Below are 41,641 nucleotides of genomic sequence, written 5' to 3' on the forward strand. Positions count from 1 at the left end.
GCGATGGCCGCTAATGTCGAGAAAAGCCAAGTGGTGGTGGAAGCTTTCTCGCACCGCTTACCCCAGGCGATAAAAAATCGTATCCAAGGTCTTTTTTTGCTTGGCTTTACGGCGCTGGGGCTGATCCTGTTTGTGGGTTTGTTGGATTCTGCTGCCGCCGCCACGCAGTACGGAGAAACCACCCAAGACCTGCGTTTACCCATGGGCCCAATTTTCCAATTGGCAGCGGTGCTCAGCTTACTACTGGGGTTTCGAAGTTTTATTCATGCGCTGCTGGGCATGATTTATGCCACAGGTGAGGAGGCGGCTCATGGGGAGTGAAGCGATTGGCGCCATCGGGCTAGGGCTTTTATTGGTATTGATGATTCTGCGTGTGCCCGTTGCCCTCACGATGCTGATCGTGGGCGTGGTGGGCTTTGCGCAAATCATTAGCTGGGACGCAGCCGTTGCGCAGTTAAAAACTGTGCCGGTAGAAGTGCTCTCTAACTACAGTTTCAGCGCTGTGCCCATGTTTATCTTAATGGGCGTGCTGGCGGCCCATTCGGGCATGGCCGGTAAGCTGTTTGATTCAACGCGGGTCATTTGCGGTGGCTGGAAGGGCGGCCTGGCGATTGCAGCGGTGGGCTCATGCGGTATCTTCTCGGCGATTTCCGGTTCCTCATTGGCAACAGCCAGTACCATGACCCGGGTAGCGTTGCCGGAGATGGAGCGCTATGGCTATAACCGTGGCTTGGCCACCGGCGCATTGGCGGCAGGCGGCACGCTGGGCATTATGATTCCGCCTAGTATCGCGCTGCTTATTTACGCCATTCTTACCGAACAGTCTGTTGGCGATATGTTTATGGCAGGGCTTATACCTGGCCTACTGGGGCTGGTGATGTATTCCCTTACCGTTACCGTGGTGATGTGGCTGCGCCCCTCCCTGGCGGTGGCCGGTGAGCCTACGGCTTGGAAAGAAAAACTGCTCTCTCTTACCGGGTTGGTGCCCTTTTTTGGCGTTTTCCTGGTGATGATTTTAGGCATCTATTTTGGTGCCTTTACGCCAACAGAAGGGGCCAGCGTAGGGGCATTTGCCACCTTGATTTACGCTCTCGTAAAAGGCATGCGCGGTGCGCAGCTATGGGCCAGCGTCCAAGAGACCTTGGCGCTCTCTGCCGTGGTGTTCTTTATGCTGGTGGGGGCGGAAACGCTGGGTTATTTCATCTCCGTCTCGCGCATTTCGTTCTCTATTACCGACGTACTCTACGGCATGGATCTCACGCCACTCGTCGTCGTGCTGTGCATCCTGGCGCTCTACTTTGTACTGGGCATGTTTATGGACTCCATCGCGATGCTGGTGATTACCGTACCTGTGGTTTATCCGATTATTCAGGCGATGGGTATCGATCCGGTATGGTTCGGTATTTTGACCGTACTGACTGTTGAGCTGGGGCTGATGACGCCACCGGTGGGGATGAACGTGTTTGTGATTAAAGCAATGGCGCCACATGTTGGGCTAGGTGAGATTTTTAAAGGGGTCGCGCCGTTTGTGGTCTCTGACTTAATACGCCTGGCACTGCTCATTGCTTTCCCCATCTTGAGCACGATGTTTCTGCTGTAGGCTGTTTTATTACAAGGAGTTAATGCCATGGTCGCTATTCAGCTATTGTCCGCAGGTGAATCAAAAGCCGCTGAGCACGAAGCCACGTTTACCCGAGCGAATCCGTTGAGTGGCGAGGTTGTCACCACGGCGGCTGCAGCAAGCGTAAGTGATGCAAATGCGGCTGCCGACGCGGCTGGTCGGGCGTTTGATGGATGGTCGAAAACAGGCCCAGGCGAGCGGCGCGCCAAACTGCTAAAAGCGGCTGAGCTGATGGAAGCGCGTCAGGGCGATTTTATTGAACGAATGATTGATGAGACCGGTGCCACGCCCGGATGGGCGGGCTTTAACGTCAAAGTCGCGGCAGATGTGCTGCGTGAGGCGGCGGCGTTAACCACACAAATTCATGGCGATATTATTCCTTCTAACGTGCCCGACAATATGGCCATGGGCGTACGCATCCCCTGCGGTGTTGTGGTGGGTATCGCGCCCTGGAATGCGCCGATTATTCTGGGTACCAGGGCCATCGCCACGCCCTTGGCCTGCGGCAATACCGTTATCCTGAAGGCTTCTGAGCAGTGCCCAGCGACCCACCACCTCATTGGTGAAGTGCTTCAAGAAGCGGGGTTTGGCAACGGTGTCGTCAATGTGATTACCAATGCACCGGATAACGCCGCTGATGTAGTGAGCGCGCTCATTGCTCACCCCGCCGTGCGGCGGATCAATTTCACCGGTTCCACCGGCGTGGGCAAAATCATTGCCGAGCAAGCGGCCAAGTATTTAAAGCCCGTACTGCTTGAACTGGGTGGCAAGGCGCCGTTTTTGGTATTGGATGATGCAGACATAGACGCCGCTGTAGATGCGGCGATTTTTGGCGCGTTCTTTAATCAAGGCCAGATCTGCATGTCCACCGAGCGGGTTATTGTTGATAACCAAGTGGCGGATACTTTTGTGGAGAAGTTTGCCGCGCGGGCTCAGGCGCTAAAAGCAGGCGACCCGCGTGATGAAAGCAACAGCCTGGGCACGTTAATTAACGCGCAGTCAGGTGAAAAACTAAATAGCCTCATCGATGATGCAGTGACGCAAGGTGCCTACTTAGCCGCTGGTGGCAAAGCCGAAGGCGTGGTGATGCAGGCCACGGTCATCGATGGTGTCACCCGTGATATGCGGCTGTATAGCGAAGAGTCGTTTGGCCCGGTCGTCGCGGTTATTCGCGTTAACGGTGAAGAAGAGGCAATCCGCATCGCCAACGATAGCGAGTACGGCCTCTCATCAGCGGTATTCAGCCGCGATAGCGCACGCGCCATGAAAGTGGCAAGCCGCTTACAAACGGGTATCTGCCATATCAATGCCCCGACGGTGCACGATGAACCGCAAATGCCCTTCGGCGGTGTGAAATCCAGCGGCTACGGACGCTTTGGTGGTAAAGCAGCCATCGAAGAATTCACCGAACTGCGCTGGATGACGATGCAGTTGGGGCCGCGGCACTATCCTATTTAGCAGACTCGTTCGCCGCCATTTGCCGCAGCCGAAAATCCCTTGGTGAAAGGGCTGTATTACGCTTAAAAAAGCGTGTGAAGTAAGCCGGTTCTGAGAAACCTAAGCTGTCGGAGACCTCGCCAATGGTCATATTGGTATAGGTGAGCTGGCGCTTGGCTTCTAGCAGTAGGCGTTCATGCAGCAATTGCAGGGCGCTTCGCCCGGCGAGTTGGCGGCAGAGCAGGTTCAAGTGCGCACTGCTCACACCTATCTGCTCGGCTAACTGTTCGATGCTTGGCTGTTCACGGTAGTGCGCTTCGATCAATGCTTGGAAGTTCTCAAGGTGCTGACGCCCCTTATCGTGCTGGCGTGGGCCGTGGCGCTTTGCAGGTCTGTCAGGGTAAGCGGTAAGGCGCGATAACTCGACGACTAACGCCTGCACCAGCGCTTCAAGCAGTCGATTTCTTCCCGGTGCCGGTTGGCGGTACTCCTGGTCAATTTGGTCGATCAGCGTTGCAATGCGTTGGGTGTTAGCGGGCTGATTCATGCGTAGAAAATCGGCTTTGCGTAACGCGCTGCTTTCGCCCATTAACTCGTTAAGGTGATCGGCCAACGGATTCGCCAGGGTAATAATGTGACCGCCGATATCGGGAGAAAAATGAAACCCATGGATGGCCATCGCGGGCACAATAATGGTCACCGCGCCTTCAAGGCGTTGTTTAGCCCCTTCAAGCTCTAGTTCAAGACTGCCGTGGCTAATAAATAGAATATGCACTAAATCCACATGCCGATGGGGGCGAATGCGCCAATCATGCAGGCGGCTGCGTTCTGGAATTGACTCACAGTGTAATAAGTCCGGCGTCGGCCAGTGCTGCGTTTCACCGTATAGCTTGAACACGGGAACATGGGTTGTCGTTGCTGTTTTCACGGGATGCTCCTCATGCGACTAATGTCGTGCAGAAACGCTGGAAAAGTCCAATTAACCATCTCATTCATGCCTTATTATGCGCATCGTTTCATTGAAAAATACAAGTCATAAGCATTTATATAATGACAACGATGAGGCCCCCTATGAAAACGCAGGTCGCGATAATTGGCGCAGGCCCTTCTGGCCTATTGCTGGGCCAGCTACTGCACCGCCAAGGCATTGATAACGTGATTGTTGAGCGGCGTAGCGGTGAGTATGTATTGAGCCGGATCCGCGCCGGTGTGCTGGAGCAGGGCATGGTGGACTTGCTGCGCGAGGCGGGTGTTGACCAGCGTATGGATAAAGAAGGCTTACCCCATGACGGCTTTGAGCTTGTGTTCGACAACCGCCGTGTGCGAGTCGCCCTGGATGAACTGACCGGTGGCAGCAAAGTCATGATTTACGGCCAAACCGAGGTAACGCGGGATTTAATGGAGGCTCGTGAAGCCGCGGGTGCAACAACACTTTATGAAGCAGAAAACGTCCACCCCCACGACCTGGAGAGTGACAACCCCTATCTCACCTTTGAGCACAACGGTGAAACCATAAGACTCGATTGCGATTACATTGCCGGTTGTGATGGCTACCACGGCGTCTCCCGCCAGGCGATTCCTCAAGATCGTATAAAAGAGTTTGAGAAGGTGTATCCGTTTGGCTGGCTGGGTGTGCTATCCGACACGCCGCCGGTTTCTGACGAACTGATTTATGCACGGCATGAACGCGGTTTCAGCCTGTGCAGCATGCGCTCAGCCACCCGCAGCCGTTACTACCTTCAAGTACCGTTAGATGAAAAAGTAGAAGACTGGTCTGACGAGCGCTTTTGGGAAGAGCTTAAGTGCCGTCTGCCGGACGAGGTGGCCGCAAAGCTTGTCACCGGGCCTTCCATTGAGAAAAGCATCGCGCCGCTGCGTAGCTATGTGGTCGAACCCATGCAGTACGGGCGGCTATTTCTGGTCGGCGATGCAGCGCATATTGTGCCACCCACCGGCGCTAAAGGTCTGAACCTAGCGGCCAGCGATGTGAATACGCTTTATCGATTAATGGTGAAGGTCTACCAGGAAGGCCGCACGGATTTGATCGAGCGCTACTCACAAACGTGCTTAAAACGCATCTGGAAAGCTGAGCGATTCTCCTGGTGGATGACCTCCATGCTGCACAACTTCTCTGATGAGGAAGATTTCAACAGCCGCATGCAGTTGGCCGAGCTGGATTATGTGACAAGCTCTAGAGCAGGGATGACAACCATCGCAGAAAACTATGTCGGTTTGCCCTATGAGTCGCTTGAGTAGCGCTTAGCCCTTCTCCATTTATTCTCCTTGCCCAAGCGGATGCTTGGGCTTTTTTTTGCGCCTTTTTGTTCAGTTTAAAAAGCATTTTGGGGTCCTAGGCGAGCAATTGCGTTGTGTTTTTATCTTGAGGGAGAGCCTCTGCTTGTACGGTTGAATCAAAAGTGAGCAGGTCCACTCTAGTGCGCACAGTATTGGTGCGCTGGCGTTGATTGGGCTGTAGTTTTTCTTAATTAGTCGGCTAATTATTTTTTTTAATTTTATTTATCTGTATGATAATTATGATTTTAATTTTAATAGGCGAGTTTTTTGCAAAACAAAAAATAGATTTACGTCTGGGTATTTACTTTACTTTTCATGTGATGTTGAATGTTTCTGCTAGGCTTTACCTGACATTCAACACAAAAATAAATAGGGCTAATGACCAATGACCAGCAAAACAAAGCTGTGGCTCGAAAGTTCTCATCGTCTGACACGTTTGAGCGGCGTGTGTGCAGGGGTGTTACTCAGCTCCAGTGCCTTAGCTGATAATATCAACCTCAGCTATGCCTTCTTCGCGCCTTCCCAGACCTTTCCCGCCGTACAGATGGAGCACTGGGCGAAAGAGCTTAACGAAAGAACCGATGGCCAGGTAAACGTCAACACCTTCCCTGGCGGAACGTTGCTGACGGCTGCCAATATGTTCGATGGCGTCTTAAACGGTGTTGCCGATATCGGTCTCTCTGCCACCTCATACGAGCCGGGACGTTTTCCGTTACTCAATTTGGCCGGAAGCCTAACGGGTATCGACGTGAATTCTCAGACAGCCAGCCAGGCTGTGTACGAACTGATCAAAGAATTCCCCGCAGAGACGCTGGGCTTGGAAGAGTTTAAGGTCATAACGGCGTTCACCTCAGAGCCAGGCTACTTACATACTCAAGAAGCAGTGGCTTCACTGGAGGATCTTGAGGGCCAAGAGATCAGGGTGCCAGGAGACAGCACTTCCGTCGTTCAAGCCCTTGGTGGCGTGCCTGTGGGCCTCTCCCAGTCAGAAACGGGAGAAGCTCTTCAGGCCGGTATCGTTAGTGGTTATGTGGGGTCCCGTGAGACGCTGATGGATCTGCAGTATGCCCGCAATGTGAGCTATATCACTGACTATCCTCTGACCAACGTTGTCTTCGTTGCGGTCATGAATAAGCAGCGGTGGGACGCCTTACCTGAAAACGTTCAGCAAGAGATCGATGCATTGGGCGCTGAAATGGCCTCCTATGCAGGTAAGTATCTCGATGAACACATCCAGGAATCCCTGACGTGGGCAACGGAGAACCATGATCTTGAACAGCTCTCCTTGTCCGAGGAGGAGGCTGAGCGCTGGTCGAGCTTGCTAGAGCCGATCAATGAGCAACGGCTGGAAGAGGTGGCTGCTCAAGGGTTTCCTGCCTTTGAGTTGCGCGATCGGTTTATTGAGCTGATCGAACAGAATCAGTAGTTGCCTACGCTTCTTATACGGGCGCATTTGTTTGCGCCCAGTAAGCGCCATGTTGATTGACCTAGGTAGTTACCATGCATAAATTTAATTGGGTAATTAGTCGTCTTTTACTCTATGTAGCCGGCTTGGCATTACTGATGATGGTGTTTCTGGTGGTTGGTAACATCGTAATGCGCCAAGTTAGCTCTTCATTTGGTGGTACCACTGAAATAGTGGGCTGGCTAACAGCAGTGGTCGTGGCACTATCGCTCGCTTACTCCCAAGTTACCAAAGCACATATTGAACTGGACTTGTTGGTCGAACATTTTCCTGTCCGTCTGCAAAGTGTTCTCTACGTTCTGGTCTCAGGCGCAAGTTTTTTATTCTTCTCTATGGTGGCTTGGAAACTCTGGGAGTATGGCTTTAGCGCTATGCAAAGGGGCTCTTTATCGCAAACACTGCGTATTGCGTTTTACCCCGTTGTTTATCTAGTGGCACTAGGATTTTCTGCTTTTTGCTTAGTTCTTTTAGCAGACTTTTTGAGTAGTTTAAAAAAGGTGGTAACACAATGAGTATGACGCTGGTAGCTTTGTTAGGCGTGCTCTGTTTGTTTCTTCTTATTTTGTTAAAAATGCCGATTAGCTTCGCTATGTTTATGGTGGGTTTTTTTGGCATGCTTTACATGACAAGCCCTATTGCCGCGTATAACGTTATTAGCTCAGGAATCTGGGAGCAGTTATCGGGTTACTCTCTTAGTGTCATACCCCTATTTATTTTTATGGGGGAATTACTGTTTCGCTCGGGGATAACGGAAAAGATATTTGCAGCTGCCTATGCTTGGATAGGCCATTTCCGGGGCTCCATGGCCACAACGACGATCCTTAGCAGCGCAGGCTTTGCCGCGGTGAGCGGCTCGAACACCGCCACGGCAGCCACTGTCGGTACCATTGCTCTCCCCGAAATGAAGAAATTTGGCTATAACCGTGCGCTCAGTGCTGGCAGCGTCGCAGCGGGGGGCACACTGGGGGTCATCATCCCACCAAGCTCTGTGCTGATTGTTATTGCGCTGCAAGCCGAGCTGGCCATTCGCGATCTGTTTCTAGCCAGTATTGTCCCTGGACTTATCCTGGTCGTGCTATTTATCGCGACGATTGGTCTACTCTGTCGGCGTCGCCCCGATATGGGGCCCGCAGGTGTGCGTTCGAGCTGGTCCGTAAGGTGGCGTTCGCTGAAGGGTATTATCGAAATTGGTGCCCTCTTTACACTGGTACTAGGTGGGCTGTTTGCGGGCTGGTTCACCTCGACAGAGGCTGCTGCGGTGGGCTGCATTGGTGCAATGGTCATTACCCTGATACAAGGAAAGCTCTCCTGGAACGTCTTAAATGAGGCCATCGCTAATGCTCTCAAGTCATCGGCCATGATATTGATGTTGGTTGCTGGAGCGGTCATTTTCGGGCGCTTTCTTACCATCACAAGACTGCCTTACATGGTGGGCGAGTGGGCGGCGGCACTGCCCTTGCCAGCGATAATGGTAATGGCATGTATCCTGTTGATCTATGTGATCGGCGGAGCGCTAATGGATGCGATGGGATTTTTAATTATCTCCATCCCGATTTTCTTTCCCGTAGCGCTTGCCTTAGGTTACGACCCAATTTGGTTCGGCGTAGTGGTCTGTATCGTTACCAGCATGGGGGCAATTACACCGCCGGTGGGAGTGAACGCTTTCATTGTAAAGAGCCTGGATGCAGAGTTACGAATGGGTGAGACATTCCGTGGAGTGGGTTACTTCATACCCCCTTATCTGCTGTGCATTGCCTTGCTGTTAGTGCTTCCTCAGATCGTACTGTTCGTACTTTAGCGTTCACCCGATTAGATGAATGGTTATAAAATTTATGCCTATTTACTTGAAATTTCATGTGATAAGTCTAGCGAGGTGGCTGAGGTGACTATATTGACATCGAGGCTAAGCCTGGGACAGGGGCCGTGCAAAGTGGTCGTCAAAGATACGATCGATATCTCCGGCTTCCCCACCTGCGCAGGGTCCGCTGCCCTTGCTGACGCACCGCCTGCCGCGGCTCATGCAGAGGTCGTCGAGCGGACGCTCAAAGCGGGCTACCACATCGTGGGGAAGGCCAACCTGCATGAACTGGCGTTTGGTATGACGGGTATTAATGCCTGGGCTGGCACGCCAGAGAACCCGCGCTACCCCAGCCTTATCCCTGGTGGTTCTTCCAGTGGGTCGGCCGCCGCGGTGGCTGCTGGCGTTGCCGATATTGGCATTGGTACAGACACCGGTGGCTCTATTCGCGTCCCCGCTGCCTGCTGCGGAGTCTACGGCCTTAAGCCCACCTTCGGACGATTGAGTCGCCGCGGCGTTATGCCCGCGGAAAGTAGCCTTGACTGTGTAGGCCCCTTGGCTTGCGACCTTCAGGTGCTGATGGCGTTCATGGCGGCGATTGACCCTGGTTTTCAGTTGCCAAAGGACAGTCCTAGGCCTGTTATGGGGTGCATCGGCGTACATGCCGAGTCAGCCATTTGGGCAAGTATCGAAGGCCAGCTCAGTCGGTCTGGAATGGCGCGTGGGGATGTTGCCTTGCCGCTTATGGCCGAGGCGTTTGAGGCTGCCATGGTGATTATCAATCGCGAAACTTTCCGCGCCTGCGAGACATTGCTTGCCACAGGGAAAGTGGGCGCGGATGTCGAACAACGTTTGAAAGCCGCTGCCGCGATGACCGATGCCGAGCTAAAGGAGGCAGAGCGGGTACGTCGTGCCTTTACCGCCGAAGTAGATGCAGCGCTAGAGCGCCATGATGTCCTGGTGCTGCCGACGTTGCCGCATTTTCCCATGACCGCTCAGGATGCATTTGCGGGCCACCAGGATCTGAAAATATCGTCCCTTACGCGCCCCTTCAATCTTTCAGGGCATCCCGCCTTATCGATCCCTCTTGAGTTTCAGCAAGCACTCCCTGTCTCCGTGCAATTGATCGGACGTCTTGGCGATGACGCAGGCGTCTGCCGGGCTGCTTTGCAGCTCATGGGTCAGGTTCAGTCGGCGGGAGAGGAACAACAAACAGGAGCGAAGCATGCAACAGCACATTGATAAATCACAGTGGGGAGGCGAGGAGCGTTTTGACGCGTTGCTCGAGTCAATTCGATCCCGACGTAAAGAGTTCGAGGAACTGCGCCATATCCCCATGGATATCATTGATGAGTTCAAGGCGATCGGTATTTATCGGGCCATGGTGCCCGCCATCTACGGCGGGGATGAGAAGTCGCCCGCCGACTTCCTGAAAATGGTCGAAGCGATCTCGGCGGCGGATGGCTCCTCTGGCTGGGTAGCGAGTTTTGGCATGAACCCCGCTTACTTGGCCGCGTTACCCGAGGAGACCCTAAAGGAAGTGTGGGGGGATTCCCCCGACATCGTCTTCGCTGGAGGGATTTTTCCACCCCAACCCGCTGAGCGGGTTGAGAACGGTTTCCGTATCAAAGGGCGATGGAAATTTGCCAGCGGTTGTATGGGGGCATCGCTATGTGGCGTGGGCATCCTCCCCGCCGAAGAGGGTGCTTTGCCGCGCATGGCAGTGCTGCCCCGCGACCAGGTGAAGGTCGACCCGACCTGGGATATGTTGGGCATGGTGGCTACCGGCAGCCACGACCTCGTGGTCGAGGACGCCTATGTTCCAGAGGCTTGGACCTTCGTGCGCGGCGGCAAGCCCAACGTCGATACCCCCTTCTTCCGCTACCCATCGCTCTCCTTCGCTGCTCAGGTGCTGGCAGTGACTACCCTGGGCTTGGCCCGGGAGGCACTGGATATCGTCCGCGCCATGGCCGGTGGGCGTAAATCAGTCACCGGCGCCCCCAACCTGGGCGAGCGTGAGTATGCCCAGATTGCCCTCGGTAAGGCCGAGGCCAAAGTTCGCGCTGCCCGCGCCTTCTTCTATGAGAGTACCGACGCCGCCTGGGCAAGCATTCAGGCCGGGGGCGAGCCAAGCCGTGAGCAGGTCAACCTGCTGCGCCTCTCCACCACCCATTTGACCCACGAGTGCGCCGAGTCTATTCGCAGCGTATATCAAATCAGCGGCATGACTGGGGCCGACAACGGCCACCCTCTATCGCGAATCCTGCGCGACTCGCAGTTGTGCACCCAACACGCCTTTATGGGCGAGATCACCTGGAAAAACGCTGGCGCCATATTCTTCGGCCACGATCCTTTACCGGGCTACCTATAACCGCCCTACGTAGTTTAACCAACGGAGATCAACACTATGCATCGCGTACTTTTCTGCATCGGTATCAACCAAAATTTCATGAATGCTACGGCCGAGGAAGGCAAACAAGTCTGGCAAGCCTTCAGCCAGATGATGCAAGGCATCGATGAACTCCCCGGCGTCACTATCCTGGGGATTATGGACGACGACCGCATCATGGTCGGCCCTTCCACCACCGCCCCCTGGACCGCCTACATCATGGCTGATGTCCCTGATTACGAGGCCGTTGTCGCCGCCTGCAACTTCTTCCGCACCATCCCAGTGGGGGATGGCGCCTATAAGCTCTGGAAATACGCCCGCGTCGAAGCGCGTATCGGCCGTGAGTTGGTGGTACCTGAATAAAAAAGCAACAACCGCTGGCTAAGGCATGAGGAGAACAAAATGAACCAATTAATCGACGTCAAAAACATCGCGCTCGAACCAGATCAACTGGTCCATAACGATAAGATTGCGACCCCGATGTACACCAGCTCAGAGCTGTTTGAGCAAGAGCAGGAGAAGATTTTCCACAAGACCTGGGTGTGGGTAGCGCATGCAAGCGAGATCCCCGATAAGGGGTCTTTCAAGCTGTCCAAAGTAGGTCGTGAACCGGTCATCGTGGTACGTGACCGTAAGAACAATATCCATGTAATGGTTAATCGCTGCCGCCACAGGGCAGCGACGGTGTGCGAGGTTCACAAGGGCAAGACCTCATCGTTCCAATGCCCTTATCACGGTTGGGGCTATGGACTCGATGGCAGTCTGCGTGCTTTGCCGAATCCCGAACAGTATGGCGATGATTTCGATAAGTCACAGCATGGGATGCTCAAGCTACGCGTTGAAAGCTATCAGGGCATGATCTTCGCCACTTTCAACGAGGGCATTGAGTCATTGGAAGACTTCCTGGGGGCTGCCAAGAAGTGGATCGATCTGTTTATGAAACAGGGTGGTGGGTATCCCGTAAAAACCCTTGGCGAACATCAGTTTTCGGTGCCAATGAACTGGAAAGTTCAGCTAGAGAACACCACTGACGCCTATCACTTTCCGATCGTGCATAAATCCTTCCTGCAATCCCTCGATGAGGAAGCCGAAAAAACGTTCACCTTCCTTGATGGCGAAGGCTTCGTTGAAGACCTGGGTAACGGTCACTCCGTCATGGTCATGATTCCCGAGCTCGTCGACCTAGAGGAGGATCTTGATCGCAAGATTCCAGAGCGTTTTGCAGAGTTGGCGCAGGCGCTGCGCGGCGAAGGCTACCCGGAAGATCAAGTCCGCCGCATTGTGCGCGCGGTAGGTGGCTCCGGGTTCAACCTTAATCTGTTCCCCAACGTGGCGTGCTCAATGGCCTTCTTCCGGGTGTTGACGCCCGTTGCTGTCGATAAAACTGATATTCGCCACATTGCCATTGGTATGGAGGGAGGTCCCGACATCGCCAATCGCGTACGCCTGCGCTTGCATGAACACTTTCAGGGCCCCATGGGCTTTGGTTCTCCCGACGATGCCGAGGTCTGGGAGCGAATCCAGCGGGGAGTTGAGGGCGGTGCCGAACTACCGATTCTGGTCAATCGCGGCATCGAAAAGGAAGTGCCGGGCGAGGCAGGGCCACGCGGTCATGTATCGGATGAAACGGGTATGCGTGCCGCCTATGCGATGTGGAAACGGATGATGCAGGAGTGAGCGAAATGAACACAATCGACAATGAAAACCTGCTCTGGCAGGTCACGCAGTTTATTTGGCACGAAGCGGCGATTCTGGACGCAAAAGAGTACGACGCTTGGCTCGATCTGTGGCAGCCAGAGGGCTTGTACATCATTCCTATCGAGGACGTCGACGATTACGCGGCAGTGCTCAACCTCTGTTACGACGATGACAAGATGCGCCGGGATCGTATTAAACGCTTCCAGGATGGTTTCTCGATCTCATCGGCACCCCCGGCCGTGACCGTGCGCACCCTGTCACGTTTTGTGATCGATGCCCTCGATGGCAATACGGTTGTCGTTTCATGCGCTGAGCACCTGGTTGAAGACAAGTTTGGGCGTCAGCGCATTTGGGCCGCCAATGTGCGTTACACCCTCACGTCCACTGATACCGGCTTCCGTCTTCAGGAAAAGGTGGTTCGTCTACTCAATTCTGATGGAGTGCTGAATTCGTTCAGCTATTTGTTCTGATGAGCGTTCCACTACCCGACAAAATTCAGACCGCAGTAGTGACCGGCGGCGCACGTGGGCTCGGGGTTCACATCGTACGCGCACTACATAAGGCGGGGTTTCGTGTCGTTATCACCGATATCGACACCGGACCCGCCGAAGCGCTGGCATCCGAACTCGACCTGGCCGGAGAAACCGCGGTGACCGCGACCCTCGATGTCGCCAAGCCAGAGGATTTCCAGTGCGTGCTGGACAAGATTGTCGCCCGCTGGGGCAGTTGCGAAGTGCTGGTCAACAATGCAGCCCGCACCGCAGTGCAAGGGGTGTTCGATATTGACCCCGCCCAATTTAACGAAGTGATGACCACCAATGCCGGCAGTGTCTTTGCCGGTTGCCAAGTCTTTGGTCGCCACTTCCGAGCGCGTGGCTATGGGCGCATCGTCAACCTGGCGTCGTTGGCAGGGCAGAACGGCGGTACCGCCACTGGCGCTCATTATGCTGCCTCCAAGGGCGCCATTCTGACCTTGACCAAGATTTTTGCCCGCGACTTGGCGGCGGACGGGGTGACCTGCAATGCCATTGCGCCGGGGCCACTGGATACCCCGATGGTGCGTGAGGTGCTCGGTGACAATCTGGATAAAGCGCTTGCCAATATACCCGTAGGCCAGCTGGGTTCCCCTGAGCTGGTCGCGCAAATGGTGAGCTTTCTTGCCAGCCCTCAGGCGGCTTTTGTAAACGGTGCCTGCTGGGACGTCAATGGCGGCATTTACATGCGCTGAGCATCTGGAGATGACCATGCAAGATGACATCATGACCCTGAACGTTGTGCGCCGCGATATCCATACCAATGAGATCGCGGTGATCGATCTGGCGGCTGAGAGTGGCGCTGATCTGCCTGCCTTTGAAGCAGGCGCTCACATTGATATCCACCTCGATGACGGGCTGGTGCGCCAATACTCGCTGAGTAACCCCCCAGGGGAGCGCCACCGTTATCGGCTAGGAGTCCTCCTCGACCCGGCGTCGAGGGGAGGATCCAAGGCGGTACACGAACGCCTGCACGAAGGTGTTCAGGTGAAGGTGAGCACTCCCCGCAATCTCTTCCCCCTGGATGGATCGGCACCGCATAGCCTGTTGGTGGGCGGGGGTATCGGTATTACGCCCATGATTGCCATGGCGTACGAGCTGCGCGATGCCGGGCGCTCCTTTGAGTTGCATTACTGCTGCCGTGGGCGTGAAAAAGCCGCTTTTATTGACGAGCTTGAAGCCGCCTTTGGCGATGCATTAATGATGCACTTCGATGATGGGGAGGCCTCCCAGCGGCTGGAAATAGAGACGTTGCTGGCGTCACAACCCGCCCATACCCACCTTTATGTATGCGGTCCCACCGGTTTTATGGACTGGGTGATTAATGCTGCCCGTCAGGCGGAGTGGCTACACAGCCGTGTGCATTCAGAGTACTTCTCTGCAGAAGTGGATACCAGTGGTGCCGCTTTTGAAGTGGAGGCGGTTGCCAGTGGTGTCACCGTTCAGGTGGAAGAGGGCATGTCCATCGCCCAGGCGCTCAAGGCGGCGGGAGTCAAGGTCAATGTTTCCTGTGAAGAGGGGGTTTGCGGCACCTGTATCTGCGAGGTGCTGGAGGGCACTCCCGATCACCGTGACCACTTTCTCAGCGAAGAAGAAAAGGAAGATAACGACCAGATGGCCGTGTGCTGCTCCAGGGCCAAAAGCGCACGCCTAGTCCTCGACCTTTGATCTGCCAGCGTAAAGGGAAACCGTATGCACGCCGTCAAAACAAGACTATGTGAGCCGATTTTAAACCTGTGTGGCCTGTGCCTGTTACTGATCGCCTTTGTCATCGGTGCGGGGGTGTTGATGCACCTGTTTGGAGTGTCGCAACTCATTGCGTTTGAAACGCCCCATTGGCTGGTGGGAGGAGCAATTACGTTTAACTCTTTAATGGGGTTACAGGTACTGCTTTTTGCAGTGGCCATCATGATGGCTATCGCCCCGGTCATGCTGCTGGATCGGCACGTTAGGGTTGATGTGTTTCACTCCCGTCTATCGGCACGCTATCGGCATGGGATCGATATTGTTGGGCATGCCCTGTTCGGTATCCCTTTCTTTGCGTTGCTACTTCTACCCGCTTATCGATTTGTCGAGCGCGCCTACCTGACCAGTGAGCGCTCGACAGATGGGGGGCTGACGGACATATACGTTATCAAGGCCACCCTGCCGATCGGTATCACCCTGTTTTTGGCGGTGCTGGTGTATCTGTTAGTGAAACGAACTTGGTTATTGATGTCAGGGAGCTCGGATCATGCTTGAACATTGGCTGCCTCTATCTATGGTGCTGCTGCTATTTGCGGGTATTTTATCGGGTTATCCGGTGGCACTGGTGTTGGGTGGAGTGTCGGCCATTTTTCTGCTGTTTTCAGACCTCCCCTTCGCCTTCTCCAATCTCATGTTGACGCGCGTATACGCGAACGCGCTGAACAACTGGCTCTACGTCGCCATACCGATGTTCATCATGATGGGATTGCTATTGGAGCGAACCGGCCTAGCTCGTGATGCTTTCCGCGTCAGCGAACGCTTGCTGCGCAGGCTTCCTGGCCATCTCGCGCTGACGGTGCTGTTCATCGGCGGATTGATGGCTGCGACCACGGGTGTGGTGGGCGCTTCCGTTGTCCTGCTTGCGGTATTGGCGCTGCCCCGAATGCTCGATGCTGGCTACTCAGCATCGGTGTCGGCGGGGCTCATTTCAGCATCGGGCACGCTCGCCATTCTGATGCCGCCTTCCGTGATGCTGATCATTCTATCCAGCCTGGTGTCGGTACCCGTCGGCCATCTGTTCAAGGCTGCCTTGATCCCGAGTGCTTTGCTGCTACTGCTCTACACACTCTATTCGCTTGCCCTTGCATGGGGGCAGCGGCGTTCGCCTTTAACCGATATCAAACGCCCACCAGATGAGCAGCAAGGTGGTGGTGTTTGGCGCAACCTGCTGGCTTTGTTCCCCTTTCTCGTACTGATCCCCATCGTGCTGGGCACCATCGTCTATGGGGTGGCGACGCCTACGGAGGCTAGCGGTGTAGGCGTGCTGGCGGTGTTGGGGTTTGCCGGTGTCATGCAGAAAATCGATGTGGAATCGGTCGTGACAGCGGCGAGAGAGACTGTGGTATCGACGGCCATGATCATGATGTTGGTCATTACGGCGACCTGCTTCTCGCTAATTTTTAAAGGGGTCGGCGGTGATGGCTTAATTCGCAGCAGCTTGGGACTGATGGGGGGAGGCAGCTGGAGTGTGTTAATCCTCATCCTATTGCTGGTTTTCGTGCTGGGGTTCTTCCTGGACTGGCTGGAAATATCCTTGATTCTGATGCCTATCTTTGTGCCTATCATCACCCAGTTGGAGCTGTCGAATGGGCTTACCGGTGGAGCGCTACTGGTGTGGTTTGCCATTCTGTTTGCAATCAATTTGCAGACTTCCTTTCTCACTCCCCCGTTCGGCGTATCACTCTTCTATTTGAAAGGGGCCGTGGGTGATCGCGTTGCCACCTTGGATATTTATCGAGGCGTACTGCCCTTCATCGCCATCCAACTGTTCGTCTTGCTACTGATCCTGCTGTTTCCGGGGCTACTCATGCTGTAAGCCGTTGCATCAACCATCACCGCAAAGAACTTAAGGCATAGAACTTAAGGTATAGAACTTAAGAGATAGAACTTAAGAGATAGAACTTACGAAACAAATAGAACAGGAGTTAACACCATGAAGTTGTCTTTGAAGAGCACCATTATCGGTACTGGAGCGTCGCTACTCGCCTCCACTGCGATGGCCCAGAATTTGACCCTGCAATCCGCTTTTCCCTTCAGTCTTGAGGTCATCGATACCTCCATACATCGCTTTGTCGAGGATGTCGCCACAGCGACCAACGGGGAGCTGACCTTCACCCCTTATGATGCCGGTTCCTTTTCGCCCCCCTTCGAAATTCTGGAGAACGTCGGTAACGGCAGCCTGGACGCAGGTTGGTCGGCCGCCAGCTACTGGGCAGGTCAGATTCCGGCCGCCGCGCTGTTTCAAAGCATTCCCTTCGGCCCCGATGTGCCGAAGTACCTGTCCTGGCTATATGGCGGCGGCGGTCTCGAACTGTGGGAGGCGCTGTACGCACCCCATAATGTCGTACCGATTCCCTGCGGTAGCATGATCTCTGAAGCGGGCGGATGGTTCACCGAGGAAATCACCAATGTTGAAGACCTCAATGGCATGAGCATGCGCATTAGTGGTCTGGGGGGAGAGGTGATTAGTCGCTTGGGAGTGTCGCCGGTTTCCATTCCTGCTGGCGAGACGTTTCTCGGGCTTGATACGGGGCGCATTGGTGCCGCTGAGCTCAGCTTTCCCTCCATTGATACCAGTGCGGGGTTCTTTGAAGTTGCCAAGCACTACTACTTCCCTGGCTGGCATCAGCCCGGCAGCCTCAATGAACTGCTGGTTAACGCTGACGTATGGGTCGGATTGGCAGAAAGCCAGCGCTTGGCCGTGCGCAATGCCTGCAGTGATTTGAGCATTCGTATGTTTGCCCACGATATGCAGGCTCAATCCGCCGCCCTGGAAGAGTTTCGCAGCGCTGGAGTAACCGTTGAACGCTTCCCTGAAGAGGTGTTGGCTGCCTTGCAGTTGGCCACAGAGGAGGTGCTGGAAGAAGCGGCTCAGCGTGATAACGACTTTGCCGACGTCATTGAATCGTATCAAAACTTTAGCGAGCGCTATGACGAGTACCGCGAGCTAACCGCTTTTTAACCACCCCGAGCCAACCGCTCAAATACGGATAATGAGGATTGCGATGCCTACCGTTCACGTTTACATGATGTCAGGAAGAACAGCGCAGCAAAAAGAGGCATTGATCAGTGAGGTGACCGATGCCGTAGTGTCATCGATAAGCGCACCTAAAGAGAACGTTCGGGTGATTATCAGCGAGGTGCCCAAAAGTGAGTATGGGATAGGTGGCGTCACCGGTGAAAAACTAGGCCGCTGATACTCCTCTGCATAAATAGTACAAGAGAGACAGTTTATGAGTATTGATACCAGAGATTTTAGAAACGCCCTGGGAAAGTTTGCCACTGGCGTAACAGTGATAACCACCCGTGATACGGGAGGTGAGCACTATGGCGTAACGGCAAGCAGCTTCAATGCCGTCTCCATGACACCGCCGCTGATTCTATGGAGCATCGATAAAAGCGCCTATAGCCTGGATGCCTACTGCCAGGCAGAGCACTTTGTGGTCAATGTACTGGGCAGTGATCAGGTGCCCATCTCTAACCGTTTCGCCCAGCGGGGTGAGAACAAGTTCCAGGGGATCGACCTTGAAGAGGCGGTAGGGGGCAGCGCACGAATAGTCGGCGCCGTGGCCCATTTTGAGTGCCGCACCTGGCAGGTTTACGAAGGCGGAGATCACTTCATCATCGTCGGGGAGGTGCTGAAGTATGACTACCAGGATGGTCGTGGCGCTTTAGTCTTCCACAATGGGCGCTATGCCCTGCCTGAGCCCCATCCGATGACGATTCCCCAAGAGGAGGTCGAGACGGGAGAGGGCCTGCTGGGGCATCACTTTCTCTATCTGTTGCGTCAGTCCCTGTCTGCCTATCGTAAGGATTTCTACCCTCGCCTCGAACACATGGGAGTGGATGAGAAGGAGTGGCGGGTGCTGACCCTGCTACTTGATCGAGGAGCGCTGCCCCTTGAAACCATTGCCCAACGTGTTGCTCAGCCCACCGAAGACCTGAAGGACACTTTAAGCGGTCTGACCCGCCGGGGGCTGGTAAGTGACCGTGATGATAACGCCGCTACCGTTGCCCTGACGAATGCGGGAGGCGAGTTGGCGCGCAAGCTGCTGCAAATGGCGCGGGAGTATGAGCAGAAGGTATTTGAAGGCGTGAGCGAGGAGGAGGTGAGCGCTCTGAAAGCGGGGCTTGAGCGTGTTATTGGGCAGCTAGGAACTCCCTGACGAGTCACGACGAAGAGTAGAAAATAGCGCTACCACCAGAGGAAAATGATATGACGGAAGTGTCTGCAACAGCGTTTAAACGGCTTATGGATCGCGTCGATACCCTAGAGGCCGAGTCCGAAATTCGTCGGATTCAAACCCGGTATATGTTTCTTTGTGACACCCCTATGCCGGAGTACGGTGTCGAGAATGATGAGCAGCGCATTAATCAAATCATGGCGCTCTATACTGATGATGCAGTGTGGGAGGGGGTCGGTGAGTATTACGACGGTCAGTTTGGACGTCTAGAGGGAGCTACGGCTATTCGACGCCACTTCGAGAATTTCTGGGGGCAGAAAAAAGATCCTCAATTACTCCTGAATGTGCACTACCTGACCTCTGAACAGATTCACGTCAAGGGCAATGCGGCGACTGGGCAGTGGGTGCACTGCCAGCCGTGGATTTTTTCTGATGGTAGCTCGCTTCTGCGTTCATCGCGGCTTAATAACGCTTTTAGGAAGCAGGATGACGGGCGCTGGTTAATTACCCGCACACGGACGGAAAATGTGTTTGTAGCCCCCTTGAAAGAGGGCTGGGCAACGGACTTTCCTGCTGCGTCGGTGTTAATGAAACCCTAAGGAGGAACCTAATGCTAGCCTCCATTGCTTCCCCAAGAATAGCTATCGTGGGTGCTGGCGCCATCGGTACTACCCTAGCGGCGCGCCTTGCATTGGCAGGGTATACCGTCAGCGTGCTGGCTCGAGGTGGCACGCTGACGGCCATCAAGCGAAATGGTGTCTGCCTCATCGATCAGCAGGGGCAACACACCGCCAGCGTCATTGCTGCGGATAATGGTGGTGAGCTTGGTAAGCAAGACATCGTCTTTCTGTGTACTAAAGCCCACTCTGTACCCTCCCTGTTGCCACAACTACAACCGCTGTTCGACCAGCACACATGCCTAGTGCCGATGGTGAACGGTACGCCATGGTGGTTACTCATGGATGCCGTGGAGCTTTGTGCCGCCAACACAGCCCCTGTAAACACAGCCCCTATAGAAACAGTCCATATAGAAGCGGTAGACCCGGGAGGTGAGCTGGTTCGCTGCCTACCTGCCAGCGCCATCATCGGATGCGTCGTCTATATTGCGGCACATTTGCAGGCACCGGGCGTCGCGATCTCAAATACCCCGCCACGACTGATTGTTGGCGATATAGTCGCCACGCCCGACGCCGCGAATGGTCGTATGGAAACGCTTGTTAAGGTATTGGAAAACGGTGGCATCACGACGCGCCATACAGAGCGTATTAGAGATGCCGTATGGAGCAAAATCGCTGCTAACCTGACGTCCAACCCCCTCTCGGTGATGACAGGTACCACGCTGGCACAGCTGTATAGCCACCCCTCCCTGCAAAAGATCGTAAGCCAACTTTTTGAAGAAACGCGTCTTACAGCCCACGCCTATGGCGGTCGCCTTGAGATGACGTTGCAGGAGCTTCTTGATCTTGGCGAACGTATGGGGGCGGTCAGAACCTCTATGCTGCAGGACTATCAACAGGGGCGTGCTCTCGAACTCGCGGCGATCGTCGAGGGCGTGATCGAACTGGCGGATAGGAAGCGTATTTCCGTCCCCACTATCAAGTCCATTCTTCACCTTACGCGATACTTTGAAGACAGCGCTCTTCGTCAGTCACATGCCCACGGTGGCAAGGAGAATTCTTAGATGACTATTAAGCCATTATTCATGCCGAATAACGTTCTAAAACCTGATCACTGCAGCGAAGATGAGTGGCAGCAGCGCCTTAAACTCGCCTACTGTTACCATCTAATCGATTTCTTCGGCTGGACGGAAACCATTTTCAACCATATCTCTGCCCGAGTGCCGGGCTCAGATAATCATTATTTGGTTAACCCCTTCGGTCTCAACTACACGGAAGTGACACCGCTTAATCTGTTGAAGGTCGACCTGGACGGCAACAAGGTTGAGGCCTCTGAGTACAACGCCAATCCCGCTGGCTTTGCTCTGCATAGCGCAGTGCACGGGGCGCGGGAGGATATCCACTGCCTGTTGCATACCCATACTGTTCCCATCTCGGCCATCGTGCAGAAGAAAAAGGGCTTTACCCACCACGATTTCTACGGTGCCCAACTCTATGGCCGCGTGGGGTACCATGATTTTGAAGGCATCACGCTCTTCGCCGACGAGAAAACGCGCATGCTGGAGAGCCTGGGTAACAAGCACGTGCTGGTGCTACGTAACCATGGGATTGCCGTGGGCGAGTCCTCGATTGAGAAGGCGCTGTTTCTATTGTGGACCGTCCAGCGGGCGGCGGAAAACCAGTGCGCAGCAGGGGCTTTGGGTGGCGAGGATGTGGAAATCGATACCTCAATTAGTCAGAAGTGTGCCGACCTTACCGCCGAACTGATTCGTGAAAGCGGCTTTGCCAACGAGTTCTTTACTGCCATGGTGCGTAAGCTCAAGTCCGAACGTCCACTCCCATTCTAAGCCACGCCCTTTCTAAAATAGATATGCAGATGGGCCGCCTGTTTGCCTCATGGCTGATGATGGGCGGCCCACCGATCTATTCACGTTACTGCTGGTATTGCTCGATTAACGCCAGCATGCGGTCGTATAGTGCCGCTGCCGGTAGGCCCTGCGCCGCAACCTGCTCGATACGCTGCTCATTGAGCGGTTCGATACGCCCCGCCCAGCGACTTTGCTCTTCTTCGCTTAGGGTGACAACCTCCAAATCATGGTTATCCTGCGCCCAGTTGATGGCTTCGCGAACATGATTATCAAGATAGTGCCCGGCGTACTGAGAGGCCTCAGCGCCGAGCTCGTCAATGACCTGTTGGACATCTTCCGGTAACGACTCCCAGCGCTGTCGGCTCATCACTGCCAGCATCACAACATTGGATAGGGGATAGTCCACGATATAGTCGAGATAGCGGGCGTACTGAAGATCCATCAGGGTTTCGCGGGAGGAAGCAACCCCTTGAACAATGCCGGCCTGGAGCGCTTCGCCGGTTTCAGCTTGAGACATGCCAATCGGCACGGCCCCGAGTGTGCGCAGAGTGTCGGACTCGCCCGGCACACGAATTTCCAGGCCGGATAGATCCTCAAGCGTGCTCACCTGTTCTCGCGTCTGGAGATACCCCGGTTCGGAAGTAAACACAGTAATCACTTTGAAATCCTCAAGACCGAACTGCTCCTGGGGAAACTCGCGTACCAATTGGTAGGCAACTTGGCTTGCCACTTCAGAGTTAACATCGATACCGCTGAAATCACCGATCAGGTTCAGTAACGGAAAGCGTGCAGGCTCGTAGGAGGTTGTCGTAAGGCCAATATCGGCGACGCCATTGAGTACGCCATCCAGCATGTTGCTGGCGGTGAGCAGGGTGCCACCTGGAAAGGTGTTGACGGTGACCTTTCCCTCAGTGCGTTTTTCAAGTTCATCGGCCCAGAACTGCATCTGCACACCGGGAAACGTTTGAGCGGGAGCAAAGAAAGCGTAATTGAGGTTGATATCACTAGCCAGCGTCGCTGAACTTAGCATCACACCCGCCACGAGACTGCTTAAACGCAGCAGTGAGGGTCGGTGCTGCAAAAGCGCGTGTTCTTTGTGCATGTTGATCGCCATTGGGAACATCCTCTCTATTTGTTGTTTGTTGAATGCCGGTCATGAAGCAGCGTATAAACATTCAACATCACATGAAAAGTAAAGTAAATTGTTAAGTTAACAGCCGTCATTTGGAAACGGTGCAAGTTGAGTTCCAGTTGTTTAAAAACGCCTAAATTATTATTTACTTAACGCGAGCCGAAGGTTGCTATGTGAGTCTAGATAAGCACGCATTTCGTCACTTCTTACTGGCAAGGCACCACTCAAGCGCAACTTGGTGAATAAAGTGCATGTCTTGGTGCATTCATACTCACTACCCCATAAGTTCGACGCCTCGACTCGAGTAGTGGTTAACAACGCTCACTTCCATGAAAGGAGTGGGTTGGCTTTATCGATAGATGGCCTGTTTCAGCGAGCCGTTATTAGTTGCGTTTTTTGAATATCGGTTGCGCATTGTGGATATCCGTCAGTAACCCGATGACTGTACCGTTTAACGATGCCTGAAGGCGTTAACAAGAAACGGAGATAAGCATGAAAGTCAGCGTTATTGGCGGTGGACATGGTTGCTACGCCGCAGCCATCGAGATGGTGGAGAAAGGTTTCGATGTGACATTGTGGCGTCGGGATGGCAATGCTCTGCAAGAGTTGCGTAAATTGGGCTATTTGGATGTGAAGGATGCGCACGGCGAACGGCGTATTCAGATTGGTACTAACAAGGATCAACTATCTCTAACAGATAGTCTGGCGGAGGCGACGCAACAGGCGGAGCTGCTGATTGTGCCCTTACCCGCCACGTCTCATGACACCCTAGCCGACCAGTTGGGCACGCTACTACGGGATGATCAGGTGGTCTTTCTACCGCCGGGTACATTCGGCAGCTACCTGTTCCACCGAGCGATGCGAAAAGCAGGCAACGACAGCCAAGTGGCCTTCTGTGAAACGGGAACGCTTCCTTATTTGGCGCGTAAGCACGGTGCTAATAAGGTAGTCATCAGCGTTTATGCAACCCGGCTCCCTACCGGCGTCTTCCCCAGCGAACTATCAGCACATGCCTTCTCTGTATTGCGGGAGGCCTACCCCAGCGTTGAACCCATCGAGGATGGACTCAGTGGCGCCTTAATGAACGCTGGCCCTATTATCCACCCGCCTTTAATTATGATGAATGCGGGGCCGTTGGAGCATTTTGATGCCTGGGATATTCATAACGAAGGAACCCAGCCCTCTATCCGCAGCGTGACCACCGCGCTAGATAATGAGCGTATCGCGGTGCGTGAAAAGTTGGGTTACAAGCCCTCCCATTTTCCTCTTGCTAACCACTACGCCTCCGAAGGCGAGGAGTGGATGTATGGTCGTGGCGCCCACGGCAAACTGACCGATAGTGGCGACTGGCGAGAGAACATCGACCTTCATAGCCATCGTTACATGCTGGAGGACACCCGAATGGGGCTCTCCTTCATCGTATCGGTTGGCCGCTGGGCGGGGCAGCCCACGCCAGTGGCGGAGGGGCTGTTGAGCATTGCTTCGGCGATCACAGGCCAAGATCTCTATGCCCAAGGCCGAACGCTGGAAATGCTGGGACTGGATTCGCTCTCTCAGGCGCAGATGCGCTCTTTATTGACGTATGGCATTCAAGCCTGACCTACCGATAGAGGAGACCGCATCATGCAGGACAATATCATCGTCTTGGGAGCTGGAAGAATGGGAGAAGGTATTGCCCTCTCATTTATTTTGGCTGGCAAGGAGGTCGTGCTGATCGACTTCAAGCCACGCAGCCCTGAAGAGCGTGAGCACTATTATGAGCAGGCTCGCAGCAGGCTAATGACGGAGCTCAAGTACCTTCAGGAGAAGCGGCTCATTCAGGAAGAGCATATTGCTTCAATGGTGAAGCAACTTCGTATCGTGGATGATCAGCAGGTGCAGATGGTGGCGGGAAGCTGTTTGGCTTTCGAGGCGCTGCCTGAAGTCAGCGAGATTAAGCAGCAAGGGCTGGCCTGGGCAAGCCGACATTTGGATAAAGAGGCTGTTATCGCATCAACGACGTCCACTTTTCTGGTCACCGAACTCGCCTGCATGGTTAGCCATCCGGCCCGGTTTATGAACGCCCACTGGCTTAATCCTGCCCATTTGATGCCCTTAGTGGAGGTAAGCCGGGGCAAGGATTCCGAGCAGCGTTATGTTGATGCGCTGTTTACGGTGCTTAAAGGGATAGGAAAAGTACCGGTGCTGTGCGAGGCGGCGCCGGGCTACATCATTCCCCGTCTGCAGGTGCTGCTCATGAATGAAGCCGCGCGTATGGTCGAGGAGGGCGTTGCTAGCGCCGAGGATATCGATGTGGCCATCCGGGTTGGGCTAGGGTTGCGCTATTCGGTGCTGGGAGTGCTGGAGTTCATCGATTGGGGCGGTGGCGATACGCTTTTCTACGCCTCCAACTACCTGTGCGACAAGCTGGATAACCGTTTCAAGTCACCTGAGGTTATTACTCGGAATATGCAAGAGAAACGTAGAGGCTTTCAAGACGGCGTGGGCTTCTTCGACTACTCAGGGGTCGATCTGTCGAACTACCGAAGGCAGCGCTCCGACGCTTTTCTAAAGCGTCTTGAGCTACTTGACCTGATGCCGACAGTCACTACCCGTTATTAATCCTTCACAGCCTATAAAGCGCCTATTGGAAACCATGCTGTTCCTGTAGGTTTTCGCCGAGGATAGTCATAATGAAAACCAGTACACAGATGGGAGCGTTAACAGCACTAATAGCTGCAATGGCGTTGGTGGGGTGTAGCGATGCACAGGAGGGGGTAGCCGGTGAGCCTAGCGACGACGCCCAAGTGATTACTCTCAGCTATGCTTTTTTTGCCCCAGCGCAGAGCTTTCCTGCCGTTCAGATGGAGCACTGGGCGAAAGAGCTCAATGAACGTACCGGTGGGCGTGTCGAGGTCGACCTCTTCCCAGGGGGCTCCTTACTCACAGCCAGCAACATGTACGATGGTGTGCTGAATGGTGTTGCGGATATAGGGCTTTCAGCCACCTCTTACGAGCCGGGCCGTTTTCCCCTGATCAACTTGGCCGGAAGCCTGACTGGTCAGGACGTCAATTCAGAAATAGCCAGCCGCATGATTTACCAACTGATTCAAGAGTTTGGTGAGCAGATGCCCGAACTCGAAGAGTTCAAGGTCATCACGGCCTTTACCTCGGAGCCTGCCTATTTCCAGACCATTGAACCGATTCGTCAACTGGAAGACCTGGATGGGCTGGAAATCAGAATTTCCGGCGATAACTCCAGGGCGCTGGATGCATTGGGGGTAACAGCAGTCGGTATGTCGCAGGCCGATGCCGGCGAGGCACTTCAATCTGGCATTATCGATGGGTATGCGGCTTCCCGGGAAGTGCTAATGGATATGCAGTTCGCGCGTTTGGCTAAGTACGTGACCGATTACCCCTTAACTAACACCATTTTTGCAGCGCTGATGTCGAGAGAGAAGTGGGAGGCGCTCCCTGATGATATCCAGGCGGTTATCGACGAATTGGCACCGGAGATGGCAACCTTCACCGGCCAATATCTCGATGAGCATATACAGCGTTCACTCGAGTGGGCGCAGCAGGAAGAGGGCGTTGAAGTAATAGCGCTCGCCGATGATGAGGCTAGCCGTTGGGATGACCAGCTTGCGCCGGTCAATGAAACTATCCTGTCGGATGCAGAGCAGCAGGGCCTTCCCGCGTACGCCTTTGCAGAAAGAATGCGTGAGCTGATCGAGGAGTATCGTACCGAGGCCGAATAAGAGGAGCAGAGCCGACAGTAGGCTCATGGTAAGTCGTTGGCCAATTCGTTCCCGGCAGTATGTTCGCGGTTTGACTGTAGCGTTTGCACGGGGGTCATCCCATAGACCTCCTTGTACTGTGCGGAGAAATGGCCAGGGCTGTTGATGCCATGCTGCATGATGACGTCGGTAACGCGGTGACCGCGAGGGGCATGAAGCAGCGCCCGGTGCACACTCTTCATACGTTGCTGAGTAAAATAGGCTTTGGGTGAGAGCCCGATAAATTGCTGGAAGCCGTACTGCAGCGTGCGCTTTGACACCCCAACCATCGAGGCCAGAGTATCGAGCTCAATACCCTGCTTGAGGTTCTGGTCAATACGATTTTTGGCGTTTTTTACATAGTGTGGAAGAGGAGAGGGGTTACCATTCAAGCGCTGACTGTAGTTGTTCATGAACAGCCCCAGCAGGCTGTCATATAAGTACTCTTCCATCAGCTTGATCTGCTGGCGCGGGGCATTTTGCTGGTGAAGAGAGTCGGTGAGACGGGCAAAATACTTGATGGTATCCAGAAGAAAAACCGTGCCGGGATAGTGCTCGGGGAAGTAGTGGTCAAAGATGATCGGAAGATCAATGCGTTGATCGAGCCGACACGACAAGCGTTGCTCCAACTTATAGCGCGGTACTCGAACGATGATGTTATGGCAGTTCGGAGAGGTTTGAATGAGGGCGCGTTGACAGGGGGAGGTGACGGTAATACCTCCCTGAACCATACTCACCTGCCGGTCAGCGTATACGATGGTTCCCTGACCTTCGAGAGTGATACGAAACAGGTAAACGTTCGACTCTTCGACAGGGTCAATTTCGACATTGGCACCATACTGCAGTTCGATAATAGCCAGTTGGTCGAAGCTGACGGCACTCAAACGTGAGGCAAGTCGCGGGCCATCAAATAAACGCATGCGATGTGGGCACAGGTAGTGGGTAACATGCTCGCGAATGACATCTTGTGAATCGGTGCGCACAATATCGTGCTGCAGCAGAAACGGTGTTATACCCATGGTTCACCTCAACAAAGCACCAGGCAGGTGATGGTTTTGGGGTTTGGTACCGAAGTAATATCGGCCGTGCCAGTTGATGGCATGCTCTATCTCTAGAGGCCCCAGGCGCTTACACTCGAATGGATATATGCTAGAATAATCCACTATTTTTTTGGATGGCGTGCTTCTTATGGTCGACAAGGATGAATTATCGTCTTCCTTTTTTCCTCTTGCCGATGAGTTTCGCTCGCGTGATTTTCCTTTTTATTGGGTCGCGAGGCTGAATGCTAAATACAGCGCTGATGTCGATTCACTGCTGAAACCGCACGGACTCAGTTCGTCAAAGTGGCGTATCCTCATGATCCTACATGAACATGGGCGCCTTAGCATGTCGGATATATCAGTACACGCTGTTGCAAAATTGTCAACTACAACCAAAATTGTATACCGAATGCAAGAGTCGGGTTTGCTTAAAACAGAAGCTAGCCCGCAGGATGGTCGCGTCACTGAAGTAGAGCTTACCGATGCGGGTGAGGCAAAGCTGGATATTGCGCGGCAAGTCACTAGCCGGTTGGTGGAAAAAGCCTTTGCCGATTTCAGTAAGCAGGACATTATTCACATCAATCAATGCTTGAGTAGGATGTTTCATAACTTAAACGCTCTCTAATGTTGCAGTCAGAGGCGAAAATCTTAATAGTTTAAAAAAAAGCTATGAGGGCCTGCCCTTTGAGGGACTCGAATAGCCCTCAGCCCTTTTCAATTCATATTTTCAGCCCAAGCTCTGCTTGGGCTTTTTTGTGCTTAAACGCCATGAAAAGTCGTGAAATTCTCCGCGCTTTCACGCTCGGTAATAAAGCCGTTTTCGGGTGCCTGAGTGTCTTCGTAGCCTAGCGCTATGCCGCAGAGCAGTAGCGAGCTTTCATCCAACTTAAGCTCGTCGCGAATAAGCGTGTGGTGCCAAGCAAAAGCAGCCTGGGGACAGGTATGTAGACCTTGGCCCCGGGCGGCCAGCATGATGCTTTGGATAAACATGCCGCAATCCATAAAACTACCGGCTTCCAGGCGGCGATCCATGGTGATGAAAAGCCCTATGGGCGCATCAAAAAAGTGAAAATTCCGCCGTGCCTGGGCTTCTCGTTTGGCTTTGTCTTCGCGGCCGATGCCTAGCGTGGCATAAAGCCCAAAGCCACAGCGTCGGCGGCGTTCCAGGTAGGGCTCAAACCAATTCTGCGGGTAGTAGTGATACTCGGGTGGATCGCTTTTGCCGAGATCTACGGCGTTCAATAACCGCTGGCACAGTTGGTCTTTAGCGGCACCCGCCACCACATGCACTTTCCAAGGCTGGATATTGCTACCGCTAGGCGCGCGGCTCGCAATCTGCAATATGTGCATAATCGTTGCGCGGTCGACAGGAGTGGTGAGAAAACGGCGCACCGATTTGCGGCTGGTAATGGCGGTATCTACATGCATGCAGGCACTCCTTAAAAAGCCGCGCGGTGCCCTACCGCGAGCATACCGCGCGAATTGGAATGATGTTATTGGGTGACCAAGTGACAACGGCTCTCTTTCAGCGATTGGAAAGCTTCTTCACCCGGAATCGTGCGAAGTATTTCGTAAAGATCCCACTCGCCGCTCGAGGCTTCCGGTGTTTTCACTCTGGCTAGGTACATATCATGCACCATGCGACCATCATCACGAATGTAGCCGTTGGTGGCGAACATGTCGTTAATGGGCGTGTCTTGCATCATGGCGCGAACGGTAGCTGAGTCGTCCGTACCGCTGGCTTCAACGGCATTTAAGTAGTGCATAACGCTGGAGTAAACGCCTGCCTGTACCATGGTGGGCATCCGGCCGGTACGCGCTTGATAGCGCTCTGCCCAGGCCCTTGAAGCCTCATTCAAATCCCAGTACCAGCCGGTCGTTAGTTGCATACCTTGGGTGCTTTCTAAACCCAGCGCGTGTATATCGTTTAAAAATACCATTAAACCGGCGAGTGATTGACCGGACTGTGATAAGCCAAATTGCCCCGCTGTGCTGATCGCATTAACGGTGTCGGCCCCCGCATTCGCCAGCCCTACGATCTTGGCGCCTGAGCTTTGCGCTTGCAGCACATACGAGGAGAAGTCGCTGGTATTTAGCGGATGGCGCACGCTACCCAGAACCTCGCCGCCATGCGCTTCCACGACAGCGGTGACATCGTTTTCCAGCGAGTGGCCAAAGGCATAGTCAGCGGTAATCATGTACCAGCTATCACCCCCTTCTTCGAGTATCGCTTTGGCGGCTCCATTAGACATGGCGTACGTGTCGTAGACCCACTGCACATGGTTAGGTGTGCAGTACTCGTTGGTGATGCTCAGTGCTGCGGCACCCGCCACCATGGCAAGCTTATCGTTTTCAGCCAGAAGCTGCGTGGCAGCAATAGTCACCGACGAGGCCACCATGCCTGCGACCATATCGACATTACGCTGATCGATCCATTCACGTACGGTATTGGCACCCACATCAGCGCTGTTTCGATCATCACCACTAAACACCACAATCGGTGCGCCATTAATCTCACCGTCGTGATCTTCGACTGCCATATTCACCGCTTCCAAACCACCAGGGCCGGCTAAATCGCGATAGGGCCCTGACATATCGGATAAATAGCCGATACGGATTTCATTATCGCTGACGCTTGCCTGAGCGCTGCTGAATGCACTGGCAAATGCGATGCTTAACGCAATGACTAATGGTTGTTTATTTAGAGCAGACATAGAACCCCCAACCCCGCGCAAGACGAGGCAGATTGTTGTTATCGGTATGGGTAGTAATACTGAGTGCGCTTTAACAGCGCCGTTCGTTGGGTTGGTTATGGTGTTTCGGTCGTTTCCTCCTTAGCGTTTAGCGCGGTATTTTCTAAATCGTGCTGAAGTTTATTGAGGTAGTGCAATAAGCTGACGGTTTCATCGAAGGAAAAACTGCCAAGCCCATCACGGTAAAACTCATGAATACGGGGCTGTAAACTTTCCCAAAAGGCGCGACCTTGGCTGGTCAGTAAAATAATTCGTGCGCGCTTGTCATCGGGATGAGCAATACGTTCAACATGAGCATCGCGCTCTAAACGCTTGAGCACGCCGTCCAGGCTTTGACGGCTAACCACCAAATACTCGGTAAGCGCATTAAACGAAATACCCTCTTCAAAGCCTTTGCGTGAAAGGGCGCCCAGCACTGCCCACTGTACGGTGGTCAGGCCCACTTCGCTTATCGTCTGCTTTTGCAGAATATTGCTGACCTGAAAAAGCCGAAAAAAAAGTCGGTTTTCCACGCTTTTGTCGTCTTCACTCGCCATCGGCATATCCTTGACTGGGTCGATAGAGTCAGCGCCCAGGCGATCAAGTGAGACAAGCAAGAAGCCAGCGTTCACGCAGAGACCGACTGACGCGCAATAATATTTTTCATAATCTGAGCCGTGCCATCACCAATCTGCAGCCCTAGTACATCACGCATACGCTGGGAAAACGGCAAATCTTCCCCCCAGCCCGTATGCCCGTGAGCCAGCATGCACTGTTTGATCACATCAAAGGCTAGCTTCGGTCCCCACCACTTATTCATTGCCGCTTCAGCGGTATGCGGACGCTGGTTGTCTTTTAACCACAGCGCGTAATAACACTGCAGCCGCGCCGCTTGTACGTAGGTTTGGTATTCCGCCAATGGATGGGTCAAGCCTTGGAAGGCGGCTAACGGCTGGCCAAAGGCTTCACGCTGGGTGAGCCACTGCCAGGTTTCATCCAGCGACTGCTGAGCAACAGCCAAACACTGTAAACCAATCAGCGCACGACTATAGTCAAACCCCTGCATCACCTGCTTAAAGCCCTGTCCCTCGATGCCTAGCATGTGGTCGGCAGGCACGCGCACATTGTCGAAGAAAATAGAGCCGCGGCCAATGGCTCGTTGGCCTGAATCCTCAAAGCGACTGGTAGAAATACCTTGGCTCTCCATGGGTACTAAAAACGCGCTGATGCCGCTGGCGCGCTGCTCTTGTGTGCCAGTACGAGCAAAGACCACCGCTACATCCGCCTGATCGGCCATGGAAATGGAGGTTTTTTCACCATTTAGCAGAAAGCTATCACCGTCACGGGTCGCTTTGAGCTTAAGGTTGGCAGCATCTGAACCGCCGTGCGGCTCGGTAAGCGCGATACAGCAGATCTTATGTCCAGCCGTAATGCCTGATAACCACTCTTGGGCCAATTCCGGCCGGGCGTGATGGGCGATGATTTGACCATTAAGAGAAGCGAGCAGCGGCAAATAGCCGACATTAAAGTCACCCCTGGCGATCTCTTCAACAATCACGCCAGTGGTAATACAGTCCAGCCCGCTGCCACCGAAATTTTCGGGTAGCTCACCGCCCAGGCAGCCCATCTGGCCTAACTCGGAGACGATCTCACGCTCAATGCATGCCGCCTGCTCGCGCTGACGATAGCGAGGCGCTAATCGTTCGCTGGCAAACCGTGCGATGGTGTCGCGAATGGCTTCTTGCTGTTCGGTAAATGCAAAATTCATGACGCTTTACTCGCTCTCTTGAGACTACCCTTTGTGGAGGGGAGTAACGGTTATGACTAATAATATTTACGAAATTCGGGCTTACGCTTTTCCTTAAACGCGGCAACACCTTCCTGCGACTCTTTGGTGTCGTAGTAGAGGCTTAGCGCCTGCATACCGAGTGCCCCAATACCGGCGATATTCTCGCTGTCTGCATTGAACGAACGCTTGGCGATGGAGAGGGCAGTAGGGCTTTTCTCAAGAATTTCGTCACACCATTTACGCACTTCCTCGTCGAGCAGTTCAGGCGGCACCACCGCGTTGAGCAGCCCCCAATCGAGCGCTTGCTGAGCCGTATATTTTCGGCACAGATACCAGATTTCACGCGCCCGTTTTTCGCCAATGACGCGGGCGAGATAAGCGGTGCCAAAGCCGGGGTCAACCGATCCCACTTTTGGACCCACCTGACCAAAAATGGCTGTCTCTGACGCAATGCTTAGATCGCAGACCACGTGTAAAACGTGCCCGCCGCCAATGGCAAACCCATTCACTCGTGCAATGACCGGTTTAGGCACTTGGCGGATGAGCGTTTGCAGCTCCTCTACCGGCAGGCCGATGATGCCGCGGCCATCGTATTGGCCCTCATGCGCACCCTGATCGCCCCCGGTACAGAATGCCTTGTCCCCCGCCCCGGTGAGCACAATGACGCCAATCGATTTGTCCCAGCCAGCACGGTTAAAGGCATCCAGCAGTTCCATACAGGTTTGTCCGCGGAAGGCGTTATAGCGCTCGGGACGATTAATAGTGATCGTCGCGACGCCGTCGTCTACCTCATACAAGATATCTTCGTAGTGAGTGGTATGGCTCATGATGCAGCTCCTTGTTTTTGTAAGCGCCTTATTGTTGTAAACAGTTGGTCGCTGTAAGTGACTTGCGTTAACCAGCCATGGTTAGCCCGCCGGAGACGCTGATCACCTGCCCGGTAATAAAATTCGCTTCATCGCTCGCGAGCATCACGATAATCCCGGGATAATCTTCAGGTTGACCTATCCGGCGCATAGGCACTGCGTTGCGGAAGGCTTCCAATAGCTTCTCTGGGTCGCGGGAGGTATCGGCCACGCCTTTTAAAAGGGCAGTATCGGTAGGGCCAGGACAAACGACGTTGACCGTAATGTTTTTGGTGGCCAGCTCCCGGGCGAGGGTTTTACTTAAACCGAGCAGCCCTGCCTTGCAGGCGGCATAAACGGCTTCACCAGAAGAGCCCACTCGGGCTGCATCCGAGGCAATGTTGACCACCTTGCCACCGCCCGCCTCAACCATTCTTGGTAATACGATGTGGTGCATATTGAGCGCGCCGGTCAGGTTGACGGCAATCAGTGACTCCCACATCGCAGGGTCGGTTTTAAGAAACGGCATAAAGCGGTCAAAGCCCGCGTTATTAATCAAAATAGTGGGCGTGCCGAGCTCTGCTTCAATGCGCTTAACGGTCACTTCGATTGCGCGGTAATCGGTGATATCTGCGGCGTAAGCGCGAGCGTTACCGCCCGCTTCAATAATGCTGTCGACACTTACTTGGGCGGCTTTCTCATCAAGGTCAAGCACAGCGACCAGCGCGCCTTCCTGAGCAAAGCGTTGACACACCGCGCGGCCAATGCCGCCGCCGCCGCCGGTCACTATTACGGTTTTTCCAGTTAAACCTTGCATATTGTTTTCCCATTACTGGCCATTTGAGGCGCATAACGACACATTAAGAGCGTGAATCGGAATGGATAGCCGCTTGGTCGCGAAGCTTAAATTTCTGAATTTTTCCAGAAGGCGTGCGTGGCAACTCTTCCAGCACTTCAAGAAACTCTGGATGGTATTGGCGCGTCACATGCCGCTCGGTAAGAAACTGAGTGATCTCTTCAAGGCTCAGGCTGGGGTGACCCTCTTTGAGCACAACGTAAGCGACCAACCGCTCTCCTAAACGCTCATCTGGCCGACCAACCAGCGCCAGCGCCTGAATCGCGGGATGTTGATAAAGAGTGTTTTCGATATCCACAATAGGGATATTCTCACCGCCTCGAATGACCACATCTTTAGAGCGGCCTGTGATACGCACATAGCCCGCTTCATTGAGGCGTGCTAAATCCCCCGTTGGGAACCAGCCTTCCTCATCCACGCTGTAAAGGTTAGGTTGTTTGAAGTAGCCAACAAACAGACTGGCACCGCGTACCCATAGGCTGCCTTCTTGATTAGGCGGCAAGGTGTTGCCCTCAATATCGGTCACTTTGAGTTCCATAAAGGGCAAGGGGACGCCATCGGTTTCGACCGAACACGAAGGCGCGTCATCCAAGCGAGTAGTGGTAACGGCGCCGTTCTCGGTCATTCCCCAGGCGGAGATGATTTTAGTGGGCAAATTACGCGCTGCTTTCTCTACCAACGGGCTAGGTATAGGGGCGCCCGCGCATAGAAATAGCTTCAGTGACTGCAGATCGCTTCCGTGAGCAATCGCTTGCTCGGCGATATCTGCCAAAAAAGGGGTAGAGCCCAGCATCAAACTGGGCTGTTCAATGCGTACGATGTTGACTGCTTCAGCGGGTAACCACGTGTCTTGAAGCACGGCCGTGGTCTGCAAGTAGATCGGCATCATTAAGCCGTATAGAAAGCCTAACTGATGCGCCAGAGGGGAAGGCATTAAGGTGGTATCAGCAGCATTCAGCGCTAAGCGTTCGGCAAGGGGGCGAATATGGCTAAGCAGCGTATTAGAGGTGTGCATTACCCCTTTTGGCTTACCCGTAGTACCCGATGTGTAAAGCAGTTGCACAACATCATCGCCGGATGGGCGGCGCTCCGTAAACAGTGCGGCAGTATCGCGCCCCTGTTCCTCGCCATGGTTAAGCAGTCGTGCTTCAAAGCTGGACTCTCCATCACCTTCACCGCCAATCACCAGCACATGGGTTAGCGACGCCAATTCTGCCTTCAGCGTGGTTGCCATGGCAGCATGATCAAAACCTCGAAACACACCGGGAACGACTAGCAGCTTACTTTCCGCTTGGGCGAGCATAAAACGCAACTCATGCTCGCGGAAAATGGGCATAAGAGGGTTAAGTACCGCGCCAACTCGAACACACGCTAAGTGGAGTGCGGTCATTTGCCACCAATTAGGCAATTGGCACGACACCACATCCCCCACCTGAATGCCAAGCGAGACAAGCCCAATTGCTATTTGTGTGACCCGCTCATTGAGTTCGCGATAGCTAAGCTGTGTGCGCTCTCCAGAGGCCATAGTGTAGGTAACAATGGCTAGTTTGTCAGGGACTTGGGCTACCGCTTTATCAAGATAGTCTGTAATGAGCATGTCATTCCAGGCGCCTGACTGCTTCATGGCATTACGACGGTCTATTGTCATGTTGGTAGTAATAGACATTCCTTAAGCTCCAGAAATTGCTATTAATTTTGTTTTTATAGTGACTAGATAGAACATATAGTGGTTCACCTTGTTAAGCTAGAAAGTAGGTTAGCTTTAAAATTATGTCAAGTAGTTGTCGTTTATTTTAGATGCCGAAGCGTCGCTTCTGAGAGTGGATTTGCATCACTCCCATGGGCCGCTAACTAGCATTGAGGAATTAAATTTGACGCTTAGAAGGAGGTGAACTATTTTGTTCGTATTACAAATTAGTATTCGCGATACGAACAAAAAGGAGGTTTCCATGTCTCAGCCTTGCATAATTTGCGTCGCCATTACCGGCAGCCTGCCACGCAAAGAGAACAACCCTGCTGTGCCCATCACGGTTGAAGAGCAGATTGAAAGCACCCAGGCGGCGTTTGAGGCGGGGGCTACCATTGCTCACTGCCACGTGCGTAACGATGACCAAACGCCTTCATCTGACCCAGAGAAGTTTGGCCGCTTGATGGAAGGGCTTAAGAAGCACTGCCCCGGCATGATCATTCAGCTCTCTACCGGTGGGCGCTCGGGGGCAGGTGAAGCACGCGGCGGGATGTTGCCATTGAAACCCGATATGGCCAGCCTCTCGGTGGGCTCCAACAACTTCCCCAATCGTGTTTACGAGAATCCGCCCCAGTTGGTGGAGTGGCTTGCCGATGAGATGCTCAAGTACGGCGTTAAGCCTGAAATCGAAGCGTTTGATCTGTCCCATATCCACCAAGCGGTGAATCTTTCAAAGCAAGGCAAGCTGAAGACGCCGCTCTACGTGCAGTTTGTCATGGGGGTCAAAAACTCCATGCCAGCGGACAAGCCCACCTTTGATTTTTATATTGAGACGCTCAAGCGACTGGCACCGGATGCACAGTGGTGCGGCGCAGGTATTGGCGCCAACCAATACCTGCTTAATGAGTGGTCTATCGCCGCTGGTGGTCACACCCGTACCGGGCTTGAAGATAACGTACGCCTGGATAGCGAAACGCTGGCGCCTTCCAATGCGGCGTTGGTCGAGCGCACCGTTGCTCTATGCGAAAAGTACCAGCGCCCCGTGGCTACTTGGCAACAGGCGCGTGAAATACTTGGGTTATAAAACATAAAACCAACAATTAAGAAGCAGGAGATAAGCAATGACGGATATCACTGTCGTGGGTGATGCGCCTGAGATCGACGAGATTAAGCGTGTTGTGCAGCTATATGTTGATGGCTTTCAAGGCAGTAGAGACAAGTTGGAGGAAGCGTTTCATAAGGATGCGTGGATTTTTGCTTTGGACGCTGATGCTGCGTTAGCAACTGATCTGATCAGCGATCGTTTCGAGCGCTGGGCTGATAGCCGCCGCGCAGTGAAGAGTCGCTTTATTGCGGTGACTCAGGCCGGGGAAGTCGCCAGCGTGTTGCTAGGCTTTGACAATAGCGAAAACCTTGCGGATTCCTGGGTCGATGTTATTGCCCTGGTGAAGGTCGATGGCGCTTGGAAAATCACCAATAAAACGGCAGCCCACAGCACGCGTGCGGCGTGGGCAAAGCCCAGTTCCTAGGCTTTAATGGCACCTACTCAGAAAACATAGAAAATATCAGCTCGCGCAGCCAGCGATTGCCCGGGTCTTGATGATAACGACGGTGCCAGAAAAGATTAATCGGGATTTCTGGGAACGTTAGCGGGTGCTCACGAACGGCTAACCCGAAACGTACTCGGGTTGCCTCGGCTAACTTGTCGGTCACCGTTACTATCAGATCGCTGCTACTAACGATATAGGGAACGGCGGCGAAGTTCGGCAGCGTTAGCCTGACGGGGCGAAGGACCCCAGCGCGGCCAAGCTGCTTTTCTACCATCCCGTGGCCAGTTCCCTGAGCAACTACGACGGCATGATGGGCTGAGCGAAACGCCTCTAAGCTAAAGTCGCCTGTTGCTAAGGGATGGTCATGACGCATTAGGCAGACATAGCGTTGTACAAATAGTCGCTGCTGATAGAAACCGGCTCCCAGCTGTGGGATCAACCCAATAGCCAGATCAATCTGCCCCTCCTCCATCTCATACTTCAGACCGTTATTGTGGCTGCGCACAGTGCTAAGCGAGACGCCTGGTGCTAAGTGTGAGAGGTGCTGAAGTAAGCGGGGTAAAAAGACAATTTCGCCAATATCCGTCATGTTGAGATTAAAGGTGCGTTCACTCAGCGCCGGATTAAAAACATCGTGTAGGTTTAAGGTGTCACTCATGCGTGCCAATGCATCCGCAATGCCGGGGTGAAGCTGGTTAGCGCGTGGCGTTGGCTGCAGCCCTTGCGAGGTGCGCTCGAAAAGCTCGTCATTCAGTAAGTGGCGTAAGCGCTTCAGTGCATGACTCACCGCTGGCTGTGTAATACCTAGGCGTAGCGCTACCCGCTGAGTGTTTTGCTCTTGGTACAGCAGATCAAACACAACTAGCAAGTTCAGGTCGATATTGGCTAGTTTAACCATCAGGATGCGCCATGCCGGATGTTCGACAATAGTCTACTCCAGCCGTAGTTAAGGTTTTCAACTTGTTGTTTCATATTGTTATTAGCGCCGTTTATAGCCTAAATGAATAGGGCTGTGTGGTGACCGCTGTTTCATCCTAATAGCGTTAGGGGAAGAGCATAAAGCTCAACATGATAACGATAAATCCCTGAGCGGAGTGAAAACATGCCAGCCAAACAGACTCAGCAGAAACGACTTTCGATTGGCATCGTGGGCGGTGGAATCGGCGGCGTCGCCTTAGCCGTAGCGCTATCACGCCATCAGCATCTCGACGTGCAACTGTTCGAAGCGGCTCCCCAGTTCTCAGAGATTGGTGCGGGCGTCTCTTTTGGCCCCAATGCGGTGAAGGCCATTCAACTGCTGGGGCTGGAGGCTTCTTATCAATGTATCGCCGACGCTTCACCAGCGCCGTTTGAGGATGTCTGGTTTGAGTGGCGTCGTGGTAAAGATGATACCTACCTTACCGCCAGCCTGGCGCCGGGGGTGGGGCAGTCGTCGGTACACCGTGCCGATTTTCTAGGTGCTATTGTTGCGAATCTGCCTGAGGGAATTGCCCACTTTGGTAAACGCTGTATAGACGTTAAGCAAGACGCCGATAGCGCCACCGCCAGCTTCGACGATGGCACTCACTTTACGGGTGATGTGATCATCGGGTTTGACGGCATTAAGTCGGCGGTACGCCCCCATGTGTTACCCCCAGAACAATACGGCGAAATTACGCCGTTCTGGAGTGGCACTTACGCTTATCGTGGGATGATTCCCACCCGGGATCTAGAAACGGCTTTAGAGGCGAAAGGTAGCGAGAAGCGTCTGGCATTGGTGCCTCAGATGTACCTTGGCAAAGATCGCCATATTCTGACCTTCCCCGTTAAACAGTCTCAGCTCGTTAACGTTGTGGCCTTCATTACGGATCGCTCTGTACCGAGCCCTAAATTACCCGAAGGCGAAGAGTGGGTTCAAGCTGTCAGCCAGCAAGAAATGTTAGCCGTATTTGAAAGTTGGAGCCCGGCGTGCCAAGCCATTCTTGAATGCATCCCTGAGCCAACGCGCTGGGCGCTGCACGAGTTACCGGAGCTTGCCCGCTACCATCGTGGTCGGGTACTGATTGTTGGCGATGCTGCCCATGCTTTAGTGCCCCACCAGGGGGCCGGGGCCGGTCAGGCACTTGAAGACGCCTATGTGCTGGCCAGCCTTCTAGCTGATACCAGCCGCCAAAACGTGGAAACTGTTTTATCCGCCTTTGAGCAGGTGCGTCATGGTCGCACCTGTAAGGTACAGCGTACCTCCCATGAAGCAGGCGATGTCTATGAATATTCAGGTAAAAACATTGGTGCTGATGAAACCAAGCTGATCGACAACCTGGAAAAGCGCTTCGATTGGCTCTGGAATCACGACCCTCACGACGATGTAATGGCGGCTCAGCGGATAGTAGCGTTAGCCATCTAGGGGGCAGTGGCGAAGAGGGCAAGTGTGCCGCCCCCTTAATAGTTAGTCGCAGACATTATGTACTAAACGCATTGCTATAGTTTACCAATCATTACGCCGACCATTTGCGGGTAAATCGCTGTCAAAATGTCAGATTATTATGCAAAATATTGATTAATAATGAAAATTAATGGATGAAAGTAGAGATTAAAACGCTGATCAGAAGATGAAATGGTTAAATAAAGGTAGTTGCCCGCTAAAAACTAAGCAGTCACCACCCTGTCGTGATACCTGCTCGGTATAGCCAAGCACCTAAACAATATTGGTTCCGTCGTGTAACGCCAATCAAACTGATATCCAGTCAAATGATTGCCAGACGCCGGAGCCTCCATGTCAACCGTCATCCAACATATTGAGACGTTGCTGGTCGATTTACCGACCATCCGTCCTCACAAACTTTCCATGACCACCATGGCCTGCCAAACCATGGTCATAGTGCGGATGCGCCACTCCGACGGTATCGAAGGACTCGGTGAAGGCACCACCATCGGTGGCCTCGCCTACGGTCCAGAAAGCCCGGAGAGTATCAAGCGTAATATCGACACCTACTTGGCACCCCTCCTGATAGGCCAGCCCTCCAGCAATGTCCACCAGTTGCGTTCCCGCCTTCACCGCCATGCCCGTGGCAATATGATTGCCAAATCGGCGCTTGAGACTGCGCTATTAGATGCCCAGGGTAAGCGACTGGGGTTAAGTGTGGCTGAATTGCTAGGTGGCACTCGCCAAGAACACTTGCCTGTACTTTGGACATTAGCCAGCGGCGATACCGCTAAAGATATTGATGAGGCAATGCTGCGTTTAGAGCAGCGTCGGCATTGCGATTTCAAACTGAAAATCGGTGCCAACCCGGTGGATCAGGATGTGCGGCATGTAGCAGCCATCAAAGAGGCATTGGGAGATCGTGCCAGCGTGCGTGTGGACGTTAATCAGGCTTGGGATGAATCCACGGCGGTACGGGGAATTCAGGCGCTGCAGGACGCCGGCATTGAGCTCATCGAGCAGCCCATTCCCGCCCGTGAACATGCTGGCCTGGTGCGGTTAGCAAACCGCTTCAATGTGCCCATGCTCGCGGATGAGGGTGTTCAGGATGCCCGCGATGGGCTGGACCTGATATGCAGCGGTTTTAGTGGCGCTTTCGCTCTGAAGATTGCCAAATCCGGTGGTATTTACGGTGCTCTGGAACTAGCACATATCGCCCAGGCGGCGGGTATCGGCCTCTATGGCGGCACTCTTCTAGAAGGCACCATCGGCACTGCTGCTTCACTTCATGCCTGGGCAACATTGCCGGAAATGGCCTGGGGGACCGAGATGTTTGGTCCATTGCTGCTCAAAGATGACATTGTTGTTGAACCCCTTAACTACACCGAGTTTGGCGTAGAGCTGCCGCAAGGCGCGGGGCTAGGCATCACACTTGACGAAGATAAATTGGCTCACTATTCGCGTAAATAAACATACGTAAATAAAACCATATAAATAAAGCAACCGTTTGCGTGTTAGCCAGCGATGACAGAGGAGAGACGTATGCTGTTTCAAGTAGAGATGACCGTTAAGTTGCCGCCCGATATGCCAGCAGAACAAGCGGCTAAAATTAAGGCGACTGAAAAAGCATATTCACAAGACTTACAGCACCAAGGCAAATGGCGCCACTTGTGGCGGGTGGCGGGCAGCTACTCGAACGTCAGTATTTTCGACGTGGAAGATAACGCTGAACTGCAAGAGCTGGTCAGCAACCTGCCGCTGTTTCCCTATATGGACATTAGCGTCAAGCCGCTGTGTCGCCACCCTTCTTCGGTCCGTGACGACGACAGTTAATTAAACACCTAAACGCCAGCTCCATTAAGCTCCATTAATAAAATAATAGCCTATAAAAAAAGAGGTTTTCACCATGACCGTGAAGATATTTGACACCCCCGAGGTTCAAGCGTTTGTTAAAACCGTGGCCGGCTTCGATCAGTCAGGCGGCAATGACCGCGCCAAGCAAATCGTCCATCGCCTGGTCGGTGACCTGTTCAAGCTGATCGACGATTTCGATGTCACCGAAGAGGAGTACTGGGCGGGCGTCAACCTGCTCAATGCCCTGGGCAGCCAGACCCAGTTCGGTCTGCTTTCGCCCGGGCTTGGATTTGACCACTTCCTCGATATGCGCCAGGACGCCATCGACGCCGAAGCCCAGCGCACCGGC

General features: G+C 53.7%; 43 protein-coding genes (1 of these 43 cut by a window edge). 32 read left to right on the forward strand and 11 right to left on the reverse strand.

Features of this window, described 5'->3' with window-relative positions; genetic code table 11:
* The 3 genes in view from MLE19_RS08775 to MLE19_RS08785 are tightly spaced (at most 27 nt apart) and all read left to right on the forward strand, a layout consistent with a single transcriptional unit that may run on beyond the window.
* Window positions 1–321, forward strand: partial view of a TRAP transporter small permease gene (locus tag MLE19_RS08775; protein ID WP_240717799.1) — the 3' portion only. Its footprint begins 225 nt before the window's first position; only the last 321 of its 546 coding nucleotides appear in the window; its start codon lies off the left edge, out of view; the stop codon is at window positions 319–321.
* Window positions 311–1,600 (forward strand): TRAP transporter large permease, encoded by a 1,290-nt coding sequence (locus MLE19_RS08780; protein WP_240717800.1) that lies wholly within the window; start codon window positions 311–313, stop codon window positions 1,598–1,600. The genes MLE19_RS08775 and MLE19_RS08780 overlap by 11 nt, the downstream gene beginning before the upstream one ends.
* A 27-nt stretch (window positions 1,601–1,627) precedes the next feature.
* Window positions 1,628–3,079, forward strand: a complete 1,452-nt coding sequence (locus MLE19_RS08785; protein ID WP_240717801.1) for an aldehyde dehydrogenase — start codon at window positions 1,628–1,630, stop codon at window positions 3,077–3,079.
* On the opposite strand, the gene MLE19_RS23195 is transcribed toward MLE19_RS08785, so the two are convergent.
* Window positions 3,072–3,986, reverse strand: a complete 915-nt coding sequence (locus tag MLE19_RS23195) for a helix-turn-helix domain-containing protein (RefSeq protein ID WP_240717802.1) — start codon at window positions 3,984–3,986, stop codon at window positions 3,072–3,074. The genes MLE19_RS08785 and MLE19_RS23195 overlap by 8 nt on opposite strands.
* A gap of 143 nt (window positions 3,987–4,129) precedes the next feature.
* Between MLE19_RS23195 and pobA the strand changes: the two genes are divergently transcribed.
* The 19 genes from pobA to MLE19_RS08885 all read left to right on the forward strand — a co-directional run bounded on the left by pobA (window position 4,130) and on the right by MLE19_RS08885 (window position 21,630).
* Window positions 4,130–5,314, forward strand: coding sequence for a 4-hydroxybenzoate 3-monooxygenase (pobA, locus tag MLE19_RS08795; RefSeq protein ID WP_240717803.1), 1,185 nt, complete (start codon window positions 4,130–4,132; stop codon window positions 5,312–5,314).
* Between the two features lie 424 nt (window positions 5,315–5,738).
* On the forward strand, window positions 5,739–6,779 hold the full coding sequence (locus MLE19_RS08800; RefSeq protein WP_240717804.1) for a TRAP transporter substrate-binding protein: 1,041 nt from the start codon (window positions 5,739–5,741) through the stop codon (window positions 6,777–6,779).
* Window positions 6,780–6,853: 74 nt separating this feature from the next.
* On the forward strand, window positions 6,854–7,330 hold the full coding sequence (locus MLE19_RS08805) for a TRAP transporter small permease (protein WP_240717805.1): 477 nt from the start codon (window positions 6,854–6,856) through the stop codon (window positions 7,328–7,330).
* On the forward strand, window positions 7,327–8,616 hold the full coding sequence (locus MLE19_RS08810; protein ID WP_035565092.1) for a TRAP transporter large permease: 1,290 nt from the start codon (window positions 7,327–7,329) through the stop codon (window positions 8,614–8,616). Before MLE19_RS08805 ends, MLE19_RS08810 begins: the two co-directional genes overlap by 4 nt.
* A gap of 84 nt (window positions 8,617–8,700) precedes the next feature.
* Entirely contained in the window at window positions 8,701–9,858 is a 1,158-nt protein-coding gene (locus MLE19_RS08815) for an amidase (RefSeq protein ID WP_425356801.1), read from the forward strand.
* A complete protein-coding gene (locus MLE19_RS08820) occupies window positions 9,842–10,987 on the forward strand; it encodes an acyl-CoA dehydrogenase family protein (RefSeq protein ID WP_240717807.1) in 1,146 nt (381 codons plus the stop codon). The genes MLE19_RS08815 and MLE19_RS08820 overlap by 17 nt, the downstream gene beginning before the upstream one ends.
* A 36-nt stretch (window positions 10,988–11,023) precedes the next feature.
* Window positions 11,024–11,368: an IacB protein gene (locus tag MLE19_RS08825; protein WP_240717808.1), complete on the forward strand. Its 345-nt coding sequence runs from the start codon at window positions 11,024–11,026 to the stop codon at window positions 11,366–11,368.
* Window positions 11,369–11,407: 39 nt separating this feature from the next.
* Entirely contained in the window at window positions 11,408–12,682 is a 1,275-nt protein-coding gene (locus tag MLE19_RS08830) for an aromatic ring-hydroxylating oxygenase subunit alpha (protein ID WP_240717809.1), read from the forward strand.
* Window positions 12,683–12,687: 5 nt separating this feature from the next.
* On the forward strand, window positions 12,688–13,173 hold the full coding sequence (locus MLE19_RS08835; protein WP_240717810.1) for an aromatic-ring-hydroxylating dioxygenase subunit beta: 486 nt from the start codon (window positions 12,688–12,690) through the stop codon (window positions 13,171–13,173).
* Window positions 13,173–13,931 (forward strand): SDR family NAD(P)-dependent oxidoreductase, encoded by a 759-nt coding sequence (locus MLE19_RS08840; RefSeq protein ID WP_240717811.1) that lies wholly within the window; start codon window positions 13,173–13,175, stop codon window positions 13,929–13,931. The genes MLE19_RS08835 and MLE19_RS08840 overlap by 1 nt, the downstream gene beginning before the upstream one ends.
* A gap of 16 nt (window positions 13,932–13,947) precedes the next feature.
* Window positions 13,948–14,904, forward strand: coding sequence for a PDR/VanB family oxidoreductase (locus MLE19_RS08845; RefSeq protein WP_240717812.1), 957 nt, complete (start codon window positions 13,948–13,950; stop codon window positions 14,902–14,904).
* Window positions 14,905–14,928: 24 nt separating this feature from the next.
* Window positions 14,929–15,477: a TRAP transporter small permease subunit gene (locus MLE19_RS08850; protein ID WP_240717813.1), complete on the forward strand. Its 549-nt coding sequence runs from the start codon at window positions 14,929–14,931 to the stop codon at window positions 15,475–15,477.
* On the forward strand, window positions 15,470–16,798 hold the full coding sequence (locus tag MLE19_RS08855; RefSeq protein WP_240717814.1) for a TRAP transporter large permease: 1,329 nt from the start codon (window positions 15,470–15,472) through the stop codon (window positions 16,796–16,798). Before MLE19_RS08850 ends, MLE19_RS08855 begins: the two co-directional genes overlap by 8 nt.
* A 117-nt stretch (window positions 16,799–16,915) precedes the next feature.
* Window positions 16,916–17,944: a TRAP transporter substrate-binding protein gene (locus MLE19_RS08860; protein ID WP_240717815.1), complete on the forward strand. Its 1,029-nt coding sequence runs from the start codon at window positions 16,916–16,918 to the stop codon at window positions 17,942–17,944.
* Between the two features lie 43 nt (window positions 17,945–17,987).
* Complete coding sequence (locus MLE19_RS08865; protein ID WP_240717816.1) at window positions 17,988–18,179, forward strand: 2-hydroxymuconate tautomerase; 192 nt, start codon at window positions 17,988–17,990, stop codon at window positions 18,177–18,179.
* 36 nt (window positions 18,180–18,215) lie between these two features.
* Window positions 18,216–19,148: a flavin reductase gene (locus MLE19_RS08870; protein ID WP_240717817.1), complete on the forward strand. Its 933-nt coding sequence runs from the start codon at window positions 18,216–18,218 to the stop codon at window positions 19,146–19,148.
* Window positions 19,149–19,198: 50 nt separating this feature from the next.
* Complete coding sequence (locus MLE19_RS08875; RefSeq protein ID WP_240717818.1) at window positions 19,199–19,765, forward strand: nuclear transport factor 2 family protein; 567 nt, start codon at window positions 19,199–19,201, stop codon at window positions 19,763–19,765.
* Window positions 19,766–19,776: 11 nt separating this feature from the next.
* The gene (locus tag MLE19_RS08880; protein WP_240717819.1) at window positions 19,777–20,847 is read left to right on the forward strand and encodes a ketopantoate reductase family protein; all 1,071 of its coding nucleotides are present in this window, start codon (window positions 19,777–19,779) and stop codon (window positions 20,845–20,847) included.
* The gene (locus MLE19_RS08885) at window positions 20,848–21,630 is read left to right on the forward strand and encodes a class II aldolase/adducin family protein (RefSeq protein ID WP_240717820.1); all 783 of its coding nucleotides are present in this window, start codon (window positions 20,848–20,850) and stop codon (window positions 21,628–21,630) included. It begins immediately after the preceding gene.
* Window positions 21,631–21,715: 85 nt separating this feature from the next.
* Here MLE19_RS08885 and MLE19_RS08890 read toward each other — a convergent pair whose 3' ends face one another.
* On the reverse strand, window positions 21,716–22,753 hold the full coding sequence (locus MLE19_RS08890) for a TRAP transporter substrate-binding protein (RefSeq protein WP_240717821.1): 1,038 nt from the start codon (window positions 22,751–22,753) through the stop codon (window positions 21,716–21,718).
* Between the two features lie 522 nt (window positions 22,754–23,275).
* Here MLE19_RS08890 and MLE19_RS08895 point away from each other — a divergent pair.
* From MLE19_RS08895 to MLE19_RS08905, 3 genes are all read left to right on the forward strand, one after another.
* Window positions 23,276–24,382: an NAD/NADP-dependent octopine/nopaline dehydrogenase family protein gene (locus MLE19_RS08895; RefSeq protein ID WP_240717822.1), complete on the forward strand. Its 1,107-nt coding sequence runs from the start codon at window positions 23,276–23,278 to the stop codon at window positions 24,380–24,382.
* Window positions 24,383–24,406: 24 nt separating this feature from the next.
* Window positions 24,407–25,384, forward strand: a complete 978-nt coding sequence (locus MLE19_RS08900) for a 3-hydroxybutyryl-CoA dehydrogenase (protein ID WP_240717823.1) — start codon at window positions 24,407–24,409, stop codon at window positions 25,382–25,384.
* Between the two features lie 71 nt (window positions 25,385–25,455).
* On the forward strand, window positions 25,456–26,520 hold the full coding sequence (locus MLE19_RS08905; RefSeq protein WP_240717824.1) for a TRAP transporter substrate-binding protein: 1,065 nt from the start codon (window positions 25,456–25,458) through the stop codon (window positions 26,518–26,520).
* Window positions 26,521–26,543: 23 nt separating this feature from the next.
* Here the strand turns inward: MLE19_RS08905 and MLE19_RS08910 are convergent, their stop codons facing one another.
* A complete protein-coding gene (locus MLE19_RS08910) occupies window positions 26,544–27,557 on the reverse strand; it encodes an AraC family transcriptional regulator (RefSeq protein WP_240717825.1) in 1,014 nt (337 codons plus the stop codon).
* 169 nt (window positions 27,558–27,726) lie between these two features.
* Between MLE19_RS08910 and MLE19_RS08915 the strand changes: the two genes are divergently transcribed.
* The gene (locus MLE19_RS08915) at window positions 27,727–28,203 is read left to right on the forward strand and encodes a MarR family winged helix-turn-helix transcriptional regulator (protein ID WP_240717826.1); all 477 of its coding nucleotides are present in this window, start codon (window positions 27,727–27,729) and stop codon (window positions 28,201–28,203) included.
* A 134-nt stretch (window positions 28,204–28,337) separates the two neighbouring features.
* On the opposite strand, the gene MLE19_RS08920 is transcribed toward MLE19_RS08915, so the two are convergent.
* The 7 genes from MLE19_RS08920 to MLE19_RS08950 all read right to left on the reverse strand — a co-directional run bounded on the left by MLE19_RS08920 (window position 28,338) and on the right by MLE19_RS08950 (window position 35,466).
* Entirely contained in the window at window positions 28,338–29,006 is a 669-nt protein-coding gene (locus tag MLE19_RS08920) for a nitroreductase (RefSeq protein ID WP_240717827.1), read from the reverse strand.
* A 65-nt stretch (window positions 29,007–29,071) separates the two neighbouring features.
* Window positions 29,072–30,292 carry an ABC transporter substrate-binding protein gene (locus MLE19_RS08925; RefSeq protein WP_240717828.1) on the reverse strand — a complete coding sequence of 407 codons (1,221 nt, stop codon included), beginning with the start codon at window positions 30,290–30,292 and terminating at the stop codon, window positions 29,072–29,074.
* Between the two features lie 95 nt (window positions 30,293–30,387).
* Entirely contained in the window at window positions 30,388–30,927 is a 540-nt protein-coding gene (locus MLE19_RS08930) for a MarR family winged helix-turn-helix transcriptional regulator (RefSeq protein ID WP_240717829.1), read from the reverse strand.
* An 11-nt stretch (window positions 30,928–30,938) separates the two neighbouring features.
* A complete protein-coding gene (aliB, locus tag MLE19_RS08935) occupies window positions 30,939–32,078 on the reverse strand; it encodes a cyclohexanecarboxyl-CoA dehydrogenase (RefSeq protein ID WP_240717830.1) in 1,140 nt (379 codons plus the stop codon).
* Window positions 32,079–32,134: 56 nt separating this feature from the next.
* The gene (locus MLE19_RS08940) at window positions 32,135–32,926 is read right to left on the reverse strand and encodes an enoyl-CoA hydratase-related protein (protein ID WP_240717831.1); all 792 of its coding nucleotides are present in this window, start codon (window positions 32,924–32,926) and stop codon (window positions 32,135–32,137) included.
* 67 nt (window positions 32,927–32,993) lie between these two features.
* A complete protein-coding gene (locus MLE19_RS08945; protein ID WP_240717832.1) occupies window positions 32,994–33,761 on the reverse strand; it encodes an SDR family NAD(P)-dependent oxidoreductase in 768 nt (255 codons plus the stop codon).
* A gap of 43 nt (window positions 33,762–33,804) precedes the next feature.
* Window positions 33,805–35,466, reverse strand: coding sequence for an AMP-binding protein (locus MLE19_RS08950; RefSeq protein WP_240717833.1), 1,662 nt, complete (start codon window positions 35,464–35,466; stop codon window positions 33,805–33,807).
* Between the two features lie 283 nt (window positions 35,467–35,749).
* Between MLE19_RS08950 and MLE19_RS08955 the strand changes: the two genes are divergently transcribed.
* Complete coding sequence (locus MLE19_RS08955; protein WP_240717834.1) at window positions 35,750–36,571, forward strand: 3-keto-5-aminohexanoate cleavage protein; 822 nt, start codon at window positions 35,750–35,752, stop codon at window positions 36,569–36,571.
* A 37-nt stretch (window positions 36,572–36,608) separates the two neighbouring features.
* Complete coding sequence (locus MLE19_RS08960; protein WP_240717835.1) at window positions 36,609–37,016, forward strand: nuclear transport factor 2 family protein; 408 nt, start codon at window positions 36,609–36,611, stop codon at window positions 37,014–37,016.
* Window positions 37,017–37,029: 13 nt separating this feature from the next.
* Here the strand turns inward: MLE19_RS08960 and MLE19_RS08965 are convergent, their stop codons facing one another.
* Window positions 37,030–37,935: a LysR family transcriptional regulator gene (locus tag MLE19_RS08965; RefSeq protein ID WP_240717836.1), complete on the reverse strand. Its 906-nt coding sequence runs from the start codon at window positions 37,933–37,935 to the stop codon at window positions 37,030–37,032.
* Between the two features lie 204 nt (window positions 37,936–38,139).
* On the opposite strand from MLE19_RS08965, the gene salA reads away from it, so the two are divergent.
* The 4 genes from salA to MLE19_RS08985 all read left to right on the forward strand — a co-directional run.
* Complete coding sequence (gene salA, locus MLE19_RS08970; RefSeq protein WP_240717837.1) at window positions 38,140–39,420, forward strand: salicylate 1-monooxygenase; 1,281 nt, start codon at window positions 38,140–38,142, stop codon at window positions 39,418–39,420.
* Window positions 39,421–39,789: 369 nt separating this feature from the next.
* Complete coding sequence (locus MLE19_RS08975; RefSeq protein ID WP_240717838.1) at window positions 39,790–40,908, forward strand: muconate/chloromuconate family cycloisomerase; 1,119 nt, start codon at window positions 39,790–39,792, stop codon at window positions 40,906–40,908.
* A gap of 72 nt (window positions 40,909–40,980) precedes the next feature.
* The gene (gene catC, locus MLE19_RS08980) at window positions 40,981–41,271 is read left to right on the forward strand and encodes a muconolactone Delta-isomerase (RefSeq protein WP_240717839.1); all 291 of its coding nucleotides are present in this window, start codon (window positions 40,981–40,983) and stop codon (window positions 41,269–41,271) included.
* 73 nt (window positions 41,272–41,344) lie between these two features.
* Window positions 41,345–41,641 (forward strand): dioxygenase (locus tag MLE19_RS08985; protein ID WP_276322386.1); only part of this gene is annotated, 297 nt, incomplete at its 3' end.

The organism is Vreelandella neptunia (assembly GCF_022489065.1).
Lineage (GTDB): Bacteria > Pseudomonadota > Gammaproteobacteria > Pseudomonadales > Halomonadaceae > Vreelandella > Vreelandella neptunia_A.

What these genes read in the sequence shown, in the direction of transcription:
- MLE19_RS08780 (WP_240717800.1), top strand. Translation starts at nt 311, where the DNA reads ATGGGGAGTGAAGCGATTGGCGCCATCGGGCTAGGGCTTTTATTGGTA.
- MLE19_RS08785 (WP_240717801.1), top strand. Translation starts at nt 1,628, where the DNA reads ATGGTCGCTATTCAGCTATTGTCCGCAGGTGAATCAAAAGCCGCTGAG.
- pobA (WP_240717803.1), top strand. Translation starts at nt 4,130, where the DNA reads ATGAAAACGCAGGTCGCGATAATTGGCGCAGGCCCTTCTGGCCTATTG.
- MLE19_RS08800 (WP_240717804.1), top strand. Translation starts at nt 5,739, where the DNA reads ATGACCAGCAAAACAAAGCTGTGGCTCGAAAGTTCTCATCGTCTGACA.
- MLE19_RS08805 (WP_240717805.1), top strand. Translation starts at nt 6,854, where the DNA reads ATGCATAAATTTAATTGGGTAATTAGTCGTCTTTTACTCTATGTAGCC.
- MLE19_RS08810 (WP_035565092.1), top strand. Translation starts at nt 7,327, where the DNA reads ATGAGTATGACGCTGGTAGCTTTGTTAGGCGTGCTCTGTTTGTTTCTT.
- MLE19_RS08820 (WP_240717807.1), top strand. Translation starts at nt 9,842, where the DNA reads ATGCAACAGCACATTGATAAATCACAGTGGGGAGGCGAGGAGCGTTTT.
- MLE19_RS08825 (WP_240717808.1), top strand. Translation starts at nt 11,024, where the DNA reads ATGCATCGCGTACTTTTCTGCATCGGTATCAACCAAAATTTCATGAAT.
- MLE19_RS08830 (WP_240717809.1), top strand. Translation starts at nt 11,408, where the DNA reads ATGAACCAATTAATCGACGTCAAAAACATCGCGCTCGAACCAGATCAA.
- MLE19_RS08835 (WP_240717810.1), top strand. Translation starts at nt 12,688, where the DNA reads ATGAACACAATCGACAATGAAAACCTGCTCTGGCAGGTCACGCAGTTT.
- MLE19_RS08840 (WP_240717811.1), top strand. Translation starts at nt 13,173, where the DNA reads ATGAGCGTTCCACTACCCGACAAAATTCAGACCGCAGTAGTGACCGGC.
- MLE19_RS08845 (WP_240717812.1), top strand. Translation starts at nt 13,948, where the DNA reads ATGCAAGATGACATCATGACCCTGAACGTTGTGCGCCGCGATATCCAT.
- MLE19_RS08850 (WP_240717813.1), top strand. Translation starts at nt 14,929, where the DNA reads ATGCACGCCGTCAAAACAAGACTATGTGAGCCGATTTTAAACCTGTGT.
- MLE19_RS08855 (WP_240717814.1), top strand. Translation starts at nt 15,470, where the DNA reads ATGCTTGAACATTGGCTGCCTCTATCTATGGTGCTGCTGCTATTTGCG.
- MLE19_RS08860 (WP_240717815.1), top strand. Translation starts at nt 16,916, where the DNA reads ATGAAGTTGTCTTTGAAGAGCACCATTATCGGTACTGGAGCGTCGCTA.
- MLE19_RS08865 (WP_240717816.1), top strand. Translation starts at nt 17,988, where the DNA reads ATGCCTACCGTTCACGTTTACATGATGTCAGGAAGAACAGCGCAGCAA.
- MLE19_RS08870 (WP_240717817.1), top strand. Translation starts at nt 18,216, where the DNA reads ATGAGTATTGATACCAGAGATTTTAGAAACGCCCTGGGAAAGTTTGCC.
- MLE19_RS08875 (WP_240717818.1), top strand. Translation starts at nt 19,199, where the DNA reads ATGACGGAAGTGTCTGCAACAGCGTTTAAACGGCTTATGGATCGCGTC.
- MLE19_RS08880 (WP_240717819.1), top strand. Translation starts at nt 19,777, where the DNA reads ATGCTAGCCTCCATTGCTTCCCCAAGAATAGCTATCGTGGGTGCTGGC.
- MLE19_RS08885 (WP_240717820.1), top strand. Translation starts at nt 20,848, where the DNA reads ATGACTATTAAGCCATTATTCATGCCGAATAACGTTCTAAAACCTGAT.
- MLE19_RS08890 (WP_240717821.1), bottom strand. Translation starts at nt 22,753, where the DNA reads ATGCACAAAGAACACGCGCTTTTGCAGCACCGACCCTCACTGCTGCGT.
- MLE19_RS08895 (WP_240717822.1), top strand. Translation starts at nt 23,276, where the DNA reads ATGAAAGTCAGCGTTATTGGCGGTGGACATGGTTGCTACGCCGCAGCC.
- MLE19_RS08900 (WP_240717823.1), top strand. Translation starts at nt 24,407, where the DNA reads ATGCAGGACAATATCATCGTCTTGGGAGCTGGAAGAATGGGAGAAGGT.
- MLE19_RS08905 (WP_240717824.1), top strand. Translation starts at nt 25,456, where the DNA reads ATGAAAACCAGTACACAGATGGGAGCGTTAACAGCACTAATAGCTGCA.
- MLE19_RS08910 (WP_240717825.1), bottom strand. Translation starts at nt 27,557, where the DNA reads ATGGGTATAACACCGTTTCTGCTGCAGCACGATATTGTGCGCACCGAT.
- MLE19_RS08915 (WP_240717826.1), top strand. Translation starts at nt 27,727, where the DNA reads ATGGTCGACAAGGATGAATTATCGTCTTCCTTTTTTCCTCTTGCCGAT.
- MLE19_RS08920 (WP_240717827.1), bottom strand. Translation starts at nt 29,006, where the DNA reads ATGCATGTAGATACCGCCATTACCAGCCGCAAATCGGTGCGCCGTTTT.
- MLE19_RS08925 (WP_240717828.1), bottom strand. Translation starts at nt 30,292, where the DNA reads ATGTCTGCTCTAAATAAACAACCATTAGTCATTGCGTTAAGCATCGCA.
- aliB (WP_240717830.1), bottom strand. Translation starts at nt 32,078, where the DNA reads ATGAATTTTGCATTTACCGAACAGCAAGAAGCCATTCGCGACACCATC.
- MLE19_RS08940 (WP_240717831.1), bottom strand. Translation starts at nt 32,926, where the DNA reads ATGAGCCATACCACTCACTACGAAGATATCTTGTATGAGGTAGACGAC.
- MLE19_RS08945 (WP_240717832.1), bottom strand. Translation starts at nt 33,761, where the DNA reads ATGCAAGGTTTAACTGGAAAAACCGTAATAGTGACCGGCGGCGGCGGC.
- MLE19_RS08950 (WP_240717833.1), bottom strand. Translation starts at nt 35,466, where the DNA reads ATGTCTATTACTACCAACATGACAATAGACCGTCGTAATGCCATGAAG.
- MLE19_RS08955 (WP_240717834.1), top strand. Translation starts at nt 35,750, where the DNA reads ATGTCTCAGCCTTGCATAATTTGCGTCGCCATTACCGGCAGCCTGCCA.
- MLE19_RS08960 (WP_240717835.1), top strand. Translation starts at nt 36,609, where the DNA reads ATGACGGATATCACTGTCGTGGGTGATGCGCCTGAGATCGACGAGATT.
- MLE19_RS08965 (WP_240717836.1), bottom strand. Translation starts at nt 37,935, where the DNA reads ATGGTTAAACTAGCCAATATCGACCTGAACTTGCTAGTTGTGTTTGAT.
- salA (WP_240717837.1), top strand. Translation starts at nt 38,140, where the DNA reads ATGCCAGCCAAACAGACTCAGCAGAAACGACTTTCGATTGGCATCGTG.
- MLE19_RS08975 (WP_240717838.1), top strand. Translation starts at nt 39,790, where the DNA reads ATGTCAACCGTCATCCAACATATTGAGACGTTGCTGGTCGATTTACCG.
- catC (WP_240717839.1), top strand. Translation starts at nt 40,981, where the DNA reads ATGCTGTTTCAAGTAGAGATGACCGTTAAGTTGCCGCCCGATATGCCA.